Origin of the sequence: Enterobacter sp. RHBSTW-01064 (genome assembly GCF_014103035.1) — a bacterium.
GTDB classification, from domain to species: domain Bacteria; phylum Pseudomonadota; class Gammaproteobacteria; order Enterobacterales; family Enterobacteriaceae; genus Enterobacter; species Enterobacter mori.
Window position 1 is genome coordinate 113,340 of the sequence record NZ_JABXOU010000009.1, and the last position, 54,968, is coordinate 168,307.

Here is a 54,968-nt window from a genome sequence, read left to right on the forward strand (position 1 = left end):
GATCCATAAAGAACTGATCATAAGGAGTCCTGTTAACTCATAGCCAGAAGTTGGTTAGCCTTGCTCGCGTTTTCATCCACGCTGCTGATAATTTTCATCTGCATTTCAAAACGGCGGGCGCTGGCGATCATGTCGGTCATGGCTTCAACCGGCTTGACGTTACTGCCTTCCAGCACGCCGGACATCACGCGAATGCTCGGGTCAGCCTGGAGCGTAGCGCCACGGGTGGTCTGTGCCGCCTGGGTCAGACGGAACATGCCGTCATCGCCGCGCTGCACCTCTTTGCCTTCCGCTTTAACCAGCTTCAGACGCCCGACGGGCGCAACGGTATTGGCCGGATCGCCCGGGTTTAACGCCGAGATGGTGCCGTCTGCCGCGATGGTCAGCTCTGAGCCTTCCGGTACCGTGAGCGGACCGGCTTCGCCCATCACCGGATGACCCTGAATGGTTAACTGCCCGGTTGCGCTCACCTGGATATTACCGTTACGGGTATAGCCTTCGCTGCCGTCTGCCGTTTGCACCGCCAGCCAGCCGTCCTGCTGAAGGGCAACGTCCAGCGGACGCGAGGTGTAATCCATCTGGCCCGACGTCATATCGGCACCGGGCGTGGATGCCGTCACCAGCGTACGCGTGGGTAATGAAAGCCCTTCGACCGGCACCGCACGCAGCGCATTAAGCTGCGCGCGAAAGCCCGGCGTGGAGGCATTTGCCAGGTTGCTGGCGGTAACGGCCTGCTGATTGAGCGTCTGGCTTGCCGCGCCCATCGCTGTATATATTGCGTGATCCATTGCGCGTTCCTGTTAGCCGCTTAACGCAGGTTAACCAGCGTGTTGAGGATCTGATCCTGCGTTTTGATGGTCTGCGCATTCGACTGGTAGTTACGTTGCGCGACAATCATGTTCACCAGCTCTTTACTCAGGTCCACGTTAGAGGCTTCCAGCGCGCCGTTGGTCAGCGTACCAAAGTTACCGGTACCCGCCGTGCCGAGCAGCGCGACGCCGGAGGATTGGCTTGCAGACCATACGTTGTCGCCTTCAGATTTCAGGCCTTCGTTGTTAGCGAAGTTTGCCAGCACGATCTGACCCAGAACCTGCGTCTGTTCGTTGGAGTAGTTACCCACAACGGTACCGTCGTCGTTAATCTGATAGCTCACCAGATCGCCCGGCTTGTAGCCGTTCTGGGTGGTCCCGACAACGTTGTTGGCACCGGTATTTTGCTGCATGGAGTTCTGGAAGCTCAGGGAGAACGTAGCAGGCGTCGCGCCGCTCACTGAACCGGTGGTGATGTTGATGGCCGGGGTGGCGTTTGGCGTCGCGCTCAGTACGCCAGCCGCGTTGTAGTTGTACACGCCCGCCAGGTTACCGTTGCTGTCAAAGTTCATTTGAGCGGCTTTGGTTGCTGGAGAACCGGCAACGCTACCGTCCTGGGTGTACAGATCCCATTTGTTGTCTGCTGTTTTGACGTAGTAGACATACATGTTGTGGGCGTTACCCTGGGTATCGAATACGGTCACGGTCCCTTTTTTGTTGTAGGTATCCGGGTTAGTCGCATCGAACGCGGCAGTCTGCGCATCATCCGTGGAGTTCAGGTTGATCTGCTGGGTTGCCGTTGTGGTCGCCTTCGCGGCCATCAGGGTGTTAGGGATGGTAATCGCCTGTGGGTTCGCACCGGTCTGCACCGTTGGTGGCGTACCTGCAACCGGATAGCCGGTCAACTGCATCCCCTGCATGTTCACCAGGGTACGGTTTTCGTCGAGCTTAAACTGGCCGTTACGGCTGTAGAACACAGAGCCGTTGGAATCCACCATACGGAAGAAACCGTTCTGGCTGATGGCAACGTCCAGACCACGACCGGTATTGGTGGTGGTACCGTCGGTAAAGTCCTGAGTGATACCCGCAACTTTAACGCCCAGGCCGACTTTAGAGCCTGCAAACATATCGGCAAACGAGGCCGAACCGGATTTAAAACCATAGGTCGCGGAGTTGGCGATGTTGTTGCCAATGACGTCCAGGTTGGTGGCCGCAGCATTCAGGCCGCTGACCGCTTGAGAAAAGGCCATGACTTACTCCTGATAAGTGTAAAGGCTTAGATAATCTGCCGAACTTCGTCGAGTGTGGTGGTACCAGAGGTACCCAAATCCAGTTTGTTGCCATCGCTACTTTTGATGACGCCCTGAACCAGTGCAAACTGCAGCGGCTGCGCAACCAGCTGGGTGGTCCCGGTGCTGGCGCTGATCGCCACCTTATAGGAACCGTTTGGCGCTTTGGTGCCGTCGGTCAGGCTGCCATCCCAGGTGAAGGTATGCACACCGGCTTTCAACTCACCGATGTCGATGGTGCGTACCACGGCACCGGTCGAGTCGGTGATCGTCGCGGTCACTTTGTCAGCCGCCTGCTGCAGCTCAACGCCAAACGGCGTGGTGGTGGTGGTTGAGGTGCCATCGGTGGTGCTGGTGCCCGCCAGAATGGTGGTCCCCGGGATCATCACCCCGTGACCAATCAGGTTGGCTGCCTGCAAAGACTGGCTGTTGTCGATTTGACCGGAGACGGAGCCGAGCGTGGTATTCAGTTTCTCAATGCCGCTCACGGTACTGATCTGCGCAAGCTGCGTGGTCAGTTCGTTGTTCTGCATCGGGTTGGTAGGATCCTGGTTCTTCAGCTGCGCCACCAGCAGCGTTAAGAAGCTGCTTTGCAGATCGTTAGCACTGCTTCCGGTCAGGGAGCTGGAACCGGAGGTCGTACTGGCACTGCTGACCCCCGTATTCGTTGGGTCATTCATACTGACGGCAATGGACATGCGTGTCTCCTTTACTGGCCGAGCGTGAGTGTTTTGAGCATCATGCTCTTCACGGTGTTGAGCACTTCGACGTTTGCCTGATAGCTGCGCGAGGCGGACATCGAGTTCACCATCTCACCGACCACATCCACGTTAGGCATCTTCACGTAACCACTGGCATCGGCGAGCGGGTTGCCCGGTTCATACACCAGCTTGTCAGGTGCCTGGCTCTCCACCACGTCAGAGACTTTCACGCCGCCTGTTGCCGCACCCGGTGCAGCATCGACCTGAAAGACCACCTGTTTTGCTTTATAGGGCTGTCCGTCAGGACCGGTTACGCTGTCGGCGTTAGCGAGGTTACTGGCGGCAACGTTCAGACGCTTGGACTGTGCCGTTAACGCCGAACCGGCGATATCAAAAATATTCAGCAAAGCCATGGATTAGTTGCCCCCTTGCAGGACGGTCATCATGCCTTTAATTTGTCCGCCGAGTAGGGTCAGACCCGTCTGGTACTGCAGGCTGTTATCGGCAAACTGCGTACGCTCCCGGTCCATGTCGACGGTGTTGCCGTCAAGCGATGGCTGGTCGGGAATGCGATAAAGTAAATCGGTCGTGGGCGCGGTCATCGCCTGAGCAGGAATATGGCGTGAGGATGTCAGTGCAAGTGCGACACCCGTTCCTTCGGCACGTCCACGCTCCATCACTTTTTTAAGTTCACTGGAAAAATCAATATCGCGCGCCTGATACCCCGGGGTATCGGCGTTGGCAATATTGGCGGCTAAAATCTCCTGCCGCTGGGCGCGTAAATTGAGCGCTTCCTGCTGAAAACGTAACGCGGCGTCGAGTTTATCGAGCATGTCTCCTCCGCTGATGGCAAAATTTCAGTTCACAGCTTAAATCTCACCCCGTCTCCCCTATCGACGGAATAAGCGCAAAATGCGTCGCTATTTATTGCGTTGATGTAAAACCACTGCGGGTAGAATCCTCTCAATTCTGGAAACGGTGGGATGTGCAATGCGGACGATAAAACGAGGCCTGGCGGCAACCTTATTGCTTTTAAGCCCTCTGGCGCAGGCTGAAAACTTACAGGCTCAGCTGACGACTTTTTTTGCACAGCAGCTGGCGGGCTTTAGTGATGAAGTCAACGTCACCGTTCGCACGCCGCCTAATCTCTATCCCTCCTGCGAACAGCCCTCATTCACCGTGACCGGCACGACAAAGCTGTGGGGTAACGTGAACGTGCTGGCGCGCTGCGCCAACGAAAAACGCTATTTACAGGTTGCGGTTCAGGCGACGGGCAATTATGTTGTTGCCGCCGCGCCCATTGCCCGCGGCAGCGTACTGCAGGCCAGCAGCGTGACGCTTAAACGCGGTCGACTGGATCAGCTTCCGCCGCGAACGATGCTGGACATAAACCAGGCACAGGACGCGGTCAGCCTGCGCGATATGGCACCAGGCCAGGCCATTCAGCTCTCCATGCTGCGTAAAGCGTGGCGGGTGAAAGCGGGTCAGCAGGTGATGGTGGTCGCCAACGGAGACGGCTTTAGTATCAACAGTGAAGGTAAGGCATTAAACAATGCCGCCGTGGCGCAAAATGCCCGGGTCAGAATGTCTTCAGGCCAGGTGGTTAGCGGAACCGTCGATTCTGATGGGAATATTCTGATTAACCTATAATCTTTTTAAAGATTTCGCGGTGCCTGCCGATAAATATTCAACTAATGATGATGTCAGGCGCAAACGCCGCGAACCCTCGATGAGGACAACACTATGAGCATTGATCGTACATCAGCCCTGAAGCCGGTTAGCACTGTACAACCTCGCGAAACGAATGACGCTCCCGCGCAGAAAACGCGTCTGGAAAAACCGTCTACGGCTAACAGCACCAGCGTGACCCTGAGCGACGCGCAGTCCAAACTGATGCAGCCGGGCAGCAGCGATATCAACATGGAACGTGTTGAAGCGCTGAAAACGGCCATTCGTAACGGCGAGCTGAAAATGGATACCAGCAAAATCGCTGACGCGCTGATCGAGGAAGCGCAGAGTTTCTTACAGAGTAAATAACCGTATGAGTCGACTGTCAGAAATACTGGATCAGATGACGGTTGTCCTGAACGACCTGAAAACGGTAATGGATGCTGAACAACAACACCTGTCTTCGGGTCAAATCAACGGCAGCGCGTTGCAACGCATTACTGAAGACAAAAGTTCGCTTCTGGCGACGCTGGATTACCTTGAGCAGCAGCGACGCGCTGAACAGGATCAGAAGCGCAGCGCCAACGATGAAATTGTCGAACGTTGGCAAACGATTACGGAAAAAACCCAGCATCTGCGCGATCTCAACCAGCATAACGGTTGGTTACTTGAGGGACAGATGGTGCGTAATCAGCAAGCTCTGGAAGTATTAAAGCCCCATAAAGAGCCGGGGCTGTACGGTGCGGATGGTCAGACGGCCACGGCACGCATTACGGGCGGGAAAAAGATTTCGATTTGACGCCTTAGCGGCAAATCAGGCTGTGGGGAGCACCATAAGGTGGACTCCCCTTTTGGCGTTTATGCCGTACGGCGGGTGAACTCTTTCACCTTGAACCCCAACACCGCGAGCGTGGCGAAGTATGCCACCACGCCGACCACCACAACGGCCATCAGGCGCATCAGGCGGAATGGCATAGTGCCGGCTGACCAGTCCGGCATCACATACAGCATGCCCAGCAATGCCGCCGACATCACCAGCACCGCGATCACCAGACGCACAAGAAAACGCGACCAGCCCGGCTGTGGCGTGAAAATATCCTGCTTACGCAGCTGCCAGTACAGCAGCCCGGCATTCAGGCAGGCCGCCAGACCAATCGACAGCGCCAGCCCGGCGTGTCTCAGCGGACCAATAAACGCCAGGTTCATCAGCTGGGTCATAATCAGCGTCACAATGGCGATTTTCACCGGCGTTTTGATGTCCTGGCGTGAATAGAATCCCGGCGCCAGCACCTTCACGACAATCAGCCCCATCAACCCTACCGAATAGGCAATAAGCGCCTGCTGGGTCATGGCGGCGTCATGGGCGGTAAATTTACCGTACTGGAACAGCGACACCGTCAGCGGTTTCGCCAGAATCCCCAGCGCCACCGCGCTCGGCAGCGCCAGCAGAAAGCAGAGACGCAGCCCCCAGTCCATCAGGCGGCAATACTCATCGTGGTTGCCGCTGGCAAAGCTTTTGGAGAGCGACGGCAGCAGGATGGTCCCCAGCGCCACGCCCAGCACGCCGGATGGAAACTCCATCAGACGGTCAGCGTAGTACATCCATGAGACCGAACCAGACACCAGGAAAGAGGCAAAAATGGTGTTGATGATGAGTGAGATCTGGCTGACGGAAACCCCGAGGATTGCGGGCCCCATCTGCTTAATAACCCGCATCGCACCGGCATCTTTAAGGTTGATACGCGGCAGGACCAGCATGCCGATTTTCTTCAGGTGCGGCAGCTGGTAAGCAAGCTGCAGCACGCCGCCCACGGTCACGGCCCAGGCCAGCGCCAGCACCGGCGGGTTGAAATGCGGTGCGGCAAACAGCGCAAAGCCGATCATGCTGACGTTAAGAAACGTCGGCGCAAACGCCGGGACGGAGAAGCGGTTCCAGGTATTGAGTATCGCCCCCACCAGCGAGGCCAGCGAGATCAGCAGAATATAGGGGAAGGTAATGCGCAGAAGCTGCGAGGTCAGGGCAAATTTATCCGCCGTATCCGCAAAGCCCGGCGCCGTCACCATAATCACCCAGGGCGCGGCCAGCATCCCGATGACGGTCACCACCGCCAGCGCCAGGGTCAGTAGCCCCGAAACGTAAGAGACAAAAACGCGGGTCGCGTCCTCGCCCTGCTTGCTTTTATATTCTGCGAGAATCGGCACGAAGGCCTGGGAAAACGCGCCTTCCGCAAAAATACGGCGTAATAAGTTCGGCAATTTGAACGCGACGAAAAAGGCGTCCGTGGCCATCCCTGCACCAAATACCCTTGCCACAATGGCGTCGCGCGCAAAGCCGAGCACGCGGGAAAACATGGTCATCGAGCTGACGGCCGCCAGCGATTTTAATAAGTTCATTAACGTGAATTTCCAGAACCGTACGGATTTGTAGACCGAGTAAGCGTAAGCGCCACCCGGCAAAGCCAACAAGCGGCGCTTAGTCTAACCGGATTTCAACGAATTACTATCCGCAGATGTTACAGCGAGTTATTCACTCATGGCGTCGCGCCAGAGCCTTTCTACAATGCGCTGCGCCAGAATCGCCTGTTCGCCGGAGGTTTCAGGAACCGTCTGATTTTGTACGCAGGTGATAAAGTGACGAGCACACCCGACAAAACCGCGCTGCTCCAGCGTGCTCTGCCAGCCGGGAACGGGCAGCGTCACCACGCCGTTGCCCTTCTCTTCTCGCCACTCACGCATGTCCGTAATGTCGACCAGCGCGCCGTCGGTCACCGCCTGCACGGATTCACACTGGCTACCGGCCCGACGGTGCATGCTGGTGGTCACCTGAAGATGCTCAACGGCAAAGTGGTGTTCCGCATAGACCATCTGCCCCTGATCGTTTGTCAGCAGAGTGCCGCTTTTCAGCTGTGCATTGCCGTCCGTCAGCCATAACGCCGTATCCACAACGTGAAGATAATCATCCAGTAGGGTGAAGCGCAGATCGTTCGGCCCGACGCTGTCGGTGCGGTGCTTATCCATCCGCAGCGAGGCAAGCGTGCCCGACTGCGCCTTAAGCTGCTGATAAAGCGGCGCGAAGCGGCGGTTGAAGCCCACCATCAGCGTCAGCTTTTTGCGCGCGGCAAGCTCAATCAGCCGTTCGGCATCCTGAACATTCTCTGCCAGCGGCTTATCCACGCAGACGTGGACACCCGCGTTGAGCAGCTCGCTCACCACCTGATAGTGCGTTGCCGTTGAGGTATGCACAAATACCGCATCACACTCGCGGGCTAACGCCTGAAGCGAGCTGGCATACGGAATACGCCAGGTTTCACAGATGCGCTCGGCCTTCTCGCGCGTGGGCGACCAGGCTCCCTGCAGCGTCCAGTCTGAAGCTGCGCCCAAAACCGGTAGCCACGCTTTTTGCGCGATACCGCCCAGACCGACCACGCCAATGCGTAATTTTTTCACTGTTAGTCTCCCAGATGTGCCAGCAACGCATCCAGACGCTGTTTTAGCCCGGCGACCTCTTCTTCCAGGGCCTCTACGCGCGCGGCAAGGCTGTCATTGCGTTCAGGGCGATCCGATTCAGCCGTCGCGCTTGCGGCGTCAACCTCACCGCTGAACAGATGCATATAGCGGCTTTCGCGTTTTCCCGGCTCGCGCGCCAGACGCACCACGTAAGGGCCATCCTCACGCGCCGCCAGCCCTTCAAGCGTCTGTTCGACCTCCTGCATATCGCTGAACTCATGCATACGGGAAGCGCGCGTTCGCAGTTCCCCCGGCGTCTGTGCCCCCCGCAGCAACAGCGTGGTGATGACCGCTACTTCCGCGCTGCTCAGCTTCAGGTCGCCAAATTCGGAGTTACAAAAGCGCTGTTCATACTTAGTGACGCGGTTACCGAAGCCGCTGACGGTGCGCAGGTAGTGGCGTTTGACCAGCGCATCCAGCACGTCCTGAACATCATGCTCGCTGAGGTTCATCACCGGCTCACGGTTGGTTTTTTGGTTGCAGGCCATCGTCACGGCGTTGACCGAAAGCGGATACTGTTCCGGCGTGGTGACCTGTTTTTCCAGCAGGCTGCCGACAACGCGCGCTTCTGCACCGCTTAACTGATATTTCATCTTTTCTCCTTAACGACCTGCAGTCCAGTCCGGGGTGGTTAATGCAGTGAGGACATGATCGCGCCATTCGCCATCGATAAGCAGATAGTCTTTGGCGTAGCCCTCTTTCTCAAAGCCTAAGCGCGCCAGCAAATCCCCGCTGCGCTGATTATGCGGCATGTAGTTCGCCATAATACGGTGGATATGTTGCGTGCGTTGCATGTAGCGGATCGCCGCCGTTAACGCCTCAAACATCAGCCCCTGCCCCTGCCATTTCTGACCGATGGAGTAGCCGAGATAACAGGCGTGGAACGATCCGCGCACCACGTTAGAAAAATTGGCGATGCCGATAATCTCTTTTTCTTCCGGATCCAGCAGGGCGAAATAAAACGCGCTGCCCTGTTTGTGAAATTCCGCGATCATACTGAGACGCGCCTGCCAGCCGGAGGGGTAACAATGGCTCTCATCCCGAACGGGTTCCCAGGGCTTTAAAAACTGGCGATTCTCGGCGTAATAATCCGCCAGACGCCAGGCATCACGCTCATGCACCAGACGAACGACGAGCCTGTCCGTTGTCAGACGCACTTTTGGCACATTGCTGCGATAGCCAAACATCGATACCACTCCTTCCCGTCACTTCTGTTCTACCGATTAGCTTTACTATACCTGCGCCTGCGCCGTCTGTGAAAACAGTGACATACCATTTTGACCTCTTTTCACATTTTTCGATGAGAACTCTCTATCAAAGCACCCTTTTGATAAAAAAATATTGTCACGCCCGGGGGTGGGGAAAAACGCGGCGACACCGCAGAATGTTAGCGTGCTCACCTTCTTATTTTCCCTGGAGGGAAAATGTCCCGCGTATCACAGGCCAAGAGCCTGGGTAAATATTTCCTGCTCGTCGATAACATGCTGGTCGTGCTCGGCTTTTTTGTCGTTTTTCCGCTTATTTCGATCCGCTTTGTCGATCAGATGGGCTGGGCGGCATTAATGGTTGGCATTGCACTGGGGTTGCGCCAGTTTGTCCAGCAGGGTCTGGGCGTCTTTGGCGGGGCCATTGCTGACCGCTTCGGCGCTAAACCGATGATCGTTACCGGCATGCTGTTACGCGCGGCAGGCTTTGCCACGATGGCAATCGCCCACGAGCCCTGGCTGCTGTGGTTCTCCTGCTTCCTCTCCGGGATTGGTGGCACCCTGTTCGATCCGCCGCGCACCGCGCTGGTGGTGAAGCTGATCCGCCCGCAGCATCGGGGACGCTTCTTCTCGATTCTGATGATGCAGGATAGCGCTGGCGCGGTGATTGGCGCACTGCTGGGCAGCTGGCTCCTGCAGTATGATTTCCGTCTGGTCTGTGCGACCGGTGCGGTTTTGTTTATTCTCTGCGCCTTGTTCAATGGCCTGTTCCTGCCCGCGTGGAAACTGTCGACGGTGAAAGCACCGGTGCGAGAAGGCCTGGGCCGCGTTTTGCGCGACAAACGCTTTGTCACCTATGTGCTCACCCTGACGGGGTACTACATGCTGGCGGTGCAGGTCATGCTGATGCTGCCGATCATGGTTAACGACATTGCAGGAACCCCTGCCGCCGTGAAGTGGATGTATGCCATTGAGGCCTGCCTGTCACTGACGCTCCTCTACCCGATAGCCCGCTGGAGCGAGCGCCGATTTCGTCTGGAGCATCGCCTGATGGCAGGGCTTCTGCTGATGACGCTGAGCATGATGCCCATCGGGCTCGTGAATTCGCTGCAGCAGCTGTTCATGCTGATTTGCACCTTCTACATCGGCTCGATCGTTGCCGAACCCGCGCGTGAGACGCTGAGTGCCTCACTGGCCGATGCACGCGCGCGTGGCAGCTATATGGGGTTCAGTCGACTTGGGCTCGCCCTTGGCGGCGCGCTGGGCTATGCCGGAGGCGGCTGGCTGTTCGACGCCGGTAAAGCGCTGAACCAGCCGGAACTGCCGTGGATGATGCTCGGCGTGGTAGGCTTTATGACCCTGCTGGCCCTGTGGTGGCAATTCAGCCAGAAGCGCAGCGCGAGCGGCATGCTCGAACCCGGCGCCTAGTTCTTCTTTCTGGCGGGCATCCTTTCCCGCCTCAATTCTCAGTTTTTTCTGCTGGTTTCTCCCTGGTCACACTGACATACTTGCGTATCAGGACAGATGCGCCGATTTTTCGTTGAGGAACACTATGAAGAAGATTGTCATTGCCGCTGCGTTAATTGTGAGTGGCCTGCTGGTAGGCTGTAACCAGCTTACGCAGTACACCGTCAGTGAGCAGGAAATTAATCAGGCGCTGGAAAAACATAATAACTTTGCCAAAGACATCGGCGTCCCGGGCCTTGCCGATGCCCATATCGTCCTCAGCAATCTCGCCAGCCAGATTGGACGTGAAGAACCGAACAAAGTCACCCTTTCCGGTGACGCCACGCTGGATATGACCTCATTATTTGGCAACCAGAAAGCCGATATTAAGCTGAAGCTCAAGGCGCTGCCGGTCTTCAACAAAGAGAAAGGGGCCATTTTCCTGCAGGAAATGGAGATCGTCGATGCGGTCGTCACGCCGGACAAAATGAAGCCGGTACTGCAAACCCTGATGCCTTATCTGAATCAGTCGCTGCGTAATTACTTCAACCAGCAACCCGCCTATGTCTTGAGCGAAGACAAGAGCAAGGGTGAAGCGCTCGCGAAAAAATATGCAAAAGGGATAGAGGTGAAACCGGGAGAAATCATTATTCCTTTCACCGATTAACCTGAAGGGCGCGGAAGCGCCCTTTTTTTTCGCAGAAAAGTGTGCAAACGAAAACGTTTCCGCTTATGATTTGTGTCCGGCAAAAACAGCCATCCTTATGACTGATTCCTGACAAGCCGGAGCTTCCATGACTGCACAACCCCAGGTTCTTAAAATCCGCCGCCCTGACGACTGGCATATCCATCTGCGCGATGGCGATATGCTGAAAACCGTCGTGCCCTACACCAGCGAAATTTATGGCCGCGCGATTGTTATGCCTAACCTGGTTCCGCCAGTCACGACCGTCGATGCCGCAATGGCTTACCGCCAGCGTATTCTTGACGCCGTTCCGGCGGGGCATGATTTCACCCCGCTGATGACCTGCTACCTGACCGATTCACTCGACCCGAACGAAGTGGAACGAGGGTTTAACGAAGGCGTCTTCACCGCGGCGAAACTCTACCCAGCCAATGCCACCACCAACTCCAGCCACGGTGTGACCAGCATTGATGCCATCATGCCCGTTCTGGAACGGATGCAAAAACTGGGCATGCCGCTGCTGGTACACGGGGAAGTGACGCACGCCGAGATTGATATCTTCGACCGTGAAGCCCGGTTTATCGAAACGGTAATGGAACCGCTGCGCCAGCGTCTGCCTGCCCTCAAAGTGGTGTTTGAACACATCACCACCAAAGACGCCGCGGAATATGTTCGCGATGGCAACGATCTTATCGCCGCCACCATCACGCCTCAGCACCTGATGTTTAACCGTAACCACATGCTGGTTGGCGGCGTGCGCCCTCACCTCTATTGCCTGCCGATCCTCAAACGCAATATCCACCAGCAAGCCCTGCGCGAGCTGGTTGCGAGCGGTTTCTCCCGCGCGTTCCTGGGTACCGACTCCGCCCCGCACGCGCGTCATCGTAAAGAGGCCAGCTGCGGCTGCGCGGGTTGCTTCAACGCTCCGACTGCGCTGGCGAGCTATGCCACCGTGTTTGAAGAGATGAATGCGCTGGAACATTTTGAAGCGTTCTGCTCCCTCAACGGCCCACGCTTCTATGGTCTGCCGATCAATGAGAGCTTCATCGAGCTGGAGCGCAAAGCCAGCCAGGTGGACGACGCGATTCCGTTGACGGATGACACGCTGATCCCGTTCCTGGCCGGTGAAACCGTACACTGGACGGTTAAACGTTAAAAAATCAATGCCTCTTGTTGTCAAATTCATAATATACCTGTATATATAAACAGTATATTACACAGGGGGCATTTATGCGTATTGAAGTCACCATTGCCAAAACAACCGTTCTGCCTGCTGGCGCACTCGATGCGCTGGCGGGCGAGTTATCCCGTCGTATTCACAGCACCTTTCCTGAAAATGATGGCGCCGTAACGGTACGTTACGCGGCCGCAAACAACCTCTCCGTCATCGGCGGTGCAAAAGAAGACAAAGATCGCATCCGCGACATCCTGCAGGAAACGTGGGAAAGCGCCGACGACTGGTTCATAACGGATTAACCTTGCTCCCTCATTGTTTTGTTTTGCCGGGTCGCCCCGGCTTTTTTTGTTTTTTTATCCTGGATAAGTTCAAATTATTTCAGCATCTTCTTAGAAAATCGTGAACAAGACGGTGTTTTATTGTTCGAAGAATCCTAAAACGCAGAAAAATGTGTTGCCAGCTGTTTATTTTTCTCTTCGGAACCCTTATTACTTGTATACTGAAGATGCTTTCAGAAAAACATGCATTGAACCTCAAAGCCGTTGTCTTCTAACACGCATTTAGGGGGTTATAATGGAAAAGAATAGTGAAGTCATCCAGACCCACCCGCTTGTCGGCTGGGATATCAGTACCGTAGATAGCTACGATGCGCTGATGCTGCGTTTGCACTACCAGACCCCAAATCAACTCAACCGTGACGAAGCGGAAGTTGGACAGACGCTGTGGCTTACAACAGACGTCGCCCGTCAGTTTATTTCTATTTTAGAAGCAGGTATCGCAAAAATAGAATCTGGCGACTATCAGGAAAATGAGTATAAACGGCATTAGTACAATGCCCATTTTTCACTCAACAGGCACCCACGTGGTGCCTTATTTATTTCTCCCTTGTGTCAGCCCGCATAGTTAATTACTCTGCTAACAAAGCGTGAGTTAACGAGATGCATATGAGATACGACTTAATCATTATTGGCAGCGGTTCCGTAGGTTCTGCTGCCGGTTATTACGCAACGCAGGCCGGTCTGAAGGTTCTGATGATTGATGCCCATCTTCCTCCGCACGCGGAAGGTAGCCATCACGGGGATACCCGTCTTATTCGCCACGCCTATGGTGAAGGGGAGCGTTATGTCCCGCTGGTATTACGTGCCCAGACGCTGTGGGATGAACTGGCAACGCTGACCGAAGAACGCATTTTTGACCGCACGGGGATTATCAACCTTGGCCCGGCCAGTTCTGCATTTCTTGCGAACGTGGAACAGAGCGCGAAGGAATTTGATCTTGATGTTGAACGTCTGGATGCGAACGGCATTATGCAACGCTGGCCGGAGATCGCCGTTCCGGATGATTACATCGGGCTGTTTGAAGCCAACTCGGGCGTACTGCATTGTGAAGCGGCCATTAAGACCTGGATTGATTTGGCGGCAAAAGCCGGCTGTGCCCAGTTGTTCAACTGCCCCGTAAGCGGCATTAGCCATCATGCTGACGGTGTCACCGTCACCACCGCTGACGGAGACTATTCTGCGTCTCGGCTGCTAATTAGCGCCGGAACCTGGGTAACAAAACTGCTCCCGGATCTGCCCATTCAGCCCGTGCGCAAAGTCTTCTCCTGGTTCCAGTCAGACGGGCGTTACAGCACGCAGAATAAATTCCCGGCATTCACCGGCGAGTTACCGAACGGCGATCAGTTCTACGGCTTCCCGTCAGAGAAAGACGCGCTTAAGATTGGCAAACACAACGGCGGACAAATTATCTCCACGCCTGAGGAGCGCAAACCCTATGGCGCATACCCTCAGGATGGTTCAGAAGCGTTCATGTTCCTGCGCACTATCCTGCCGGGCGTTGGCGGCTTGCTCTACGGCGCAGCCTGCACCTATGACAATACGCCTGATGAAGATTTCATCATTGATACCCTGCCGGGACATGACAACACGCTGCTCATTACCGGGCTCAGCGGCCACGGTTTCAAGTTCGCCTCCGTGCTTGGCGAAATTGCCGCGCAGTTTGCGCAGGGTATTACGCCTCCATTTGATCTACAGCCCTTCTCGCTCTCACGTTTTAACGGATAATACCCGCCAGGCTCCGGTCCCCCGGAGCCTCTTTTATCTGAGGAAAAATGATGCGCAGGATCGTCGATTTACTCGTCAATAATATTCGCGAGCATTTTATGCTCTATCTGTTGTTGTGGGCGCTGCTGGCCATCATTGATGTTATTTACATTGTATTTTATTGAAAAGAAACGCTGACGTTTATTGACACTTCTTGAGGTTAATTATTTTTTAACGCATCTACTGATTCCGCCTGAGTTATATTGCTCGAAGCTTTTGAAATACATCCGCGCAACACCTTCAAATACGCTGAAATAAATTAAATTAAAAACGTTATCTACTTATTTCAGTTGCAATATTCTCTATTCCCGTTCATTTTTATTGCTCGAATGATTTTGAGTGGTATCTCCTATGCAATTGCGTAATACCCCCCATCGCTACGGAATAATATCCATAGGTTTGCACTGGATATTCGCGCTTGCGGTGTATGCTATGTTCGGGCTTGGGCTCTGGATGGTCACGTTAAGCTATTATGACGGCTGGTATCACCAGGCACCGGAACTGCATAAAAGCATAGGTGTCCTGTTGATGATGGGTCTGGTTGTTCGCGTCGTCTGGCGACATATATCCCCGCCGCCACCCGCGCCGAAAACTCACGGTAAATTCACGCGCGTGAGCGCTGTCGCGGCCCATATTGCGCTCTACGCCCTGCTTTTTGCCATTCTGATTAGCGGATACCTTATTTCAACAGCAGATGGCAAGCCGATCAGCGTCTTTGGTCTTTTTGACGTTCCCGCCACGCTCAGCGATGCTGGCGTCCAGGCGGATACCGCTGGCGTTGTCCATCTGTGGCTGGCCTGGAGCGTGGTTATTCTTTCTGTCCTTCACGGGCTCGCAGCCCTCAAACATCACGTTATCGATAAAGACGACACGCTGAAGCGCATGCTTGGCCGTTCGTCTTCTGACTCTGGAGCATAAAATGAAAAAACACCTGCTGGGCATCGCCTTAGGTTCACTGTTATTCACCACCGGTTCTGCTGTTGCGGCTGATTATAAAATTGATAAAGAGGGCCAACATGCCTTCGTCAATTTCCGTATTCAGCATCTTGGCTATAGCTGGCTATATGGCACCTTTAACGATTTTGATGGCACCTTTACTTTTGACGAGAAAAATCCGGCAGCGGATAAAGTCAATGTCACCATCAATACCAATAGCGTGGATACTAACCACGCCGAGCGTGATAAACATTTACGCAGTGCAGAATTTCTGAACGTATCGAAATTCCCGCAGGCGACATTCGCCTCTACCGGCGTGAAAAAGGACGGTGACAAGCTGGATATTACCGGCAACCTGACGCTTAATGGCGTAACGAAACCCGTCACTCTTAATGCGAAATTGCTTGGTCAGGGTGATGATCCGTGGGGCGGAAAACGTGCAGGCTTTGAAGCTGCAGGTAAAATTCACCTGAAAGACTTTAACATCACCACGGATTTAGGCCCGGCATCTCAGGATGTTGAACTGATTATTTCCGTAGAAGGCGTTCAGCAGAAGGGATAAAAATATGCCCGGCGGTATTTTCCGTCGGGCATAAACATTACTCAGGGTCGGGAATACCCAGTTTGGTATTCAGACGTCCGCGGGATTTATTAAAAATCTTGTTCCCGTTTTCGCGACCTGCGCGACGGCGACGCTGCTCTTCTTCCGGCAGCACGCTCTCTTCGCTGCACAGCTCACTACAGCAGCCGTTAAATTTCTCAGCGCAGGTTGGACACTGAATAAACAGCAGGTGGCAACCGTCGTTTTTGCAGTTGGTATGCGTATCGCAAGGCGTTCCGCACTGGTGGCAGTGGGCGATCACGTCGTCGGAAATACGCTCCCCCATGCGCTCGTCAAAGACAAAGTTTTTGCCGATAAAGCGCACCGGCAGGCCCTGCTCACGCGCGCGGCGAGCATACTCAATGATGCCACCTTCGATGTGCCAGACCTTGTTGAAACCGTTGTGCTTCATCCACGCACTGGCTTTCTCACAGCGGATCCCGCCGGTGCAGTACATCACGATCTTTTTGTCTTTATGTTCCTGCATCATCTCAACCGCTTTTGGCAGTTGCTCGCGGAAGGTATCAGCCGGAATTTCCATCGCGTTCTCGAAATGGCCCACTTCATACTCATAGTGGTTGCGCATATCGATAAAGACCGCATCAGGATCGTCAAGCATGGCGTTCACTTCAGCGGCCTTCAGGTATTCCCCGACGTCACCCGCATTAAAGCTGGGATCGTCAATACCGTCAGCCACGATACGCTCACGCACTTTCATGCGCAGAACCCAGAACGATTTCCCGTCATCATCCAGCGCAATGTTCAGGCGTAAGCCATTAAGCGCCGGATCGAAGCCGTAAAGAAAATCACGGAAGGCGTTCACCTGACTTTCCGGCACGCTGATCTGTGCATTGATGCCCTCACGCGCCAGATAGACGCGCCCGAAGACATTGAGCGCAGTCAATGCCTGATAGAGTTCATCGCGGGTCGCTTGTGGATCGTTGATAGTGAAGTATTTGTAGAATGAGATGGTCGTGCGCGGTTCGGTTTCAGCCAACATACGCGCCTTCAACATCTCATTCGATACGCGGTTGTGTAACACTGGCATGGTGTACAAGTCCTGCAATCGTTAGAGAATTAAAATCGGTCGGCATCATATAGCAAACAAAGCTAATTTACATCCACACAATTTACGCTACATTTCAGCCTACCTGATTTACCAGGATTAACAAATGCTGGATTCGTGCACGTTTCGATGACAGACATTTTGGCTACGTACTAAAAAATGCGAGAATAGCCATTCAGGACGTAAGAACACAGGACAGACATGACCCAGTTACCGAAATTTACTGCCGCCCTTTTGCATCCCCGCTATTGGTTGACCTGGATTGGCATAGGCTTGTTGTGGCTTATCGTACAACTTCCTTACCCGGTTATTTTCCGCCTCGGTAAAGGGATCGGCCACGTTGCCCGGAAATTCATGAAACGCCGCGTCAGGATTGCTTACCGCAACCTCGAACTCTGTTTTCCGCAGATGAGTGAGACAGAACGTCACGATATGGTGGTTAAAAATTTCGAATCCGTTGGCATGGGGCTGATGGAAACAGGCATTGCATGGTTCTGGTCGGACAAAAGAATGGCCCGCTGGACGGAGGTTGCCGGAACAGGTATGGAGCCCGTGCACACGTTGCAGGCTAATCAGACCGGCGTACTGTTGATTGGCGTCCATTTCCTGACGCTTGAAATTGGCGCGCGTATGTTTGGCATGCAGGCGCCTGGTATTGGCGTATATCGGCCGAATGACAACCCGGTCATCGATCTCATCCAGACCAATGGCCGCATGCGCTCTAACAAAAGCATGATTGACCGTAAAGATCTGAAGGGCATGATCCGCGCCCTCAAATCCGGTGAGGTGGTTTGGTACGCCCCCGATCACGATTACGGCCCGCAATCCAGCGTGTTTGTGCCGTTTTTTGCCGTCGAAGAAGCGGCGACCACCACGGGGACCTGGATGCTCGCCCGAATGTCTAAAGCGGCTATTGTTCCCTTTGTCCCACGCCGCAAGCCGGATGGTTCAGGCTATCAGCTCATCATGCTTGAGCCAGAACGCACGCCTCCTCTGGACGACGCAGAAACCACCGCGCGCTGGATGAACGATATTGTGGAGAAATGCATCATGATGGCACCGGAGCAGTACATGTGGCTCCACCGCCGCTTTAAAACGCGCCCGCAAGGCGTTCCCTCCCGATACTGATTGTCATGCGGCCTCCGGGCCGCATGCTGTTTTAGCTTTAAAAGCTCCCCCACATTGCGGCAATCCTGACCCAGGCGCATAATTAGCACGCTTATTACTTCCCCTTCCCGGCGCACTGTATCTTAATTTGCGGAGAGTTATGTCACCCTCAGATGCTCCCATAAACTGGAAACGCAACCTCGCGGTTGCCTGGCTCGGCTGCTTTCTGACGGGTGCGGCGTTCAGCCTGGTCATGCCTTTCCTGCCTCTCTACGTTGAACAGCTTGGCGTTACGGGCCACAGCGCGCTCAATATGTGGTCAGGTCTGGTGTTTAGCATCACCTTTCTGTTTTCCGCTATCGCTTCGCCATTCTGGGGCGGCCTTGCCGACCGCAAGGGGCGAAAAATTATGCTGCTACGTTCAGCGCTCGGGATGGCTATTATTATGGCGCTGATGGGCGTGGCGCAAAACGTCTGGCAGTTCCTGGTGCTGCGCGCACTGCTTGGCCTACTGGGCGGATTCATTCCCAATGCCAACGCCCTGATTGCCACACAAATTCCACGCCATAAAAGCGGCTGGGCTCTCGGTACGCTCTCAACGGGTGGCGTCAGCGGTGCGCTGCTTGGACCTCTGGCGGGCGGCTTACTGGCGGATAGCTACGGCCTGCGGCCCGTCTTTTTCATCACCGCCAGCGTGCTGTTCCTCTGCTTTGTCGTCACCTTGCTCTGTATCCGCGAAAAATTCACGCCGGTCACCAAAAAAGAGATGCTTCATGCCCGGGATGTTCTTACCTCGCTGAAAAACCCCAAACTGGTGTTGAGCCTGTTCGTGACGACCATGATTATTCAGGTGGCGACCGGGTCGATCGCCCCGATTTTAACGCTGTACGTGCGCGATCTGGCGGGCAACGTCAGCAACATTGCCTTTATCAGCGGGCTGACCGCATCAGTACCTGGCGTGGCGGCACTGCTCAGCGCGCCCAGGCTGGGAAAACTCGGCGACCGTGTTGGGCCCGAAAAGATCCTGATTTGTGCCCTGGTGATTTCCGTTCTGTTACTCATCCCGATGGCGATGGTGCAGTCTCCCTGGCAACTCGGCCTGCTGCGCTTTTTGCTCGGCGCGGCAGACGGTGCGTTATTACCTGCCGTACAGACCCTGCTGGTCTACAACTCAACGAACCAAATCGCCGGACGTATTTTTAGCTATAACCAGTCGTTTCGTGATATCGGCAACGTCACCGGGCCGCTTGTCGGGGCGGGCATTTCCGCCAGCTTTGGCTTTCGCGCCGTTTTTATCGTCACGGCCGGTGTCGTGCTGTTTAACGCCATTTACTCCTGGTTCAGTTTATCCCGGACGATGCGTTCTGAACTGAATAAGACAAATGCCTGACGGCTTATTTTCGCATTCATACTTGCAAAATCAGAGAATCAGCTATTCTTTCCCTGAATACCTTCATGAAAAACAGGGAGACACCGATGACCATGTACGCCACGCTGGAAGAAGCTATTGATGCCGCTCGTGAAGAATTTCTCGCCGATAATCCCGGCATTGAGGAAGAAGATGCTGACGTGCAACAACTCAATATCCAAAAGTATGTCCTGCAGGACGGCGATATTATGTGGCAGGCCGAATTTTTTGCCGATGACGGTGAAGAGGGAGAATGTTTGCCGATATTGAGCGGTGAAGGTGCTCAGGCCGTCTTTGATGGCGATTACGACGAAATTGAATTACGCCAGGAATGGCTTGAAGAAAATACCCTGCATGAATGGGATGAGGGCGAATTTCAACTCGAACCGCCGCTGGATACCGAAGAGGGCCAGACCGCAGCCGATGAGTGGGACGAACGTTAAGCTCTCATTACTCGTAAGGCCCGTGACTGGCGTCGATGGGCAGCAATAGCGTGTCGAAGATCAGCGAAAACGGCAGATCGAGCACGGTCAGGTAGCGCCAGGCGGAATCTCGTACGTCCCATTTGACGCCGGGATAATACTGATTCCCGTGACCTTGTCCCGGAATAGTGCGGCTGATAATGCTGCCGCAGCCGCTGAGCAGACATGTCATCAACACCACGACAATTATTTTCATTCATTACCTCTAAAAAAATACCGGCCTCGCAGCCGGTATTTTATCTGGCGGGTGCACTTCGCTTACCCGCCCTACTTAGCAGCTTACTTCGCCTTCAGCGCCAGCGGATTCAGCTTCAGCTCTTTGTAGTAGCCCACCCACGAAGAGTATTTCTCCGGTGCAGACCACACGCGATAGTGAAGCCTCGCCATGGTGACCGGGTCGCTCAGCAGAACCAAACGGCGGTCGCGATTGAGTTTTTCCGGCGTCTCGTTCAGCGCCTGCTCAACGTGGCGATCGCGGGCGATCTCCAGCACCTGGCTGGCGCGGTGACGCGCGGTCGCCATTGCCATCGCCAGGGCGTTGAATGACGGGTTAAACACCGCGTGCATAAAGCCATCATCCAGCGAACGGCTGCGGTTCTGCTCCAGGTACTTGTCGGTATCCACCAGCACCTGCGGCGGGGAATACTCTTCCGGGATCAGGAACAGCTTCCAGCGTTTGGTACGCAGCCCCACCGTTGAACGGCTGGAGATCACAGACACAAACGGCGACAGGATCAGCGAGAAGACAATCGGCGCCAGCCAGAACAGGAAGCGCAGATCCAGCCACGCCATCCCCGCAGCCCACACCAGACCGAGCAGCAGCTGCGAACCGTGACGCATGAAGGCTTCGCTCCACGGGGTGGAGTCGTCATCACGCTGCGGTGAATTCCAGACCACTTCCCAGCCCAGGAACGCGCTGACCACAAACACGGTATGGAACAGCATGCGCACCGGCGCCAGCAGCACGGAGAACAGCACTTCCAGCAGCAGCGAGAGCGTCACGCGGCAGAAACCGCCATACTCTTTCGAGCCTTTGCACCAGATCAGGATGATACTGAGCAGCTTAGGCAGGAACAGCAGCACCATTGTCGACGCAAACAGCGCTATCGCCAGCTCCGGACGCCACTGCGGCCACACCGGGAACAGCTGGCGCGGTTGCAGGAAGTATTGCGGCTCCGTCAGGGCATGAACCACCTGTAAGGCAGTCGACAGCGCCAGGAACATAAACCACAGCGGTGCAGAGAGATAGGACATCACGCCGGTCAGGAATACCGCACGGTGAACCGGGTGCATCCCTTTCACCAGGAACAGGCGGAAGTTCATCAGGTTACCGTGGCACCAGCGACGGTCACGCTTGAGCTCATCCAGCAGGTTCGGCGGCAGTTCTTCGTATGAGCCTGGCAGGTCGTAGGCAATCCAGACGCCCCACCCTGCGCGGCGCATCAGCGCTGCTTCCACGAAGTCATGCGACAGAATCGACCCGGCAAAAGACCCTTCACCCGGCAGCGGCGCAAGCGCACAGTGCTCAATGAACGGCTTCACGCGGATAATCGCATTGTGGCCCCAGTAGTGGGATTCACCCAACTGCCAGAAGTGCAGACCAGCCGTAAACAGCGGGCCGTACACACGGGTCGCGAACTGCTGGCAACGTGCGTAAAGCGTGTCCATTCCGGACGCTTTCGGCGAGGACTGAATGATACCGGCGTTCGGGTTGGCTTCCATCAGGCGGACCAGACCGCTCAGACAGTCACCGCTCATCACGGAGTCGGCATCCAGGACCACCATGTAGCTGTACTGATTACCCCAGCGACGGCAGAAGTCATCGATGTTACCGCTTTTACGCTTCACACGACGGCGACGGCGACGATAGAAGATCTGGCCTTCGCCCTGCACTTCCGCAATCAACTCCATCCAGGCTTTTTGTTCTGCTACGCAGATATCCGGGTTGTAGCTGTCGCTCAGGATATAAACGTCAAAATGCTCGGCGTTACCGGTCGCCTTAACAGACTCCCAGGTTGCGCGCAGCCCCGCAAACACGCGGTCAACGTCTTCGTTACAGATAGGCATAATCAGCGCAGTACGGTGCTCAGGATTGAGGGGCTCATCCCCGACCGTTGACGCTGAAATACTGTATTTATCACGCCCCATCAGCAGCTGCAGGAAGCCCATCAGCGCGGTCCAGAAACCCGCCGAGACCCAGCAGAAGAGAACGGCGAACAGCAGCAGAATGCCGCTTTGCAGAATGTAAGGCAGCAACTGCATGAAGGAGACCCAGATATCCTGGCCTACCATGTCAGCCGGGTTGATCAGCGCCCAGCCCTGATACGGCAGAATGGTCTTCATGTACCAGGTTGCCACCACCGTCTGCGCCAGCGTCAGCAGTAACAGCGTGTAGCGACGGATCGTTCCGACGGTACGCCACTTCTGCTCTGAGGCCTGCTCTTCTTTGGTCAGACGCGACAGATAGCGCGGCGTGACGTCACGTCCGCGCAGGCGATCCCAGAAGCGACCCACCGGGTTGGTGCGCCATGGATCGGGGAACATAGAAGAACGCGTGGCTTTCGGCATCGCCTGAAGCTGGTCGCGCCCTTCGTCGTCTTTAATCAGCTGTCCTTCTGCCAGCGAGTCTGGCCAGGCCTGCTCCAGACGCGCCTTTACTGACCCCAGCGGCGTATCATCATCACGTGTAAACTGACGATGATCGCCATCCAGCGCGGTGTGTACCGCAAGGATGTCGCTTTTAGGCAGTGCCGCTTTTTCAATGTCCGTCAGCGGCATGGCATCAATATATTCAGATGTATTATTCATTGGCAGGTAGCTGATAGCTCCAGGTTTCACTCAGCGGCTGATCGTTGCTGACCAGCGCGGCGCGCATTTCAGTGGTCTGTTTCGGATCTTTCACTTTCACGCGCAGGGTCAAACGCCACCCTTTCGTTACCGGGTTGTAACGCACGGCATTTTCAACGATCTCACCGTTATCACCGATGCTCGCCTGCGCGGTCACGGCGGTATCCGGGGACAGTTTTTTCATGTCCTGGCCCGCGAAGTCCACGATGAAAGCCACGGTGCCGTCAGGCTGACGGATCAGGTTTGACTGCTTCACATCACCCGTTGAACGGCGAGTCTGCATCACATACGCGTTATCCGGCGCATGCAGTTTGTCTTCGTCACGGCTAAAGGTGATGGCGTATTTGAAGTTCATCTCTTTACCGGCTTCCGGAAGCTGGTCCGGGGTCCAGTAAGCGACGATGTTATCGTTGGTTTCGTCGTTGGTTGGAATTTCAACCAGCTCAACTTTCCCTTTACCCCAGTCACCTTTCGGGGTTACCCAGGCGCTTGGACGCTGATCGTAACGGTCATCCAGGTCTTCAAAGCGAGAGAACTGACGGCCACGCTGCAGCAGACCAAAGCCCTGCGGATTTTCCATCGCGAAGCTGCTCACCGCGAGGTGTTTCGGGTTATTCAGCGGACGCCAGATCCACTCGCCGTTACCGGCATGGATAGAGAGACCGTTAGAGTCATGCAGCTCCGGGCGGAAGTTGGTCGCCGGAGACGGCTGGTTCGGCCCGAACAGGAACATACTGGTCAGCGGTGCAACGCCCAGCTTGCCCACTTTATCGCGCAGGTAAACTTTGGACTGCACGTCAACGACAGTGTCGCGTCCCGGCATGATCACGAAGCGGTATGCGCCGGTTGCACGAGGGGAGTCCAGCAGCGCATAGATTGTCAGACGTTTATCCGTTGGTTTAGGACGCTCGATCCAGAACTCGCGGAAACGTGGGAATTCTTCACCTGATGGCAGCGCGGTATCAATAGCCAGACCACGTGCGGAAAGCCCGTACACCTGCCCTGCGCCAATCACGCGGAAGTAGCTGGCACCGAGCATGCTGACGATTTCGTCGTTTTTATCTTTGCTGTTAATTGGGTAGAGCACTTTGAAGCCGGCGAAGCCCAGGTCCTTAACCGTGTCTTTGTCGTGCTGCACATCGCCGAAATTGAAATAATCCGGGCTGTACTTGATTTTACGTACCGCGGTTGCCGTCACTTCATTGATAGCAACAGGCGTGTCGAAATACATACCCTGATGATAAAACTCAAGCTTGAACGGGGTTTTAACGTTGTTCCAGTATGCTTTGTCGTGATTGAACTGGATCTGCTGATAGTCCGCGTATTTCATGTCACGGAAAACGGAGGGCAGGTTACTTTTTGGCGCTTCGTAGCTCTTGCCAGCCATAGACTTGGCCTGTTTAGCAACGTCATCGATGGTAAAGGACCAGGCCGATGAGGTATACAGGGACAACAACACTGCCGCACCCAACCAACGCATTTTCATCATTTGTGATTTATGTTTCATAATAAGTAAGCACTTCCCCCTTTGTGTGCTTATATCGATCCGATCCATTTTAATGGAAACTCAGGCAATCCGACAACATTATCACTGCTTTGTTCAGCTCGCTGGCTCAGGGATTAAGCAAATGAAAGAACCCGCTTTTCACTTTGCGTGCTTATCCTGGAGACAGGGTGTCGGTCTTGGTGTAGGGTTGGCTTCGAATGTAACCATTATGCGTCTTAGGGATAAGGCGATTAGTCTGAGAATGTACTGAGTTATATGAGCACAACACCCGTACAACGTGAATATTTCCTCGACTCGATCCGGGCATGGCTGATGCTATTGGGGATCCCGTTTCACATTTCATTGATTTATTCCAGCCACACCTGGCACGTGAACAGCCAAATGCCCTCCTGGTGGCTGACGCTGTTTAATGACTTCATCCACGCCTTCCGTATGCAGGTGTTTTTTGTCATATCCGGCTACTTCTCTTATATGCTGTTTTTGCGCTACCCGCTTAAGCGATGGTGGAAGGTGCGCGTAGAGCGCGTCGGCATACCGATGCTCACCGCCATCCCGCTGTTGACGCTGCCGCAATTCATTATGCTGCAGTATGTGAAAGGCAAAGCGGAAAACTGGCCTAACCTGTCGCTGTATGAAAAGTACAATACGCTGGTCTGGGAGCTGGTTTCACACCTTTGGTTCCTGCTGGTTCTGGTGGTTCTTACCACTGTCAGTCTGGTCATCTTCAGCCGTCTGCGCCGCCATTTAAGCACTACGTCAGACGCTTTCTTTGCCAACATCACGCTCGGTAAACTGTCCCTGCTCTTTTTGGTGCTGGGGATTGTCTACGCGGCCATCAGACGCACGCTGTTCATTGTCTATCCCCCCATCCTGAGTGACGGGCTGTTTAATTTCGTGGTGATGCAGTCGCTGTTCTACATTCCTTTCTTCCTGGTGGGAGCGCTGGCGTTTGTCTATCCGCAGTTAAAAGCGTTGTTTACCCAACCGTCGCCCTGGTGTGCCGTCGGCGCAGCCCTTGCCTTCGCGGCCTATCTTCTCAATCAGCGCTACGGCAGCGGTGACGCGTGGATGTACGAAACGGAGAGTGTCATTACCATGCTGCTGGGCTTGTGGATGGTGAACGTGGTGTTTGCCCTCGGCCATCGCCTGCTGAACTTTAAATCCAGCCGCGTTACCTATTTCGTCAATGCATCACTGTTCATTTATCTGGTGCATCACCCGTTGACGCTGTTCTTCGGCACTTACATCACTCCGCATATTGCTTCCAACACGCTGGGCTTCTTCACCGGGCTGGTCTTCGTGATCGGGATTGCCATCGTGCTGTACGAAATTCACCTGCGTATCCCGCTCCTGCGGTTCCTCTTCTCCGGGAAACCGCAGGTTAAAGCCTGATCGAAAAAGCGGCGCCGATAAGGCGCCGCTTTTGTATCAGCCGTCCAGTTCTTCTCCACGCTGGGTCAAAAGTCTCTGGTAGAGATGTGTCGTTTCTTCGTCGAAACAGACAAAGATGACCTTTTCCGGCATGGGCTTCAGGGAAAGGTAGTGGTACACGGTATTCACCGCAATGGTCGCGGCAGCCGCTTTGGGATAACCATAAACACCGGTGCTGATGGCAGGAAACGCCAGGGTTTTATAGCCATTGTCCGCAGCGAGGCGCAGGCAGTTACGGTAAGCATCCTCAAGGATCCGTGCCTCGTGGTGCTCGCCCCCCTGCCACACCGGTCCCACGGCGTGAATAACGGCTTTGGCGGGCAGATCCCCTGCCAGCGTAATCACGGCATGCCCCGGCGGGCATTCCCCCTGTTGTTGACGCACGGCCTTGCAAGCTTCGAGCAATTGCGGCCCGGCAGCGCGATGAATAGCGCCATCCACGCCGCCTCCCCCCAGCAACGATGAATTCGCTGCATTGACGATCACATCAACATGTAACGTTGTGATATCGCCGTGAATAATCTCGATTTGCGGTCTCATACATTCCCCCTGCTACCCGCCTTTTTCTTAAGTGTATCGCAGAGGGGAGGGTCAGAAAAAACTATCGTTTAAAACGGCTAGCGATATTCCACCTTAACTACGGCCAGCGTTTTTTCAGGATTGAGGTACTGCATACTCACGGTTGCCAGTCCTGGATAGGCGGAACGCCCATTCAGTGCATCCTCATAGCTGACCATCCGGGTCTGGATACGGTTATTTTCCGGGCAGGACATCGCAAACTGACGATGTTGAGGGGTAATCTCACAGGGATCGGCAACAATGGCACCACGGAAATGGATAACACCGCCTTCAGCAATCGTTGCTGAAAATGCGGGTGTCATATAAGCCGAGACGATCAGGCTAAAACCTGAGATGAGCAGAGCGGTAGATTTGGTCACAAGTTGTACTCCTCAAAATAAATCATCCTTGAGGGGTAAAAGCGCTCCAGTATGACAACGCGGTAGCAGGTCATTGAACAGCGAAACGTGTTCAGCTCCTGATAACATCATAGTTACACCTTTCAACTCCCGCCACATTCCCAAATCATTGATTTTGTGAATGATTAAAGCGAGCGTTCTGCAGGCGACCATTGTTGTGATAAATGCAGCGATTTTCCGTCAGAGACGGTGACCGTAATGTTGACCGTATCCCCTGTGCCAATATTTAAACTCAGTCTCATCAAATCAATCGTCTGATTAGCGGGTATAGAAAAGGTATTTTGCTGGCGTGAGGTACTTTGTCCTCCCTCCCCCTGGCGAACGGACAAAATTTGAACCTGACAATCGCACGCGTGTGTCAGGGTGACCTGCGGAATAATGGTGGTCATATTTCCCTGCTGCGATGTTTTAAAGGTTATTTGGCTGGAAAGCGCGGCAAGGAGAATTAACGTATTCATGATGAACTCCCGAAAAAAAACAGGGCAAATGCCCTGTTTTTTTGTAGCACAGATTTGAAATCAGTATTGGTGTGCGGTCGCATTGTTGCCAAAGCCGACCTGATGCACGTTAACAGTTGATCCAGATGCTGTCTGGTCCACTGCCGCACCGTTGCCGCCGCCGTACTGTTTAACATCGATGACGGAGTTTTTGCTGTTCCACTGGTCAATGGTTGCGCTGTTACCAAAGCCTTTCTGCAGCAGATCGATGGTGCTGTCATCAGATCCTTGTCCAACATCAGCACCGTTACCGCCGCCATGCTGGGTAATTGTCAGTTCTGAATCTCTTGCATCCGTTTGCAAGGCAAGAGCAGAGTTGCCGCCACCAAACTGGTAAATGCTCAGGGTTGAGTCAGGGCCGCTATTACCACCACCGCCGTGGCCATGACCGTGGCCGCCAAATTGAGGTACCGCACCTGCGAAAGCACTGCCAGAAACGATGATTGCTGCAATTGCTGCCACTTTAAAAAGTTTCATGGTAAACCCCCATCGGATTGATTAAGTCGCCACAACGCCCTAACGTTGAATAACGCGGATGGCCATTTGTGACTGTCTCTGCACTACAACTGCTGTTTTCTGCGTACCATACTGCGTAATACTCGCTCTGTTAGCCGACCCTTTTTGGATAATCATTGCGGTATTACCAAAAGCGTCCTGCTTAATACTCGCATCATTACCATTTCCATCTTGATCGATATAAGCAAGGTTATAAGTTCCTGATTGATCAACCTTCGCTCGGTTGCCTCCACCCTCCTGAGAGACAACGGACATTAATTTGGAACCGTCCTGACGAATATCAGTAGAATTACCTGAACCTTGTTGACCAATAATGGCTGCCTGATTATAGGAGGACTTACTTAATTCATTAACCGCAAAGTTATATTCAGAACCGGCTAAGTCCGAACCGCCTGCGGTTACAAATCCAGGCACACCCAGTAATGTAAACATCATAAATAACGTTCTGTTTTTCATGTTGTCACCCTGGACCTGGCTATACACAAAATAACGTTTCTTCATGCATAAACGCGAATCGTTTTTTTGTTAACGTCGCGTTACGAAAAAGAGTATGTCCGCCGAAACAATTTAAATATCTCACCCGCGCGGCTTATTTTAATTAATGACTTCACCTCAAAGTATTAATTCCGGTAAAAATACGCTGACAGACGTTAGGTTTAGCGCGAGAAAAAAATCGTCTCTCTCAGATCCTGTACAATGGCAGGTTCCTTGTCCAGCCTTACGCAGCCTGGCTTCACCACACCCACGCGAGACAATTTGAAAACCTTGTCACACAGGGCGAGTTTTCTTAAGAAGGAATCGCCTGATGAGGGAAGGCTTAGTTTTCTTATGCATCTCATACCTTTCACCGGTGGGGTAAGAATTATAAATCCACATTTTTTTCATGCAGTTATAATTATTTGTATGATTTTTAAAATGTGTGCAGTGTTATTCTCATGTACAACTTTTCTCTTAAACAAAAACTAATTTATTACCCCAAATACACAATTTAATATTGAATTTTACATTTAGTTACATGATTAACACTTGCTTTAACGTTTGTAATAGCTAGATTGAAAACAGTAGTAAGTCATTTTATTTTTATTTCCGTCCTCCTCTGGAGGAATGGTTTGATTCTACACACAGCAGTGCCACATCTGTCAGTGCTTCTGGTATTCCTTATCTATTAACAAGGGATAGCTGCCAGGTGTCATAAATAAAGTGGGGTTTCATCATGTTTAATGAAGTCCATAGTTTACATGGTCATACATTATTGTTGATCACCAAACCTTCTTTACAAGCGACAGCATTATTACAGCATTTAAAGCAATCTCTTTCATTGAACGGGAAATTGCATAATATTCAACGTTCTTTTGATGACATTGCACCTGGCAGTATCATTCTTCTCGATATGATGGAAGCAGATAAAAAGCTGATCCATTACTGGCAAGATAACTTAAGCAGGAAAAACAATAATATCCGCGTGTTATTATTGAATACCCCTGATGAGTATCCTTTTAGAGACATAGAAAGCTGGCCGCATATCAATGGCGTGTTCTACGTCACTGAAGAAGAGAATCGTGTCGTGGAAGGCTTGCAGGGCATATTGCGAGGAGAATGCTATTTCTCGCAAAAGCTTGCCAGCTACCTCATTACACACTCCGGAAATTATCGCTACAACAGTACAGAGTCTGCACTGCTGACGCATCGTGAGAAAGAGATCCTGAACAAGTTGCGCATTGGTGCTTCAAACATTGAAATCGCCCGTTCGTTATTTATCAGCGAAAATACGGTCAAGACGCACCTTTATAATCTTTTCAAGAAGATAGCTGTTAAAAACCGGACTCAGGCCGTTTCATGGGCAAACGATAACCTCAGGCGTTAATAGCATGAAACGCACGTTGAGTTGGATTGCTGCAGCAGGTTTCCTGCTTGCGGCCGGGAATCTGCAGGCAGTGGAAGTTGAGGTCCCCGGATTGTTAACCGACCACACCGTCACATCTATCGGGCACGATTTCTACCGCGCCTTCAGCGATAAATGGGAAAGTGACTACCCCGGTAACTTAACAATCAACGAACGGCCCAGTGCACGGTGGGGAAGCTGGATCACAATAACAGCCAATCAGGATGTTATTTACCAGACCTTCCTGTTCCCCACCAAAAGAGACTTCGATCAGAACGTCGCTTTTGCCCTGGCACAAACAGAAGAAGCTATTAATCGTCTGCAGTTAGATAAAGCCCTGCTGAGTACAGGCGATTTAGCAAAAGATGAGTTCTAGCAACGATACTTATTTCGGAGGCTGTAATGCGTCTCGCACACACAGTGATTTCGTTAATGCTCATTGCACCGCTAAGCTGGGCCGGGAATATGACCTTCCAGTTCCGCAACCCTAATTTTGGCGGCAACCCGAACAACGGGGCATTCATGCTTAACGAAGCCCAGGCTCAAAACTCTTACAAAGACCCAAGCTTTGACGACGATTTCGGTATCGAAACCCCGTCAGCGCTGGATAACTTCACCCAGGCCATCCAGTCGCAAATATTAGGTGGCTTATTAACCAATATTAATACCGGTAAACCCGGCCGCATGGTGACTAACGACTTTATCGTCGATATCGCCAACAAAGATGGGCAGCTTCAGTTGAACGTAACGGATCGCAAAACCGGAAAAACATCGACAATCCAGGTGTCGGGTTTGCAAACCAGTTCGACTGATTTTTAAACAACCCCAAAATAAGGACAATTATCATGCAGCGCTTTTTGATCATTGTTGCAGTGTGCTTATTGAGCGGTTGTTTAACTGCTCCACCCAAAGAAGCCGCTAAGCCAACATTAATGCCTCGGGCACAAAGCTACCGCGATTTAACCCATCTGCCGACACCAACCGGTAAGATATTTGTCTCGGTATATAACATTCAGGATGAAACAGGACAGTTTAAACCGTATCCGGCAAGTAACTTCTCTACGGCCGTGCCGCAGAGTGCAACCGCCATGCTGGTCACTGCCCTGAAGGATTCACGCTGGTTTATTCCTCTGGAACGCCAGGGATTGCAAAACCTGCTGAATGAACGAAAAATCATCCGCGCCGCACAGGAAAACGGAACTGTTGGCGTGAATAATCGAATGCCACTTCAGTCGCTTACCGCGGCCAATATCATGGTGGAAGGCTCGATTATCGGTTACGAAAGTAACGTGAAATCGGGGGGAGCAGGTGCGCGTTACTTCGGTATCGGTGCTGACACCCAGTATCAACTCGACCAGATTGCCGTCAACCTGCGCGTGGTTAACGTGAGCACGGGTGAGATCTTATCCTCCGTGAACACCAGCAAAACCATTCTCTCGTATGAAGTTCAGGCCGGGGTATTCCGCTTTATCGACTACCAGCGTTTGCTGGAGGGTGAAATTGGGTATACCTCTAATGAACCGGTGATGCTGTGTCTGATGTCGGCTATCGAAACCGGGGTTATCTTCCTGATTAACGATGGTATCGATCGCGGGCTGTGGGATCTGCAGAACAAATCAGAAGCGCAAAACCCGGTACTGGTAAAATACCGCGATATGTCGGTGCCGCCGGAATCCTGATCGAAAGCGCATAAAAAAGGCGAGATCCCTGTCTCGCCTTTTTTTATTCACTCACCGCAGTGATGTTTTGCGCTTTTTCTCGCCGCGCTGCCAGCCACAGGCCGCTGTTTTTCATGGCATAGCCGAAGAGAAGTCCCAGCGCCAGCGAGGGAACGACCAGCTTCCAGTCCCCCTGCCCTGCAAAGGTCGCGCAGGCCCCCATGAACGTGCCCGGTACGAACGACAACAGCAAATGCTTTGCCTGAACGCACATTAAAAATGCGACCACGCCCGTCATGACATAGCCCAGGATCTCCAGGTGAGGCGCCAGCGCGCTGCCCTTCATGATCACCAGCGCCCAAATCACACCGCTCATCAGGGTACATCCGGAGATGAATAGCCCTTTGACGCCACCCTGCGGGCAGGCGAAATAGGCGGTGCAGCCGAGGAACCCGGCCCAGCTGAGCAATCCGAGAGACACGGCCACCCATCCCCAGATACCGGAGAGAATGCCTGTTGTCAGTGCAATACAAAGTAATATGTTCATGGCGCGCATCTTAGCAGAAGCGCGCCATAGAAATGCGATCAGAAGCACACTATATGCAAGTTGAAATGTATCGTTGCAGAATTTTTGTGATCTAAATCACTCTTCATTCTCTTCTTCGAGCTCATCCCACATCGCAGCAATCGCATCACGCGTCAGCGGTGCCAGGGTTCTCCAGAATGGCGAGGTGGCATGGGCTTCAACTTTACCCAGGAATGTCCCAACCCACGGCAACAGATAGGTTTCAAACAGGGTTTCGATGGCTTCATTTTCGTCATCACCGGCGTTGTCTTCGAGCCAGGAGGCCGCAAGCAGCAGCGTACCGATATGATCGGCTGGCGTATCGCTCAGCGGCATTCCGCGCTCGGAGAGAAACGCACGCACTTCTGCTTCCGTCGCCCCTTCCTGCCAGGCAGAACGGTACGGCGAAACACGGCACTCGTCACCGACGAACAGCGCATTGTAATCCGTTGAAATCTGCTGCATGTCGCAGCTTTTTTGCAGACGTTCCAGCAAATCATCCTGTTCCAGCGGCCAGTTCTGCGCCAGCTTGCCTTCACGGATCAGCGTGAAAAGCGGAACCAACAGCGGGTCTTGCGGCTGGCGATAATAGAGCGTACCCAGCACGCGGCAAAGGATGGAGAACTCGTTCATTTTTTATTCCATTACACAATTAAAGATCGGCAAATTCGGCAATCGGCTCCATTCCGCGCGACTCGAGGAAATCGAGCATGCGGCGTGGCGTCACGTTCAGGATTTGCGCTTCCGGGAAATCAACGTCATTTAATACTTTCATACACTCACTGAAATCACCCAGCGTAAACGCGGTATGAGAATCGGACCCCAGCGCCACCATTCCCCCCGCATCACGCACGGCGGCAGCCACTTCGCGACAGTTGGCTTCACTGCCCTTACGCGAGTGAACAAAGGAGGAGTTATTAATCTCCAGCGCCACGCGGTGTTTCGCTGCCGCCTGCGCGACAGCCTGAATATCAATCGGATACTTCGGGTTACCGGGGTGGCTGATAATGTGCACATTGCCGCTGGCAATGGTAGCAATCATCGCCTCGGTGTTGGTGTCTTTATCCTGAGGCGCAAAGACCGGCTCATGGAAACCGGCAAGGATAAGGTCAAGAGAGGTCAGCATCGGGCCGGTGCAGTCGATCTCACCGTCGATATTTTTGATATTCGCCTCAATGCCGCGCAGTATCCCGATACCGTCCACCAGACGTGGCCAAATCCGCATATTCACAAAATGCCAGTAGTGCGGTGCATCCGCCATATCCGGGCCATGATCGGTAATCGCAAAAAGCTTGATGCCCTTGAGCTTTGCCTGGGCGATATAATCATGGAGGTTACTATACGCGTGGGTGCTGGCGACGGTGTGCATATGCAGGTCTACGGGATACATCTTTCTCTCCTCTGCGGTTTTTCCAAAGGATAGCAGTTATCAGCGGCGAATATTAGCAAAAACCCGGCGAACGCCGGGTTTCCGTTAGTAGCCGCGCTGTCTGTCGACCTGTCCGGTGACCGCGTTACCCTTTTCCATTTCGCTGATGGTATGGGATATATACGCCACCGCTTCTGCCGGACGCGTCACGGCAGCCACGTGTGGCGTCATCGCGACGCGCGGGTGCGCCCACAGCGGGCTTTCCGCTGGCAGTGGCTCACGGCTATACACATCCAGCATCGCGCCTTTTAGCTTTCCGCTGTCGAGGGCCTTCAGCAAATCACCCTCTACCAGATGCACGCCGCGCGCGAGATTCATTAAATAGCTCCCGTCGGCCAGCTGATTCAGGAGCGTACTGTTAATGATGCCCACCGTTTCTGCCGTGTTTGGCAGCAGGTTAATCAGCACGCGGGTGCCTTTCAGGAATGCCGGGAGTTCATCGGTTCCGGCAAAACTCTCGACGCCGGGGTAGTCCTTGCGGCTGCGGCTCCAGCAGCGCAGCGGGAATCCCCACGGTGCAAGCGCTTCTGCCACTTTTGAGCCCAGCACGCCCGCACCGAGAATGCCAATAGTAAACTCGTCGCGCTGATAATCCGGCAGCGGCTCCCAGTGGGATTGCTGTTTAAAGGCCTGATAATCGTCAAAGCGGCGGAACCAGTGCAGCACCTGGCTCACGGCATACTCCTGCATCTGCTGGCCCATTCCCGTATCTTCAAGACGGAACAGCGGAATATTGTCAGGCAGCATTTCTGGATGCGCTTTCAGTTTACTGAGGATCGAATCAACCCCCGCACCCAGGGCGAAAACCGCCTTCAGCTTGCGGCCCTGCAGCATCTCAACCGGCGGGTGCCAGACCAGCGCATAGTCGGCATGTTCATTATCGCCACGCCTCCACTCGCGTACGCGTGCGCCGGGCAGCGCCGCCGAAAGTGCGTCAATCCAGTAAGCGGTATCAAATGTAGGGTGATAGAAGAGAATATCCATGGTCATTCCTGCCTTTTAGTGCGCTGTTTTGTTTTCATTTTCAAGTGGATTGCCAGCATAACAAATTTATCAGGAAACCGCGTTGCTGATAAAAGAGGCGCTTTGTGCACATTTAGGAATCAGGTTGCTTGAAGTTTGTCTAAATACGCTAAATTACTGAAAAAGTGAGTTGACGCCAGTTCGGCTTTTCCTTACATTAGCGCCCGTCCCGGCAACAACGGGATGACAATATGGTGAGGTGTCCGAGTGGCTGAAGGAGCACGCCTGGAAAGTGTGTATACGGCAACGTATCGGGGGTTCGAATCCCCCCCTCACCGCCATATTTAAGATGAGAGCTCGTACGAAAGTACGGGCTTTTTTCTTTTATATTCTCCGAAAAGGGGGGATGAGAATCCCCGACCGGGGTTCGACAACTGGCGACAGCCAGTTGGACAGACTGAGAGCGCAGCGAACAGGCTGCCCGCAGGGCGAGCGAAGCGAGTCAATCCCCCCCTCACCGCCATATTTAAGATGAGAGCTCGTACGAAAGTACGGGCTTTTTTCTTTTGGATCGCACCTGGGGATTCGAACCTTGAGACTCCCTGCGCTCTTTATGTCGGGTGGCGCTGCGCTTACCCGACCTACAAAAAACTACTCTTCCACCATCCGCGCATACTCTTCGGTCAGAAAAACTACCAGCGTCCTGACTGACGGCAGCATGCCGCGCCGCGAAGGGTAAACCGCGTGAATCACTTCCCGTCGGGGTTCCCACGCGTCCAGCACCCGTACCAGTTCTCCTGACGCAAGCTGATCCTTCACCATCAATATCGGCAACTGCACAACGCCCACGCCCGCCATCGCCGCTTCCCGCAGTGCCAGCATGTCGGTGGTAATAAAGCGCGGTGCGTAGTGGATCTCCGCTTTCGCCCCCTCTGGACCACTGAGTTCCCATTTATGCACCTGTTTACCGGCCCCCATACTTAAACCAGGCCATTCACTGAGCTCAGAAGGCATTCGAGGTTTACCCATACGTTCAATCAACTGCTGACTCGCCACCAGGCAATGCCCCCTGTCAGCCAGCACCCTTAAGACCAGATCGCTGTCATCAAACGGACGCGGACGTACGCGGATCGCCACATCAATGCCTTCGCCCACAAGATCGACCCGCCGATTGGTGGCCTCAAGCTGGAGATTAATCCCCGGGTAGCGCGCCATAAACCGTGCCAGCATCGGTCCTACGTGGACGTGCAGTAACGTGACGGGACAGGTGATCCTGACGACGCCGCGCGGCTCAGCCTGCAGCGCAGCAACGGCCTCCTCTGCCGCTTCTGCTTCTATCAGCATTGCCTTACAGTGCTGATAGAAGGTCTGCCCCACTTCCGTCACCGTAAACTGCCGCGTAGTGCGCTGTATCAACCGCACGCCAAGCCGCTCTTCCAGCTGCGCAATCCTGCGGCTCAGTTTGGACTTGGGTTGGTCTAGCGCCCTTCCCGCCGCCGCAAACCCACCATGGTCGACCACCTTCACAAACCAGACAAAGTCATTGAGATCCTGCATAAAACCCCATCGTTCTATTTTCGGAACAGTGAATGCCATTTTCACTATCTACCGGGATATTAACTCTGAATATAAGCTAATTACATCAACAGAACATCAGGAGTTAATCATGAAAAACGTAACAGGCGTTTATACCGCTCCCCGCCAGCACTGGGTTGGCGATGGTTTCCCGGTTCGTTCGATGTTTTCTTATCAAACCCACGGCGAGCCGCTGAATCCGTTCCTGCTGCTGGATTACGCAGGTCCGTACACCTTTCCGGCAGATGGGGCGAAACGCGGCGTAGGCCAACACCCTCACCGGGGTTTTGAAACGGTCACCATCGTCTATTCCGGTGAAGTGGAGCATCGCGACTCCACGGGTAAAGGTGGCGTCATTGGCCCCGGCGACGTGCAGTGGATGACGGCAGGTGCAGGCATCCTGCACGAGGAGTTCCACTCCAGCGCGTTCTCGCAGAAAGGCGGCGAACTGAAAATGATGCAGCTTTGGGTCAACCTGCCAGCCAAAGACAAAATGGCGACGCCGGGCTACCAGAGCATCACCAAAAGCGACATCCCGGTTGTGGCGTTACCGGACAACAGCGGAACGGTGCGGGTTATCGCCGGACGCTACGACGCTATTACCGGCCCTGCGCACACCTTTTCGCCGCTGAACGTCTGGGATCTTGCCCTTAATCAGGGAAGCCATCTTACGCTCGCTCAGCCGGAGGGCTGGAGCACGGCGCTGGTGGTGCTGGAAGGTCACGTTACGGTGAATGGCACTGCTCAGGCGGGAGAAGCCCAGTTGGTGGTGCTGAGTCAGGAAGGCGACAAACTGCACCTTGAGGCAAGCAGCGATGCCAAAGTGCTGCTGATGGCCGGCGCGCCGCTCAATGAACCCATCGTCGGCTATGGCCCGTTTGTGATGAACACTAAAACCGAGATCGCGGAAGCTATTCGTGATTTCAACTCCGGCCGCTTCGGCCAGATCCGATCGTAATCGTAATAAAGGAGAAGAACATGTCTACACCTGCCAATTTTAATGGAGCACGTCCGGTCATTGATGTTAACGATGCGGTGATGTTGCTTATCGATCACCAGAGCGGTCTGTTCCAGACCGTTGGTGATATGCCAATGCCGGAGCTGCGTGCTCGTGCGGCGGCGTTAGCGAAAATCGCTACCCTGGCGAAAATCCCGGTTATCACTACGGCGTCCGTTCCACAGGGGCCGAACGGACCGCTGATCCCGGAGATCCACGCCAACGCACCGCATGCGCAGTATGTTGCCCGTAAAGGTGAAATCAACGCCTGGGACAACCCGGAGTTCGTGGCCGCGGTGAAAGCGACCGGACGTAAAACGTTGATTATCGCGGGCACTATCACCAGCGTCTGCATGGCCTTCCCGTCAATCAGCGCGGTTGCGGATGGCTATAAAGTGTTTGCGGTGATTGATGCCTCCGGCACCTATAGCAAGATGGCGCAGGAGATCACCCTGGCACGCGTTGTGCAGGCTGGCGTGGTGCCAATGGATACGGCGGCGGTGGCCTCTGAGATCCAGCGGACATGGAATCGTGAAGACGCGGCTGAGTGGGCTGAGGTATACACCCATATCTTCCCAGCTTACCAGCTGTTGATCGAAAGCTACGGCAAAGCACAGGAAGTGGTGAAAAACAGCGAAGTGCTCGATTCACAGCGTTAATAACCCGTGCTGCGACAAGAGCTGATTAAGGCTTAACCGAACGCACACGAATACAGAAAATCTGCTTGACCGTTTTAGCGCAACTCCCTATAGTAGCGCCCCGTTGCCCCCCAAGCGGTCAGGCAGCAAAACAATATGGTGAGGTGTCCGAGTGGCTGAAGGAGCACGCCTGGAAAGTGTGTATACGGCAACGTATCGGGGGTTCGAATCCCCCCCTCACCGCCATATTTAAAGAAGAGCTCGCATGAAAATGCGGGCTTTTTTCTTTTGGATCGCACCTGGGGATTCGAACCTTGAGACTCCCTGCGCTCTTTATGCCTGGTGGCGCTGCGCTTACCAGGCCTACGGGTATTGTAGGTCGGGTAAGCGCAGCGCCACCCGACAAAAAGCCCGCACAAAAAACAAAGCCCGGTTTCCCGGGCCTTGAACACAACAGCGAACTCAATAATACGCTTGCAGCGTGCGCTGACAGAGCGCCGAGCGCACGCAGTCATCTTTGGTGAAACGTACCACCCCAATCATCTCATCTTCCTCAAAACGTGACATGGCGTCGCTTAATCCGGATTTCACGCCGGACGGCAGATCACACTGGGTAATATCGCCGTTAACGATAACCGTCACGTTCTCCCCGAGGCGCGTTAAGAACATTTTCATTTGCGCTGCGGTCACGTTCTGAGCCTCGTCAAGAATAACGACCGCATTTTCAAATGTACGTCCGCGCATATAGGCGAACGGCGCGATTTCCACCTTGCCAATCTCTGGTCGCAGGCAGTACTGCATAAAGGATGCACCCAGTCGCTTCACCAGCACGTCATAAACGGGCCTGAAGTACGGGGCAAACTTCTCCGAAATATCTCCGGGCAAGAAGCCGAGATCTTCATCAGCTTGCAGTACCGGACGGGTAACAATAATGCGCTCCACGTCCTTATGGATCAGCGCTTCTGCCGCTTTGGCTGCACTAATCCAGGTTTTCCCGCATCCGGCTTCACCGGTTGCAAAGATGAGCTGTTTACTCTCGATAGCATTCAGGTAGTGCGCCTGAGCCTCATTGCGCGCAACAATTGGAGAATTATCACGGCTGTCTCGGGCCATGCCAATTGCTTCTACGCCACTCATCTGCACAAGCGAGGTGACCGATTCTTCTTCACGCTGTTTATGGCTACGTGAATCCCGTCTCAGCACACGTTTTGCTTCGCGACGAGCTTTGATCACTGCTTTTTGTCTTCCCATGGATAGCACCTTGAGTTGTTGGTATTCATCACACGCGCCAGCTTCGGCACGATTATGCGCACGAACATCAGAGGGTTGGCTTCCTTGTAAGCCATTGCTTGCTTTACCGGATGACGATACAGAATAGCTACGCGCACCAGTCTGCACGTCGGTGGAATCAGATTCTTGAGGTGAAGGGGAGAATTTAGTGGTGAGGAAATCGCTGCCGGAGTCTGAGCCTCCGCGCCGGGTGCTGCGGTTGTTATGTTTACCTTGTCCAGTATAGGACCCAACCATTCGCGATCTCCATAGTGATTCAGCATCACTGCCGGGAACTACCGCTGTCTTATCTTAAGTACATCAGGAGTTATCATAAATGCAACATTTATTTTACCTAAATGCAACTTTTAAGACTGCACCTGCAGTGGATTCAGTCTTATATAGAAATATTACAGAAATATAACAACAAGATAGTCATATGAAAAAATAATGTCCCCGCGAACTATCGCAGGGACGATTATCAGGCTTCGATCAGCCCTTGAGCAAGGTACGCGTTCTGGTCGCGCGGGCCAGGCAGGGCAAAGAAATAACCGCCGCCGATGGGCTTAATATACTCTTCCAGCGCTTCGCCGTTTAACCGCTTCTGTACGGTGAGGAACCCTTTCTCCAGATCGTGCTGATAGCAGACAAACAGCAGCCCCATATCAAGCTGACCAGAGTTGGTCACGCCTAACGAATAGCTGTAGCCACGACGCATCATCAGGCTCGACTGCGTCTCTTTGGTGCGCGGGTTCGCAAGGCGAATGTGGCTGTCGAGCGCGATGGTATTCCCGTCAGGATCGCTCGCGTAGTCCGGCACATCGTGCTCGTGCTGCATGCCCAGCGGCGCCCCGCTCTGCTTGTCGCGGCCGAATATGGTCTGCTGCTCTTTCAGCGGCGTGCGGTCCCAGAACTCCACGTGGAACTGAATAATGCGCACCGCCTGGTAGCTGCCGCCCACCGCCCACGCCGGTTCACCCTGGTCCGCTGTCACCCACACCACGTCTTTCATCAGCGCCGCATCGCTGCTGTTGGGGTTGGCCGTGCCGTCCTTAAAGCCCAGCAGGTTCACCGGCGTCTCTTTGCCTTTACTGCGGGCAGCGTGGTCAGAGATAAACCCTTCCCGCTTCCAGCGCACGCTCAGCAGATCCGGCGTGTGCTTGATGATATCGCGCAGGGCGTGGATCACCGTGTCCTGGGTATTGGCGCAAATCTGCAGGAGCAGATCGCCGTGGCACAGCGCCGCGTCGAGGGAATCATTTGGAAAGCGCGTCATTTTTTGCAGCGCTTTCGGCTTCTGTTTTGCCAGGCCGTAGCGGTCATCAAACAACGACTCGCCCACCGACACGGTAATGGTCAGGTTATCCGGGGCGATAAACGCCCCGAGAATACCGGAGTCCATCGGCGGCAAACGCGGATTTGGCGTTTCCGGTGCCGGACCGCCCGCGGTGAGAAACGCAATACGCGTTGTCAGCAGGCGGAACAGACGCACCAGATCGGCTTTATCGCTGGCCAGCGAATCAAACGCCACCAGCATCATGGAGGCCTGCTGCGGCGTCAGAATGCCCGCCTGATGCTCGCCATAAAACGGCTGCGTCTCCATGCGCGCATCCGGCGACAGCGTGCCGGGGGCACTCTGCGGTTTAGCCGCATGCGCCACCGGGCAGCCGCCTGCCAGGGCAAGCGCGCCGCCCAGCGCCCCTACTCCTTTTAACAAACGACGTCGGGAAGGTTCGGCCACGTCGTGCTCGTCATGCTTGTTCATCGTGCTTAGTCCAGACCCAGAACGCCGCGCAGCAGGGAGAGATCTTCCGCCAGGGTAGTAATCGGGCCTTTCAGCGCGTTACGGTCAGCGTCGGTCAGTTTGTCATAGGTTTCGAACCCGTCTTTGGTGCGGTACTTCGCCAGGATGGTGTCGACTTTTTTGAAGTTGGCATCCACTTTGGCCAGCAGTTCGCTGTTCTCTTTTTGCAGTTGAGGACGCAGCAGATCGACAATTTTCTGCGCGCCGTCGACGTTGGCCTGGAAGTCCCACAGGTCGGTGTGGCTGTAGCGATCTTCTTCACCGCTGATTTTGCTGGCAGCCACTTCTTCAATCAGACCGGCCGCGCCGCCAACCACTTTCGACGGTGGGAAGGCCAGCTCGCTGATGCGCTTTTGCAGCTCCAGCACGTCGCCGTTCAGCTGCCCGGCGTATTTCTCCATCCCTTTGGTGGAGTTGTCGCCAAACAGGGCTTTTTCCAGTCGGTGGAAGCCGGTAAATTTCGGATCGGCGGCCTTCTGCTCGTAATCGTCCTCACGGGCATCGATGCTACCATCGAGGTCAGAGAACAGCTCGGCAATCGGCTCGATGCGCTCGTAGTGCTGACGGGTTGGCGCGTACAGGGATTTCGCTTTTTCGATATCCCCGGCTTTCACCGCATCGGTAAAGGCTTTGGTGCCCGCAACCAGGTCCGCCGTCTCTTTGGTAACGTAGGCTTTATAGGCGGTGATGGCCTCGCCCAGGCTCAGCAGCGCTTCGCCTTTCGCGGCATCCTTCGTGGCGTTGCCCTTGACGATCAGCTTACCTTTCGGATTGGTCAGCAGGCCGCAGGTCATGTCGTATTCACCCGGCTGCAGGTTGGCGGTCATCTTCTGGCTGAAGCCAGGGGCGATGTTTTCACGCTCTTCCACCACCATTACGCCTTTGAGGATCTCCCACTCCAGCGCCTTCTGGCTGTGGTTCTGGATGATAAACTGGGTTTTGCCGCTGTTGACCGTGATGGTCATCGGCTCGCACTGTTTATCATTGACGGTCACTTTGACCTGAGGAACATCAGCGCCCCAGGCAGAGAATGAAGAAGCGAACAGCGCGGCAATGCCTGCGCATAACGCACTACGACGGAACTGAATTGCCATGACTCTTCCCTTTAAAAGTATGTTGTAACTAAATTACACATTACGGCGCAACGCGCGACGCCTGGGTGCCGGTACGCGGCGGCATGGCGAACAGCACCAGCGCCGGAACCAGATAGATAAAGTACATCGCCACTTCGCTGACGCTCGGCGTTTCCTGATAGCCGAAGATACCTTCAAGCAGGGTGCCGGTCAGTGAATGGGTGGAGAGAATGTTGCTGAGATCGAACGCCACGTCCTGGAAGTGGTTCCACAGGCCCGCCTCGTGGAAGGCGCGTATCGCCCCTGCCGCCAGCCCTGCCGCCACCAGCAGAATAAACAGGCTGGTCCACTTGAAGAAGGCGCCCAGATTGAGACGAATGCCGCCCCAGTAGAGCAGAAAGCCCAGCACAACCGCGGTTGCCAGCCCGAGCATCGCGCCAACCGGCGGCCAGATACCGACATCCTGTTGAAAGGCCGCCAGCAGGAAGAAGACCGATTCCAGCCCCTCACGCGCAACGGCAAAAAAGACCATCAGGATCAGCGCCCAGCCGTGGTTGTTCCCCTTCTGCAGGGCATTGTCTACCGCCTGCTCCAGCTGCACCTTCACGTTGCGGGAGACTTTACGCATCCAGAACACCATCCAGGTGAGGATCACCACCGCAATCACGGCGACGATCCCTTCGAAAAGCTCTTGTTCTTTCTGCGGGAATTCGCCGGTGGTTTCATTGATGAGGATACCCAGGCCCAGGCAGAGCGCCGCGGCAAGGAAGACGCCAACCCACATGACGCCAATCCAGCGTCCGCGCTGGGTTCGCTTCAGATAGCTGGCGATAAGGCTGACAATCAGGGCCGCTTCAAGGCCTTCACGTAACATAATGAGAAATGGAACAAACATGCCGACACCTTAAATGTTTATCGCGGTCAACTGATGCAAAGAAAGGTAAATTCTTGTGATAGTGATTATCATTACGGCAAGAAGAAAAACAAGCGAAATATGTGGCCTTTTGATGACGAGTTGTAACCGCATCGCAGGATAATAATTCCATCCGTTACGATTGCGTTTATAAGTTATAACGAAAATGCCCATTTACGGTTAATCAGCGCTGTGGCTAAATATCCACCTCGAAAACTAACTGAAAATAAACCATGTTTAAGATTATCCATTTCCTGCTGGCGCTGGTGATTATTCTTGCGCTTGCCTGGCTGGTGAGTTTCGACCGCCGAAAAATTCGCATTCGTTTTGTTGTACAGCTGATTGTTATTGAAATCGCGCTGGCATTCTTTTTCCTGCATGCAGAAAGTGGACTTTTTATTATTAAATATGTCTCCGGTTTCTTTGAATCGCTGCTTAAATTTGCGGCCGAAGGGACGAATTTCGTCTTTGGCGGAATGGGTGAAAAAGGGCTGGCCTTCATTTTCCTCGGCGTGCTGTGTCCGATTATTTTTATTTCCGCACTGATTGGTATTCTTCAGCACTGGCGGATCCTGCCAATTTTTATTCGCGTCATCGGTACACTGCTGTCAAAACTGAACGGTATGGGCAAGCTGGAATCCTTTAACGCGGTAAGTTCGCTGATCCTCGGTCAGTCGGAAAACTTCATTGCCTACAAAGGCGTGCTGGGGGATCTCTCCTCTCGTCGTCTCTTCACCATGGCGGCCACGGCCATGTCGACGGTCTCCCTGTCGATAGTCGGTGCCTATATGACCATGCTCGACGCCAAATTTGTCGTCGCGGCGCTTATTCTGAATATGTTCAGCACCTTTATTATTCTCTCCGTCATCAACCCGGCGCGCCCGGAAGCGGAGCCGGATATCAAGCTGGAAAAGCTGCATGAATCGCAGAGCTTCTTCGAAATGCTCGGCGAGTATATTCTGGCCGGTTTTAAGGTGGCGATGATTATTCTGGCGATGCTGATTGGCTTTATCGCGCTTATTAGCGCCGTTAACGCCCTCTTCTCCAGCGTATTTGGCATGAGCTTCCAGCAGATCCTGGGCTATGTGTTTTATCCCCTGGCCTGGCTGGTGGGGATCCCGCTGAGCGATGCCTTAAACGCGGGCAGTATTATGGCAACCAAGCTGGTAGCGAATGAATTTGTGGCGATGATCGAGCTGCAAAAAATCGCCCATCAGATGTCCCCTCGCGGGCTGGGTATTTTGTCCGTCTTCCTGGTGTCGTTTGCTAACTTTGCCTCAATCGGTATCGTCGCCGGGGCGATTAAGGGCCTGAACGAGCAGCAGGGCAACGTGGTATCGCGGTTTGGTCTGCGTCTGGTGTACGGCGCGACGCTGGTGAGCCTGCTGTCGGCGAGCTTTGCGGGGTTGGTGCTCTGATGCAATGCCGGGTGGCGCGCAGCGATCCCAGCCTACAAAACAACTACGATACAACAACGGCGGGTTATCCCGCCGTTTTTATTAGAACTGCACGCACACCGGCTGATCGACACGCATCACCGACTCCTGCGCGAAGCGTGATTTATAAATCCCGCGTAACGCTTCGATGTTGTTTTCGCTCTGCGCATCTTTACCGTGGATCAGCATCAATGCCTTGCTCGGCTCACGCGCCACTTTCCCGTCGTTCCCCAGCCACTGCCCGCGCGCATCAAACACCGTTAAGCCATCGCGAAAACGCGGCGTGACGTCCTGGTCAACAAACTGCTGCCATTCGTTGCCGGTAATCTGCGCCCCGGCAGGACGATTTAAGCCGAAATAGAGCGTGGTTTGCTGCATCTGGCTATCCGCTTTGCAGGTCTCTACCGCCGCGTGCTGCGATGGCACCGTGCAGCCCGCCAGCATCAATAATGCCGCTGCCATTACCCCTGTTTTGATTGTCATGCTTCGCTATCCTCATTGTTATAAGTACATGGATATCACAGGAAATTACGGATTTTGGCAAGAAAAAAGCCGGGTGCGCTTGCGCTCACCCGGCCTGCATTGTGCAGCGAGAAAAATTATTCTGCCTGAAGCTTAGAAGGCGGCGCAGTGTGGTAATGCGCGTCGGCTTCAGCAAAGCGTTTCTGCATAGAAGCAGACGGGGCTTTACCCAGCAGGCTGAACACCACGATGCCGATGCTGCCGAAGATGAAACCCGGAATGATTTCGTACAGGCCCAGCCACGCGAACTGTTTCCAGACGATAACGGTCACCGCACCGATAATCATCCCCGCCAGCGCGCCGTTACGGGTCATACGTGACCACAGCACGGAGAACAGCACGACCGGACCAAACGCAGCACCGAAGCCCGCCCAGGCATAGCTCACCAGACCCAGCACGCGGTTATTCGGGTTAGCCGCCAGCGCGATGGCAATCAGCGCCACCACCAGCACCATAAAGCGCCCTACCCAGACCAGCTCTTTCTGGCTCGCGTTTTTACGCAGGAAGGCTTTGTAGAGGTCTTCGGTGATCGCACTGGAGCAGACCAGCAGCTGGCAGCTCAGGGTGGACATCACCGCCGCCAGGATCGCCGAGAGCAGAATACCGGCAATCCACGGGTTAAACAGAATCTGCGCCAGCTCGATGAACACGCGTTCGGCGTTCTGGTTCACCGCGCCCGCCTGCGCCGGGTTGTTGTTGAAGTACGCGATACCGAAGAAGCCGACCGCACACGCCCCTGCCAGACACAGGATCATCCATGTCATGCTGATGCGACGGGCATGAACGATGGTGTGGTGAGAGTCCGCCGCCATAAAGCGCGCCAGAATATGCGGCTGACCGAAGTAGCCCAGGCCCCAGCCCATCAGGGAGACGATGGCCACGAAGTTCAGCCCTTTCAGCATGTCGACGTTTTCAATGCTCTTCTGCTTGATCACTTCCAGCGATTCGCCAAAGCCGCCAACGGTGAAAATCACAATCACCGGGGTCAGGATCAGGGCGAAGATCATCAGGCTCGCCTGCACGGTGTCGGTCCAGCTCACGGCCAGGAACCCGCCCACAAAGGTATAGAGGATGGTCGCCGCAGCACCGGCCCACAGAGCGGTTTCATAGCTCATGCCGAAGGTGCTTTCGAACAGGCGCGCGCCGGCCACGATGCCGGAGGCACAGTAGATGGTGAAGAACAACAGAATAACCACCGCGGAGATAATGCGCAGAACGCGGCTGTTATCTTCAAAGCGTCCGGTGAAGTAATCCGGCAGCGTCAGGGCGTTATTGTTGGCCTCAGTATGCACGCGCAGACGGCCTGCCACCAGCTTCCAGTTGATCCACGCGCCGACGGTCAGACCGATGGCGATCCAGCTTTCAGAGATACCGGAGATGAAAATCGCGCCCGGCAGGCCCATCAACAGCCAGCCGCTCATGTCGGAAGCGCCCGCAGAGAGCGCGGTCACCATCGGGCCTAAACTGCGTCCGCCCAGAATGTAGTCGTCAAAGTTCTTTGTTGAACGCCATGCCAAAAACCCTATCAGGATCATGCCAAATATATAAACGAGAAATGTCACCAGCATCGGTGTGCTAATAGCCATTCAAATTCTCCAAAATGTCGAGCGACAACCATCCGGGCTGCCTTGTTATATGATCACCGGAACGAGGTGAATGTATCTTGTGTTTCTGTTGGGCGCGCTATCCTGCCGTATGCGCATCCCGCTGACAAACGATTTAACACTGCATTTACATCAATTTCATCCCTGGTTTGATACGAGTTTCCTATAGGTTGCACTCGCTCACGCTTTTACGGGTTGCACCTTTTAAAAGTGTTAACTCCCGCATAAAAACAGGCTTCCCGCCCAAAAGCCAGTGCGTTTTTCCAGCTAACCATTCGTTAACAATCCATTCATTTTCCGGGTTGCAAACCAGGTCACATTTAACACGGTTGCACAAAGTTGCAACATGGGGGATATTTCACGCTAACGACCAAACACGATGAAAGAACAACAGGAGCTTTGGCATGGGTATGACCACCATGGGGGTTAAGCTGGATGACGCCACCCGCGAACGGATTAAGACCGCAGCAACCCGCATTGACCGCACGCCGCACTGGTTAATTAAGCAGGCGATTTTTAACTATCTCGAAAGACTCGAGAGCGATGAAGGTCTGCCGGAACTGCCTGCCCTGCTGGCCGGTGCAGCGAACGAAAGCGAGGAAGCGCCAGCCGCTGGCGACGAGAACCATCAGCCGTTCCTCGAATTCGCCGAGCAGATCCTGCCGCAGTCCGTCAGCCGTGCCGCCATTACCGGCGCCTACCGCCGCGCCGAAACCGACGCCGTGCCGATGCTGCTGGAGCAAGCTCGTCTGCCGGAAGCCATTGCCGCACAGGCGCACAGCCTGGCGTATCAGTTAGCCGACAAGCTGCGCAACCAGAAAACCGCCACCGGCCGCGCCGGGATGGTTCAGGGTCTGCTGCAGGAGTTTTCCCTCTCTTCACAGGAAGGCGTGGCGCTGATGTGCCTGGCGGAAGCGCTGCTGCGTATTCCGGATAAAGCCACCCGCGACGCGCTCATCCGCGACAAGATCAGCAACGGCAACTGGCATTCCCACATTGGCCGCAGCCCGTCGCTGTTTGTCAACGCCGCGACCTGGGGCCTGCTGTTTACCGGCAAACTGGTCTCCACCCATAACGAAGCCAACCTCTCCCGCTCCCTGAACCGCATTATCGGTAAGAGCGGCGAGCCGCTGATCCGCAAAGGCGTGGACATGGCGATGCGCCTGATGGGCGAGCAGTTCGTCACCGGGGAAACCATTGCCGAAGCGCTGGCGAACGCCCGCAAGCTGGAAGATAAAGGTTTCCGCTACTCCTACGACATGCTGGGCGAAGCGGCGCTAACCGCTGCCGACGCGCAGGCCTACATGGTCTCTTACCAGCAGGCGATCCACGCCATCGGTAAAGCGTCCAACGGTCGCGGTATTTACGAAGGCCCGGGCATCTCCATTAAGCTCTCTGCCCTGCACCCGCGCTACAGCCGCGCGCAGTACGACCGGGTGATGGAAGAGCTTTACCCGCGCCTGAAGTCCCTGACCCTGCTGGCGCGCCAGTATGACATCGGCATTAACATCGACGCCGAAGAGGCCGACCGCCTGGAGATCTCCCTCGATCTGCTGGAAAAACTGTGCTTCGAGCCGGAGCTGGCAGGCTGGAACGGCATCGGCTTCGTTATCCAGGCTTACCAGAAGCGCTGCCCGTTCGTCATTGATTACCTGATTGACCTGGCAAGCCGCAGCCGCCGTCGCCTGATGATCCGTCTGGTGAAAGGCGCCTACTGGGACAGCGAAATCAAACGCGCCCAGATGGAAGGTCTGGAAGGCTACCCGGTCTATACCCGCAAGGTTTACACCGACGTCTCTTACCTCGCCTGTGCGAAAAAGCTGCTCGGCGTGCCGAACCTGATCTATCCGCAGTTCGCTACCCATAACGCCCACACCCTGGCGGCAATCTACAGCCTGGCGGGACAGAACTACTATCCGGGCCAGTACGAGTTCCAGTGCCTGCACGGCATGGGTGAACCGCTGTACGAGCAGGTCACCGGTAAAGTGGCGGATGGCAAGCTGAACCGCCCGTGCCGCATCTATGCCCCGGTGGGAACCCACGAAACCCTGCTGGCATACCTGGTGCGTCGTCTGCTGGAAAACGGCGCGAACACCTCCTTCGTTAACCGCATCGCCGACACCACTCTGCCGCTGGACGAGCTGGTTGCCGATCCGGTGCAGGCCGTAGAGAAGATGGCGGCGCAGGAAGGCCAGATTGGCCTGCCGCATCCGAAGATTGCCCTGCCGCGCGAGCTGTATGGCGCAGGCCGCGTCAACTCAGCGGGTCTGGATCTCGCCAACGAACATCGTCTGGCGTCGCTCTCCTCTGCCCTGCTCAACAGCGCCTTGCAGAAATGGCAGGCGAAGCCGATCCTGGAACAGTCCGTTGCTGACGGCGAAATGCAGCCGGTCATTAACCCGGCTGAGCCAAAAGATATCGTCGGCTACGTGCGTGAAGCCACCGAAGCGGAAGTTGACCAGGCGCTGGACAGCGCGGTGAATAACGCGCCAATCTGGTTCGCAACGCCGCCGCAGGAGCGTGCCGCCATTCTGGAACGCGCCGCGGTGCTGATGGAAGATCAGATGCAGTCGCTCATCGGCATTCTGGTGCGCGAAGCGGGTAAAACCTTCAGCAACGCGATTGCCGAAGTGCGCGAGGCCGTCGATTTCCTGCACTACTACGCCGGTCAGGTACGCGATGATTTCGATAACGAAACCCACCGTCCGCTGGGTCCGGTCGTCTGTATCAGCCCATGGAACTTCCCGCTGGCGATCTTCACCGGCCAGATAGCCGCCGCGCTTGCCGCAGGCAACAGCGTGCTGGCTAAACCGGCAGAGCAGACCCCGCTGATTGCCGCACAGGGCATCAACATTCTTCTGGAAGCCGGCGTGCCTGCGGGCGTGGTTCAGCTACTGCCGGGCCGCGGTGAAACCGTCGGCGCCAAGCTGACCTCCGATAACCGCGTGCGCGGCGTGATGTTTACCGGCTCGACCGAAGTGGCGTCCCTGCTGCAGCGTAACATTGCCACCCGTCTGGATGCCCAGGGGCGTCCTACGCCGCTCATCGCGGAAACCGGCGGGATGAACGCCATGATCGTTGACTCCTCCGCGCTCACCGAGCAGGTGGTGGTCGACGTGCTGGCCTCCGCGTTCGACAGCGCCGGTCAGCGCTGCTCCGCCCTGCGCGTGCTGTGCCTGCAGGACGACGTCGCGGATCACACGCTGAAAATGCTGCGCGGCGCGATGGCCGAATGCCGCATGGGCAACCCGGGCCGTCTCACCACCGACATCGGGCCGGTGATCGACGCGGAAGCCAAAGCCAATATCGAAAACCACATTCAGACCATGCGCGCGAAAGGCCGTCCGGTGTTCCAGGCTGTGCGCGAGAACAGCGAAGATGCCCGCGAATGGCGGACCGGCACCTTTGTGCCGCCAACGCTGATTGAGCTGGCCAGCTTCGACGAGCTGAAAAAAGAGGTCTTCGGTCCGGTACTGCACGTGGTGCGCTACAACCGTAACAACCTGAACGAGCTGGTTGAGCAGATCAACGCCTCCGGCTACGGCCTGACGCTCGGCGTGCATACCCGTATCGACGAAACCATTGCGCAGGTCACCGGCAATGCCAAAGTCGGCAACCTGTACGTCAACCGCAACATGGTTGGCGCGGTCGTAGGCGTGCAGCCGTTCGGCGGTGAAGGTCTCTCCGGCACCGGTCCGAAAGCGGGTGGCCCGCTCTACCTGTACCGTCTGCTCGCTAACCGTCCGGAGAACGCCCTGGGCGTGACCCTGGCGCGTCAGGACGCACACTATCCGGTGGATACGCAGGTGAAAACCGTGCTGACCCAGCCGCTGGAGGCGCTGATCGCCTGGGCGGAAAAACGTCCTGAACTGCGTGCCGTCGCCCGGCAGTACGGCGAACTGGCGCAGTCGGGCACCCAGCGTCTGCTGCCGGGTCCAACCGGCGAGCGCAACACCTGGACGTTGATGCCGCGTGAGCGCGTACTGTGCGTGGCCGATAACGAGCAGGACGCGCTGGTGCAGCTGGCTGCCGCAATGGCAACCGGGTGTGAAGTGCTGTGGCCGGAAGATGCGCTGCATCGCGATCTCGCCAAACAGCTGCCGAAAGCGGTCTCGGCCCGCATTCGCTTTGCGAAGGCCGATGCGCTGCTGACGCAGCCGTTTGATGCGGTGATCTACCACGGTGATTCCGACCAGCTGCGCGAACTGTGCGAGCAGGTTGCGGCCCGCAGCGGTGCCATCATTTCCGTGCAGGGCTTTGCGCGCGGGGAAACCAACCTGCTGCTGGAGCGTCTGTACGTGGAGCGCTCGCTCAGCGTCAACACCGCGGCGGCGGGAGGTAACGCCAGCCTGATGACAATCGGCTAACGCTGTGCTAATAAGGCTCCGGAGACGGAGCCTTATTTCATTGGGGAGTATATGAAACGATTTCTTATCACAGGCGCAGCACTGCTAATGAGCGCCAGCGCGCTGGCCGACGAGTGCGACAAAGCGACCACCCAGCTTGAGCTGAATACCTGTAGCGCGCAGCAGTACCAGGCTGCCGATAAAAAGCTCAACCAGACCTATCAGGCCGCTATCAAACGCGCGGCAGCCCCCCAGCGCGACCTGCTGAAAAAAGCGCAGCAGGCGTGGATTACCCTGCGTGATGCAGACTGCGCGTTTATCGGTTCGGGTACGGAAGGCGGAAGCGTCCAGCCAATGATTGTTAACCAGTGCCTGGCGGAAAAAACCGTGGAGCGCGAAGCGTTTCTGGCCTCGCTGATGCAATGTGAAGAGGGCGACTTAAGCTGCCCTCTCCCTCCGGGCTGACAAGGCACGGAACTATTCCCTCTCCCTGTGGGAGAGGGTTAGGGTGAGGGAAACTAGCGCACACGGATCCCTTCGATAATCATCCGCTGCACGTTATCCAGCGTACTCTGGAAAAACGCCTCGTCCTGAAGCGTTTTGCCGGTCACTGCTTCAACCTGGGCCGCAAAATCAGCGTAATGCTGGGTGGAGGCCCAAATCATAAAGATCAGATGATGCGGATCGACCGGGGCCAACTTTCCGCTGGCGACCCATCCGGCGATAATGGCTGATTTATCGTCCACCAGCTGCTTTAAATCTCCGGTGAGCTCCGCCTGCAACAGCGGCGCGCCCTGCAGCATCTCAAGACAGAATAGCCTTGATGCCTGCGGGTAATCGCGCGACACCTCCAGCTTCAGGCGAATATACTCCTTGATCGCCACCAGCGGGGCCAGCTCTGCGCGGAACGCTTTCAGCGGCGCCAGCCAGATATCGAGGATCTGCTGCATCACCGCAATATAGAGCGCCTCCTTTGACGGGTAGTAGTAGAGCAGATTGGTTTTGGATACCCCGGACTGCTCCGCCACCTGCTCCAGGCGCGTGCCGTGGATGCCAAATTGCGAAAACGTATCCAGCGCCGCGCTCAGAATGGCCTGCTTTTTCGCACTCACCGCCTGCGAACGTTTACCCGGTGTTTTCACTGCGCCTTGTGTCATTCCCGCTCTCCTTATTCTGCGTTGCCCTCAGCATAGCAAAACCCCCGTCTCGCCACGATATCCTGCACTCCGATCGCGCATGAATGCCTGTTTTCTGTGCAATGTTTTTGACCATTTAGTCCACATTTAGACGCATCAATCCACCAACTTCTGGTTAACACATTAATAACACTGTCATTTTCAAAACTGGCATTCCCTTTGCAAAACATCCTTACACCTGCGACGTAATGAAGAGAGGTTCGTGATGAAAATTGGCGTATTTGTACCCATCGGCAACAACGGCTGGCTTATCTCGACCACCGCACCGCAATACATGCCGACCTTTGAGCTGAATAAAGCCATCGTGCAGAAAGCGGAGCACTACCATTTCGACTTTGCGCTTTCGATGATCAAGCTGCGCGGCTTTGGCGGCAAAACCGAATTCTGGGATCACAATCTGGAGTCCTTTACCCTGATGGCCGGGCTGGCCGCGGTCACCTCGCGGATCCAAATCTACGCCACCGCCGCCACCCTCACCTTACCGCCAGCGATCGTAGCGCGCATGGCCTCCACCATCGACTCCATCTCCGGCGGGCGCTTTGGCGTCAACCTGGTCACCGGCTGGCAAAAACCCGAATACGAGCAGATGGGGCTCTGGCCGGGTGACGACTACTTCTCGCGTCGCTACGACTACCTGACCGAATACGTGCAGGTGCTGCGCGATCTGTGGGGTACAGGCAAAAGCGATTTCAAGGGTGACTTCTTTACCATGAACGACTGTCGCGTCAGCCCGCAGCCGTCGGTGCCGATGAAGGTGATTTGCGCCGGGCAGAGCGACGCGGGGATGGAATTCTCCGCCAAATACGCCGACTTCAATTTCTGCTTCGGTAAAGGCGTGAACACGCCTGCCGCCTTCGCCCCGACTGCCGCGCGAATGAAAGAGGCCGCCGACAAGACCGGGCGCGACGTAGGCTCCTACGTGCTGTTTATGGTCATCGCCGACGAAACCGACGACGCCGCGCGCGCGAAATGGGAGCGCTATAAAGACGGTGCCGACGAGGAGGCCCTGAGCTGGCTCACCGAGCAGAGCCAGAAGGATACCCGCTCCGGGGCGGATACCAACGTGCGCCAGATGGCCGACCCCACCTCTGCGGTGAATATCAACATGGGCACCCTGGTCGGCTCTTATGCCAGCGTCGCCAAAATGCTCGACGAAGTGGCGGCCGTCCCCGGCGCGGAAGGCGTCCTGCTGACCTTCGATGATTTCCTGACCGGCGTGGAGACCTTCGGCGAGCGCATCCAGCCGCTGATGCAGTGCCGCGCCCACATCCCTGCCGTCACGAAGGAGGTGGCGTAATGACGACCCTCAACGCACGCCCGGAAGCCATCACCTTTGCGCCGGAGCAGAGCGCGCTGATCGTAGTGGATATGCAAAACGCCTACGCCAGCCAGGGCGGCTATCTGGACCTGGCGGGGTTCGACGTCTCCACCACGCAGCCGGTGATCGCGAACATCAAAACCGCCGTCGCCGCCGCGCGCGCTGCGGGGATGCTCATCATCTGGTTCCAGAACGGCTGGGATGACCAGTACGTCGAGGCCGGCGGCCCCGGCTCGCCCAACTTCCACAAGTCGAACGCCCTGAAAACCATGCGTAAACGGCCCGAACTGCAGGGCAAGCTGCTGGCGAAAGGCGGCTGGGACTATCAGCTGGTGGATGAGCTGGTCCCGCAGGCGGGCGATATCGTCCTGCCGAAACCGCGCTACAGCGGCTTTTTCAACACCCCGCTCGACAGCCTGCTGCGCAGCCGGGGCATTCGCCATCTGGTGTTCACCGGGATCGCCACCAATGTCTGCGTGGAGTCGACCCTGCGCGACGGCTTTTTCCTCGAGTATTTCGGCGTGGTGCTGGAAGACGCGACCCACCAGGCCGGGCCGGAATTCGTCCAGAAAGCGGCCCTGTTCAATATCGAAACCTTTTTTGGCTGGGTCAGTAACGTCAATGATTTCTGCGACGCCCTGACTCCCCCGCTCGCCCGTATCGCCTGAGGAGACACCAGATGCCAAAATCCGTGATTATTCCGCCGGGCACCAGCACGCCCATTGCCCCGTTTGTCCCCGGCACCCTCGCCGACGGCGTGGTGTATGTCTCCGGCACGCTGCCGTTTGATAAAGACAACAACGTGGTGTTTATCAACGACCCAAAGGCGCAAACCCGCCACGTGCTGGAGACGATCAAAACCGTGATCGAAACGGCGGGTGGCACGATGGAGGATGTGACCTTCAACAGCATCTTTATCACCGACTGGAAAAACTACGCCGCGATTAACGAGATTTACGCCGAGTTCTTCCCCAGTGATAAACCGGCGCGGTTCTGCATTCAGTGCGGGCTGGTGAAGCCAGAGGCGCTGGTTGAAATCGCCACCGTTGCGCACATCGCGAAGTGAGGCTGCCATGAAACTCTCCGTCTCGCCGCCCCCGTTCGAGGGCGCGCCCGTGGTCGTGCTGATTGCCGGACTTGGGGGCAGCGGCAGCTACTGGCTGCCCCAGTTCGCCGCGCTGGAAAAGGAGTATCAGGTGGTGTGCTATGACCAGCGAGGGACGGGTAATAACCCGGATACCCTTCCTGAAGGCTATAGCCTGGCGCAGATGGCCGATGAACTGGCTCAGGCGCTTACGGATGCCGGGATCTTACGCTACAGCGTCGTGGGTCACGCGCTGGGGGCGCTGGTCGGCCTGCAGCTGGCGATCGATAAACCCGACGCGGTTTCTTCGCTGGTGTGTATTAACGGTTGGCTCACCCTCAATGCCCATACCCGCCGCTGTTTTGACGTTCGCGAACGTCTGCTGCATTCCGGCGGCGCGCAGGCCTGGGTCGAGGCGCAGCCGCTGTTTCTCTACCCGGCAGACTGGATGGCCGCCCGCGCGCCTCGCCTGGAGGCAGAAGAAGCGCTGGCGCTGGCCCATTTCCAGGGTAAAACCAATCTGCTGCGCAGGCTCAGCGCCCTGAAAAAGGCCGACTTCCGCCGCCATACCGCGCGCATTCGCTGCCCGGTACACATTATCTGTTCCACCGACGACATGCTGGTGCCCGCTGTTTGCTCGTCCGAGCTGCAGGCGGCGATCCCACACAGCCACAGCGTGGTGATGCGCCAGGGCGGGCATGCCTGCAACGTCACCGAGCCGGACACCTTCAA

The 54,968-nt window shown here is 55.2% G+C and carries 60 protein-coding genes, 2 tRNA genes and 1 other RNA gene (2 of these 63 cut by a window edge); 32 read left to right on the top strand and 31 right to left on the bottom strand.

All coding sequences use genetic code 11. The annotated features are described in order from the left end of the window. The 6 genes in view from flgG to flgB are tightly spaced (at most 26 nt apart) and all read right to left on the bottom strand, a layout consistent with a single transcriptional unit that may run on beyond the window. On the bottom strand, nt 1-21 hold the 5' portion of the coding sequence (gene flgG / locus HV355_RS21850) for a flagellar basal-body rod protein FlgG (RefSeq protein WP_000625853.1). The gene continues 762 nt to the left of window position 1, outside the view; only the first 21 of its 783 coding nucleotides appear in the window; it begins with the start codon at nt 19-21; the stop codon falls past the left edge of the window. A gap of 11 nt (nt 22-32) precedes the next feature. Next, entirely contained in the window at nt 33-788 is a 756-nt protein-coding gene (locus HV355_RS21855) for a flagellar basal body rod protein FlgF (protein ID WP_182403429.1), read from the bottom strand. A 20-nt stretch (nt 789-808) separates the two neighbouring features. Continuing rightward, complete coding sequence (gene flgE, locus HV355_RS21860; RefSeq protein ID WP_100167048.1) at nt 809-2,059, bottom strand: flagellar hook protein FlgE; 1,251 nt, start codon at nt 2,057-2,059, stop codon at nt 809-811. A gap of 26 nt (nt 2,060-2,085) precedes the next feature. Next, the gene (flgD, locus tag HV355_RS21865) at nt 2,086-2,796 is read right to left on the bottom strand and encodes a flagellar hook assembly protein FlgD (protein ID WP_010429650.1); all 711 of its coding nucleotides are present in this window, start codon (nt 2,794-2,796) and stop codon (nt 2,086-2,088) included. A gap of 11 nt (nt 2,797-2,807) precedes the next feature. Further along, entirely contained in the window at nt 2,808-3,212 is a 405-nt protein-coding gene (flgC, locus tag HV355_RS21870; protein WP_010429647.1) for a flagellar basal body rod protein FlgC, read from the bottom strand. Nucleotides 3,213-3,215: 3 nt separating this feature from the next. Next, nucleotides 3,216-3,632 (bottom strand): flagellar basal body rod protein FlgB, encoded by a 417-nt coding sequence (gene flgB / locus HV355_RS21875; RefSeq protein ID WP_010429643.1) that lies wholly within the window; start codon nt 3,630-3,632, stop codon nt 3,216-3,218. A gap of 157 nt (nt 3,633-3,789) precedes the next feature. Here flgB and flgA point away from each other — a divergent pair, with 157 nt between their 5' ends. The 3 genes from flgA (at nt 3,790) to flgN (ending at nt 5,266) form a co-directional block, all read left to right on the top strand. Further along, nucleotides 3,790-4,449 (top strand): flagellar basal body P-ring formation chaperone FlgA, encoded by a 660-nt coding sequence (gene flgA, locus HV355_RS21880; protein WP_126815323.1) that lies wholly within the window; start codon nt 3,790-3,792, stop codon nt 4,447-4,449. A 93-nt stretch (nt 4,450-4,542) separates the two neighbouring features. Then, the gene (gene flgM / locus HV355_RS21885) at nt 4,543-4,836 is read left to right on the top strand and encodes a flagellar biosynthesis anti-sigma factor FlgM (RefSeq protein WP_010429637.1); all 294 of its coding nucleotides are present in this window, start codon (nt 4,543-4,545) and stop codon (nt 4,834-4,836) included. A gap of 4 nt (nt 4,837-4,840) precedes the next feature. Beyond that, entirely contained in the window at nt 4,841-5,266 is a 426-nt protein-coding gene (gene flgN / locus HV355_RS21890) for a flagella biosynthesis chaperone FlgN (protein ID WP_108418043.1), read from the top strand. Between the two features lie 59 nt (nt 5,267-5,325). Here flgN and murJ read toward each other — a convergent pair whose 3' ends face one another. The 4 genes from murJ to rimJ form a co-directional block, all read right to left on the bottom strand. Then, complete coding sequence (gene murJ / locus HV355_RS21895) at nt 5,326-6,861, bottom strand: murein biosynthesis integral membrane protein MurJ (protein WP_089599868.1); 1,536 nt, start codon at nt 6,859-6,861, stop codon at nt 5,326-5,328. A 129-nt stretch (nt 6,862-6,990) separates the two neighbouring features. Beyond that, nucleotides 6,991-7,914, bottom strand: a complete 924-nt coding sequence (locus tag HV355_RS21900) for a Gfo/Idh/MocA family oxidoreductase (RefSeq protein ID WP_182403431.1) — start codon at nt 7,912-7,914, stop codon at nt 6,991-6,993. Between the two features lie 2 nt (nt 7,915-7,916). Beyond that, a complete protein-coding gene (locus HV355_RS21905; RefSeq protein WP_126815322.1) occupies nt 7,917-8,567 on the bottom strand; it encodes a YceH family protein in 651 nt (216 codons plus the stop codon). Between the two features lie 9 nt (nt 8,568-8,576). Further along, a complete protein-coding gene (gene rimJ, locus HV355_RS21910) occupies nt 8,577-9,161 on the bottom strand; it encodes a ribosomal protein S5-alanine N-acetyltransferase (RefSeq protein WP_010429626.1) in 585 nt (194 codons plus the stop codon). A gap of 237 nt (nt 9,162-9,398) precedes the next feature. Here rimJ and mdtH point away from each other — a divergent pair, with 237 nt between their 5' ends. The 9 genes from mdtH (at nt 9,399) to HV355_RS21955 (ending at nt 16,087) form a co-directional block, all read left to right on the top strand. Further along, a complete protein-coding gene (gene mdtH / locus HV355_RS21915; RefSeq protein WP_182403433.1) occupies nt 9,399-10,607 on the top strand; it encodes a multidrug efflux MFS transporter MdtH in 1,209 nt (402 codons plus the stop codon). Between the two features lie 124 nt (nt 10,608-10,731). Beyond that, nucleotides 10,732-11,292 carry a lipoprotein gene (locus tag HV355_RS21920; RefSeq protein WP_010429621.1) on the top strand — a complete coding sequence of 187 codons (561 nt, stop codon included), beginning with the start codon at nt 10,732-10,734 and terminating at the stop codon, nt 11,290-11,292. A 127-nt stretch (nt 11,293-11,419) separates the two neighbouring features. Next, a complete protein-coding gene (gene pyrC, locus HV355_RS21925) occupies nt 11,420-12,466 on the top strand; it encodes a dihydroorotase (RefSeq protein WP_108418048.1) in 1,047 nt (348 codons plus the stop codon). A gap of 74 nt (nt 12,467-12,540) precedes the next feature. Continuing rightward, on the top strand, nt 12,541-12,786 hold the full coding sequence (gene dinI, locus HV355_RS21930; protein ID WP_108418049.1) for a DNA damage-inducible protein I: 246 nt from the start codon (nt 12,541-12,543) through the stop codon (nt 12,784-12,786). A 274-nt stretch (nt 12,787-13,060) separates the two neighbouring features. Further along, nucleotides 13,061-13,315, top strand: a complete 255-nt coding sequence (bssS, locus tag HV355_RS21935) for a biofilm formation regulator BssS (RefSeq protein WP_003858012.1) — start codon at nt 13,061-13,063, stop codon at nt 13,313-13,315. Nucleotides 13,316-13,431: 116 nt separating this feature from the next. Beyond that, nucleotides 13,432-14,550 (top strand): N-methyl-L-tryptophan oxidase, encoded by a 1,119-nt coding sequence (gene solA / locus HV355_RS21940; RefSeq protein WP_182403435.1) that lies wholly within the window; start codon nt 13,432-13,434, stop codon nt 14,548-14,550. A gap of 50 nt (nt 14,551-14,600) precedes the next feature. After that, nucleotides 14,601-14,714: a DUF2770 family protein gene (locus tag HV355_RS21945; RefSeq protein WP_010429609.1), complete on the top strand. Its 114-nt coding sequence runs from the start codon at nt 14,601-14,603 to the stop codon at nt 14,712-14,714. A gap of 226 nt (nt 14,715-14,940) precedes the next feature. After that, nucleotides 14,941-15,507: a cytochrome b gene (locus HV355_RS21950; protein WP_042718788.1), complete on the top strand. Its 567-nt coding sequence runs from the start codon at nt 14,941-14,943 to the stop codon at nt 15,505-15,507. Between the two features lies 1 nt (nt 15,508). Continuing rightward, nucleotides 15,509-16,087: a YceI family protein gene (locus HV355_RS21955; protein ID WP_010429605.1), complete on the top strand. Its 579-nt coding sequence runs from the start codon at nt 15,509-15,511 to the stop codon at nt 16,085-16,087. 37 nt (nt 16,088-16,124) lie between these two features. Here the strand turns inward: HV355_RS21955 and HV355_RS21960 are convergent, their stop codons facing one another. Then, a complete protein-coding gene (locus tag HV355_RS21960; RefSeq protein ID WP_108418052.1) occupies nt 16,125-17,174 on the bottom strand; it encodes a rhodanese-related sulfurtransferase in 1,050 nt (349 codons plus the stop codon). 219 nt (nt 17,175-17,393) lie between these two features. On the opposite strand from HV355_RS21960, the gene HV355_RS21965 reads away from it, so the two are divergent. From HV355_RS21965 to HV355_RS21975, 3 genes are all read left to right on the top strand, one after another. Then, entirely contained in the window at nt 17,394-18,320 is a 927-nt protein-coding gene (locus HV355_RS21965) for a Kdo(2)-lipid IV(A) acyltransferase (RefSeq protein ID WP_174339340.1), read from the top strand. A gap of 139 nt (nt 18,321-18,459) precedes the next feature. Continuing rightward, the gene (gene mdtG / locus HV355_RS21970) at nt 18,460-19,689 is read left to right on the top strand and encodes a multidrug efflux MFS transporter MdtG (protein ID WP_182403437.1); all 1,230 of its coding nucleotides are present in this window, start codon (nt 18,460-18,462) and stop codon (nt 19,687-19,689) included. Nucleotides 19,690-19,775: 86 nt separating this feature from the next. Continuing rightward, on the top strand, nt 19,776-20,150 hold the full coding sequence (locus HV355_RS21975; protein ID WP_100167059.1) for a MysB family protein: 375 nt from the start codon (nt 19,776-19,778) through the stop codon (nt 20,148-20,150). 7 nt (nt 20,151-20,157) lie between these two features. On the opposite strand, the gene HV355_RS21980 is transcribed toward HV355_RS21975, so the two are convergent. The 3 genes from HV355_RS21980 to mdoG form a co-directional block, all read right to left on the bottom strand. After that, entirely contained in the window at nt 20,158-20,385 is a 228-nt protein-coding gene (locus HV355_RS21980) for a YceK/YidQ family lipoprotein (protein WP_010429597.1), read from the bottom strand. An 83-nt stretch (nt 20,386-20,468) separates the two neighbouring features. After that, nucleotides 20,469-22,997, bottom strand: coding sequence for a glucans biosynthesis glucosyltransferase MdoH (gene mdoH / locus HV355_RS21985; RefSeq protein ID WP_182403439.1), 2,529 nt, complete (start codon nt 22,995-22,997; stop codon nt 20,469-20,471). Further along, nucleotides 22,990-24,525 (bottom strand): glucans biosynthesis protein MdoG, encoded by a 1,536-nt coding sequence (mdoG, locus tag HV355_RS21990; RefSeq protein ID WP_010429591.1) that lies wholly within the window; start codon nt 24,523-24,525, stop codon nt 22,990-22,992. Before mdoG ends, mdoH begins: the two co-directional genes overlap by 8 nt. Before the next feature lie 273 nt (nt 24,526-24,798). Here mdoG and mdoC point away from each other — a divergent pair, with 273 nt between their 5' ends. Next, nucleotides 24,799-25,935, top strand: coding sequence for a glucans biosynthesis protein MdoC (mdoC, locus tag HV355_RS21995; RefSeq protein WP_182403441.1), 1,137 nt, complete (start codon nt 24,799-24,801; stop codon nt 25,933-25,935). A gap of 36 nt (nt 25,936-25,971) precedes the next feature. Here mdoC and ymdB read toward each other — a convergent pair whose 3' ends face one another. The 5 genes from ymdB to csgB all read right to left on the bottom strand — a co-directional run bounded on the left by ymdB (nt 25,972) and on the right by csgB (nt 28,420). Continuing rightward, nucleotides 25,972-26,514, bottom strand: coding sequence for an O-acetyl-ADP-ribose deacetylase (ymdB, locus tag HV355_RS22000; protein WP_010429585.1), 543 nt, complete (start codon nt 26,512-26,514; stop codon nt 25,972-25,974). 77 nt (nt 26,515-26,591) lie between these two features. Then, complete coding sequence (locus tag HV355_RS22005) at nt 26,592-26,912, bottom strand: type 1 fimbrial protein (RefSeq protein ID WP_182403443.1); 321 nt, start codon at nt 26,910-26,912, stop codon at nt 26,592-26,594. 164 nt (nt 26,913-27,076) lie between these two features. Then, entirely contained in the window at nt 27,077-27,409 is a 333-nt protein-coding gene (gene csgC / locus HV355_RS22010) for a curli assembly chaperone CsgC (protein ID WP_010429579.1), read from the bottom strand. 60 nt (nt 27,410-27,469) lie between these two features. Next, nucleotides 27,470-27,925, bottom strand: coding sequence for a curli major subunit CsgA (gene csgA / locus HV355_RS22015; protein WP_182403445.1), 456 nt, complete (start codon nt 27,923-27,925; stop codon nt 27,470-27,472). A gap of 39 nt (nt 27,926-27,964) precedes the next feature. Next, nucleotides 27,965-28,420 (bottom strand): curli minor subunit CsgB, encoded by a 456-nt coding sequence (csgB, locus tag HV355_RS22020; RefSeq protein WP_089597832.1) that lies wholly within the window; start codon nt 28,418-28,420, stop codon nt 27,965-27,967. Between the two features lie 757 nt (nt 28,421-29,177). Between csgB and csgD the strand changes: the two genes are divergently transcribed. From csgD to csgG, 4 genes are read left to right on the top strand one after another with little or no spacing between them, the layout of a single operon-like run. After that, a complete protein-coding gene (gene csgD / locus HV355_RS22025; protein ID WP_010429571.1) occupies nt 29,178-29,828 on the top strand; it encodes a biofilm master transcriptional regulator CsgD in 651 nt (216 codons plus the stop codon). A gap of 4 nt (nt 29,829-29,832) precedes the next feature. Next, nucleotides 29,833-30,222: a curli production assembly/transport protein CsgE gene (csgE, locus tag HV355_RS22030; RefSeq protein ID WP_010429567.1), complete on the top strand. Its 390-nt coding sequence runs from the start codon at nt 29,833-29,835 to the stop codon at nt 30,220-30,222. Between the two features lie 26 nt (nt 30,223-30,248). Then, entirely contained in the window at nt 30,249-30,665 is a 417-nt protein-coding gene (gene csgF / locus HV355_RS22035) for a curli production assembly/transport protein CsgF (protein WP_010429564.1), read from the top strand. Nucleotides 30,666-30,691: 26 nt separating this feature from the next. Beyond that, complete coding sequence (gene csgG / locus HV355_RS22040; protein WP_010429561.1) at nt 30,692-31,525, top strand: curli production assembly/transport protein CsgG; 834 nt, start codon at nt 30,692-30,694, stop codon at nt 31,523-31,525. Nucleotides 31,526-31,568: 43 nt separating this feature from the next. On the opposite strand, the gene HV355_RS22045 is transcribed toward csgG, so the two are convergent. From HV355_RS22045 to ghrA, 4 genes are all read right to left on the bottom strand, one after another. Further along, nucleotides 31,569-32,051 carry a DUF1097 domain-containing protein gene (locus tag HV355_RS22045; protein WP_143350036.1) on the bottom strand — a complete coding sequence of 161 codons (483 nt, stop codon included), beginning with the start codon at nt 32,049-32,051 and terminating at the stop codon, nt 31,569-31,571. 96 nt (nt 32,052-32,147) lie between these two features. Then, entirely contained in the window at nt 32,148-32,702 is a 555-nt protein-coding gene (locus tag HV355_RS22050; protein ID WP_042719419.1) for a molecular chaperone, read from the bottom strand. A 19-nt stretch (nt 32,703-32,721) separates the two neighbouring features. Beyond that, complete coding sequence (locus HV355_RS22055; RefSeq protein ID WP_108418059.1) at nt 32,722-33,459, bottom strand: phosphatase; 738 nt, start codon at nt 33,457-33,459, stop codon at nt 32,722-32,724. Between the two features lie 84 nt (nt 33,460-33,543). Next, nucleotides 33,544-34,482 (bottom strand): glyoxylate/hydroxypyruvate reductase GhrA, encoded by a 939-nt coding sequence (gene ghrA, locus HV355_RS22060; RefSeq protein WP_182403447.1) that lies wholly within the window; start codon nt 34,480-34,482, stop codon nt 33,544-33,546. Nucleotides 34,483-34,714: 232 nt separating this feature from the next. On the opposite strand from ghrA, the gene HV355_RS22065 reads away from it, so the two are divergent. Together HV355_RS22065 and HV355_RS22070 are read left to right on the top strand one after the other, a co-directional pair. Continuing rightward, a tRNA-Ser gene (locus HV355_RS22065) sits at nt 34,715-34,802 on the top strand. A 44-nt stretch (nt 34,803-34,846) separates the two neighbouring features. After that, nucleotides 34,847-34,984: non-coding RNA, RtT sRNA (locus HV355_RS22070), on the top strand. A 128-nt stretch (nt 34,985-35,112) separates the two neighbouring features. Here the strand turns inward: HV355_RS22070 and HV355_RS22075 are convergent. Further along, a complete protein-coding gene (locus tag HV355_RS22075) occupies nt 35,113-36,018 on the bottom strand; it encodes a LysR family transcriptional regulator (protein ID WP_182403449.1) in 906 nt (301 codons plus the stop codon). A gap of 109 nt (nt 36,019-36,127) precedes the next feature. Between HV355_RS22075 and HV355_RS22080 the strand changes: the two genes are divergently transcribed. The 3 genes from HV355_RS22080 (at nt 36,128) to HV355_RS22090 (ending at nt 37,917) form a co-directional block, all read left to right on the top strand. After that, nucleotides 36,128-36,994, top strand: coding sequence for a pirin family protein (locus HV355_RS22080; protein WP_182403451.1), 867 nt, complete (start codon nt 36,128-36,130; stop codon nt 36,992-36,994). Nucleotides 36,995-37,014: 20 nt separating this feature from the next. After that, nucleotides 37,015-37,692, top strand: coding sequence for an isochorismatase family protein (locus tag HV355_RS22085; RefSeq protein WP_025755865.1), 678 nt, complete (start codon nt 37,015-37,017; stop codon nt 37,690-37,692). A 137-nt stretch (nt 37,693-37,829) separates the two neighbouring features. Continuing rightward, nucleotides 37,830-37,917: transfer RNA gene (locus tag HV355_RS22090), tRNA-Ser, on the top strand. A gap of 216 nt (nt 37,918-38,133) precedes the next feature. Here the strand turns inward: HV355_RS22090 and phoH are convergent. The 4 genes from phoH to efeU all read right to left on the bottom strand — a co-directional run bounded on the left by phoH (nt 38,134) and on the right by efeU (nt 42,712). Then, on the bottom strand, nt 38,134-38,922 hold the full coding sequence (gene phoH / locus HV355_RS22095) for a phosphate starvation-inducible protein PhoH (protein WP_008503509.1): 789 nt from the start codon (nt 38,920-38,922) through the stop codon (nt 38,134-38,136). 499 nt (nt 38,923-39,421) lie between these two features. Beyond that, a complete protein-coding gene (gene efeB, locus HV355_RS22100) occupies nt 39,422-40,705 on the bottom strand; it encodes an iron uptake transporter deferrochelatase/peroxidase subunit (RefSeq protein ID WP_120158533.1) in 1,284 nt (427 codons plus the stop codon). A 5-nt stretch (nt 40,706-40,710) separates the two neighbouring features. Continuing rightward, nucleotides 40,711-41,838 carry an iron uptake system protein EfeO gene (gene efeO, locus HV355_RS22105; protein ID WP_126816763.1) on the bottom strand — a complete coding sequence of 376 codons (1,128 nt, stop codon included), beginning with the start codon at nt 41,836-41,838 and terminating at the stop codon, nt 40,711-40,713. A gap of 40 nt (nt 41,839-41,878) precedes the next feature. Further along, entirely contained in the window at nt 41,879-42,712 is an 834-nt protein-coding gene (gene efeU / locus HV355_RS22110) for an iron uptake transporter permease EfeU (protein WP_089600228.1), read from the bottom strand. Between the two features lie 251 nt (nt 42,713-42,963). Here efeU and HV355_RS22115 point away from each other — a divergent pair, with 251 nt between their 5' ends. Next, the gene (locus HV355_RS22115) at nt 42,964-44,148 is read left to right on the top strand and encodes a nucleoside transporter C-terminal domain-containing protein (protein ID WP_174339335.1); all 1,185 of its coding nucleotides are present in this window, start codon (nt 42,964-42,966) and stop codon (nt 44,146-44,148) included. Between the two features lie 81 nt (nt 44,149-44,229). On the opposite strand, the gene HV355_RS22120 is transcribed toward HV355_RS22115, so the two are convergent. Continuing rightward, complete coding sequence (locus HV355_RS22120) at nt 44,230-44,649, bottom strand: DUF3574 domain-containing protein (RefSeq protein ID WP_182403452.1); 420 nt, start codon at nt 44,647-44,649, stop codon at nt 44,230-44,232. 116 nt (nt 44,650-44,765) lie between these two features. Further along, nucleotides 44,766-46,274, bottom strand: a complete 1,509-nt coding sequence (gene putP / locus HV355_RS22125; RefSeq protein ID WP_089600232.1) for a sodium/proline symporter PutP — start codon at nt 46,272-46,274, stop codon at nt 44,766-44,768. Between the two features lie 422 nt (nt 46,275-46,696). Here putP and putA point away from each other — a divergent pair, with 422 nt between their 5' ends. Next, the gene (gene putA, locus HV355_RS22130) at nt 46,697-50,659 is read left to right on the top strand and encodes a trifunctional transcriptional regulator/proline dehydrogenase/L-glutamate gamma-semialdehyde dehydrogenase (protein ID WP_182403454.1); all 3,963 of its coding nucleotides are present in this window, start codon (nt 46,697-46,699) and stop codon (nt 50,657-50,659) included. Between the two features lie 51 nt (nt 50,660-50,710). Next, nucleotides 50,711-51,103, top strand: a complete 393-nt coding sequence (locus HV355_RS22135) for a lysozyme inhibitor LprI family protein (protein WP_182403456.1) — start codon at nt 50,711-50,713, stop codon at nt 51,101-51,103. 53 nt (nt 51,104-51,156) lie between these two features. Here HV355_RS22135 and rutR read toward each other — a convergent pair whose 3' ends face one another. After that, nucleotides 51,157-51,795 (bottom strand): HTH-type transcriptional regulator RutR, encoded by a 639-nt coding sequence (rutR, locus tag HV355_RS22140; RefSeq protein WP_010429525.1) that lies wholly within the window; start codon nt 51,793-51,795, stop codon nt 51,157-51,159. Between the two features lie 244 nt (nt 51,796-52,039). On the opposite strand from rutR, the gene rutA reads away from it, so the two are divergent. The 4 genes in view from rutA to rutD are tightly spaced (at most 11 nt apart) and all read left to right on the top strand, a layout consistent with a single transcriptional unit that may run on beyond the window. Next, complete coding sequence (gene rutA / locus HV355_RS22145; protein ID WP_182403459.1) at nt 52,040-53,131, top strand: pyrimidine utilization protein A; 1,092 nt, start codon at nt 52,040-52,042, stop codon at nt 53,129-53,131. Continuing rightward, nucleotides 53,131-53,820: a pyrimidine utilization protein B gene (gene rutB, locus HV355_RS22150; protein ID WP_182403461.1), complete on the top strand. Its 690-nt coding sequence runs from the start codon at nt 53,131-53,133 to the stop codon at nt 53,818-53,820. Before rutA ends, rutB begins: the two co-directional genes overlap by 1 nt. A gap of 11 nt (nt 53,821-53,831) precedes the next feature. Next, nucleotides 53,832-54,218: a pyrimidine utilization protein C gene (rutC, locus tag HV355_RS22155; RefSeq protein ID WP_182403463.1), complete on the top strand. Its 387-nt coding sequence runs from the start codon at nt 53,832-53,834 to the stop codon at nt 54,216-54,218. 7 nt (nt 54,219-54,225) lie between these two features. After that, nucleotides 54,226-54,968, top strand: the 5' portion of a protein-coding gene (rutD, locus tag HV355_RS22160; protein ID WP_182403465.1) for a pyrimidine utilization protein D. The gene runs 58 nt beyond the window's last position; the window shows 743 of its 801 coding nt (coding positions 1-743); it begins with the start codon at nt 54,226-54,228; the stop codon falls past the right edge of the window.

Excerpts from the sequence above, each read along its gene's own strand:
- HV355_RS21855 (WP_182403429.1), bottom strand. The coding sequence starts at position 788 with ATGGATCACGCAATATATACAGCGATGGGCGCGGCAAGCCAGACGCTC.
- flgE (WP_100167048.1), bottom strand. The coding sequence starts at position 2,059 with ATGGCCTTTTCTCAAGCGGTCAGCGGCCTGAATGCTGCGGCCACCAAC.
- flgD (WP_010429650.1), bottom strand. The coding sequence starts at position 2,796 with ATGTCCATTGCCGTCAGTATGAATGACCCAACGAATACGGGGGTCAGC.
- flgC (WP_010429647.1), bottom strand. The coding sequence starts at position 3,212 with ATGGCTTTGCTGAATATTTTTGATATCGCCGGTTCGGCGTTAACGGCA.
- flgB (WP_010429643.1), bottom strand. The coding sequence starts at position 3,632 with ATGCTCGATAAACTCGACGCCGCGTTACGTTTTCAGCAGGAAGCGCTC.
- flgA (WP_126815323.1), top strand. The coding sequence starts at position 3,790 with ATGCGGACGATAAAACGAGGCCTGGCGGCAACCTTATTGCTTTTAAGC.
- flgM (WP_010429637.1), top strand. The coding sequence starts at position 4,543 with ATGAGCATTGATCGTACATCAGCCCTGAAGCCGGTTAGCACTGTACAA.
- flgN (WP_108418043.1), top strand. The coding sequence starts at position 4,841 with ATGAGTCGACTGTCAGAAATACTGGATCAGATGACGGTTGTCCTGAAC.
- murJ (WP_089599868.1), bottom strand. The coding sequence starts at position 6,861 with ATGAACTTATTAAAATCGCTGGCGGCCGTCAGCTCGATGACCATGTTT.
- HV355_RS21905 (WP_126815322.1), bottom strand. The coding sequence starts at position 8,567 with ATGAAATATCAGTTAAGCGGTGCAGAAGCGCGCGTTGTCGGCAGCCTG.
- rimJ (WP_010429626.1), bottom strand. The coding sequence starts at position 9,161 with ATGTTTGGCTATCGCAGCAATGTGCCAAAAGTGCGTCTGACAACGGAC.
- mdtH (WP_182403433.1), top strand. The coding sequence starts at position 9,399 with ATGTCCCGCGTATCACAGGCCAAGAGCCTGGGTAAATATTTCCTGCTC.
- HV355_RS21920 (WP_010429621.1), top strand. The coding sequence starts at position 10,732 with ATGAAGAAGATTGTCATTGCCGCTGCGTTAATTGTGAGTGGCCTGCTG.
- pyrC (WP_108418048.1), top strand. The coding sequence starts at position 11,420 with ATGACTGCACAACCCCAGGTTCTTAAAATCCGCCGCCCTGACGACTGG.
- dinI (WP_108418049.1), top strand. The coding sequence starts at position 12,541 with ATGCGTATTGAAGTCACCATTGCCAAAACAACCGTTCTGCCTGCTGGC.
- bssS (WP_003858012.1), top strand. The coding sequence starts at position 13,061 with ATGGAAAAGAATAGTGAAGTCATCCAGACCCACCCGCTTGTCGGCTGG.
- solA (WP_182403435.1), top strand. The coding sequence starts at position 13,432 with ATGAGATACGACTTAATCATTATTGGCAGCGGTTCCGTAGGTTCTGCT.
- HV355_RS21945 (WP_010429609.1), top strand. The coding sequence starts at position 14,601 with ATGCGCAGGATCGTCGATTTACTCGTCAATAATATTCGCGAGCATTTT.
- HV355_RS21950 (WP_042718788.1), top strand. The coding sequence starts at position 14,941 with ATGCAATTGCGTAATACCCCCCATCGCTACGGAATAATATCCATAGGT.
- HV355_RS21955 (WP_010429605.1), top strand. The coding sequence starts at position 15,509 with ATGAAAAAACACCTGCTGGGCATCGCCTTAGGTTCACTGTTATTCACC.
- HV355_RS21960 (WP_108418052.1), bottom strand. The coding sequence starts at position 17,174 with ATGCCAGTGTTACACAACCGCGTATCGAATGAGATGTTGAAGGCGCGT.
- HV355_RS21965 (WP_174339340.1), top strand. The coding sequence starts at position 17,394 with ATGACCCAGTTACCGAAATTTACTGCCGCCCTTTTGCATCCCCGCTAT.
- mdtG (WP_182403437.1), top strand. The coding sequence starts at position 18,460 with ATGTCACCCTCAGATGCTCCCATAAACTGGAAACGCAACCTCGCGGTT.
- HV355_RS21975 (WP_100167059.1), top strand. The coding sequence starts at position 19,776 with ATGACCATGTACGCCACGCTGGAAGAAGCTATTGATGCCGCTCGTGAA.
- HV355_RS21980 (WP_010429597.1), bottom strand. The coding sequence starts at position 20,385 with ATGAAAATAATTGTCGTGGTGTTGATGACATGTCTGCTCAGCGGCTGC.
- mdoH (WP_182403439.1), bottom strand. The coding sequence starts at position 22,997 with ATGAATAATACATCTGAATATATTGATGCCATGCCGCTGACGGACATT.
- mdoG (WP_010429591.1), bottom strand. The coding sequence starts at position 24,525 with ATGATGAAAATGCGTTGGTTGGGTGCGGCAGTGTTGTTGTCCCTGTAT.
- mdoC (WP_182403441.1), top strand. The coding sequence starts at position 24,799 with ATGAGCACAACACCCGTACAACGTGAATATTTCCTCGACTCGATCCGG.
- ymdB (WP_010429585.1), bottom strand. The coding sequence starts at position 26,514 with ATGAGACCGCAAATCGAGATTATTCACGGCGATATCACAACGTTACAT.
- csgC (WP_010429579.1), bottom strand. The coding sequence starts at position 27,409 with ATGAATACGTTAATTCTCCTTGCCGCGCTTTCCAGCCAAATAACCTTT.
- csgA (WP_182403445.1), bottom strand. The coding sequence starts at position 27,925 with ATGAAACTTTTTAAAGTGGCAGCAATTGCAGCAATCATCGTTTCTGGC.
- csgB (WP_089597832.1), bottom strand. The coding sequence starts at position 28,420 with ATGAAAAACAGAACGTTATTTATGATGTTTACATTACTGGGTGTGCCT.
- csgD (WP_010429571.1), top strand. The coding sequence starts at position 29,178 with ATGTTTAATGAAGTCCATAGTTTACATGGTCATACATTATTGTTGATC.
- csgE (WP_010429567.1), top strand. The coding sequence starts at position 29,833 with ATGAAACGCACGTTGAGTTGGATTGCTGCAGCAGGTTTCCTGCTTGCG.
- csgF (WP_010429564.1), top strand. The coding sequence starts at position 30,249 with ATGCGTCTCGCACACACAGTGATTTCGTTAATGCTCATTGCACCGCTA.
- csgG (WP_010429561.1), top strand. The coding sequence starts at position 30,692 with ATGCAGCGCTTTTTGATCATTGTTGCAGTGTGCTTATTGAGCGGTTGT.
- HV355_RS22045 (WP_143350036.1), bottom strand. The coding sequence starts at position 32,051 with ATGAACATATTACTTTGTATTGCACTGACAACAGGCATTCTCTCCGGT.
- HV355_RS22050 (WP_042719419.1), bottom strand. The coding sequence starts at position 32,702 with ATGAACGAGTTCTCCATCCTTTGCCGCGTGCTGGGTACGCTCTATTAT.
- HV355_RS22055 (WP_108418059.1), bottom strand. The coding sequence starts at position 33,459 with ATGTATCCCGTAGACCTGCATATGCACACCGTCGCCAGCACCCACGCG.
- ghrA (WP_182403447.1), bottom strand. The coding sequence starts at position 34,482 with ATGGATATTCTCTTCTATCACCCTACATTTGATACCGCTTACTGGATT.
- HV355_RS22075 (WP_182403449.1), bottom strand. The coding sequence starts at position 36,018 with ATGCAGGATCTCAATGACTTTGTCTGGTTTGTGAAGGTGGTCGACCAT.
- HV355_RS22080 (WP_182403451.1), top strand. The coding sequence starts at position 36,128 with ATGAAAAACGTAACAGGCGTTTATACCGCTCCCCGCCAGCACTGGGTT.
- HV355_RS22085 (WP_025755865.1), top strand. The coding sequence starts at position 37,015 with ATGTCTACACCTGCCAATTTTAATGGAGCACGTCCGGTCATTGATGTT.
- phoH (WP_008503509.1), bottom strand. The coding sequence starts at position 38,922 with ATGGGAAGACAAAAAGCAGTGATCAAAGCTCGTCGCGAAGCAAAACGT.
- efeB (WP_120158533.1), bottom strand. The coding sequence starts at position 40,705 with ATGAACAAGCATGACGAGCACGACGTGGCCGAACCTTCCCGACGTCGT.
- efeO (WP_126816763.1), bottom strand. The coding sequence starts at position 41,838 with ATGGCAATTCAGTTCCGTCGTAGTGCGTTATGCGCAGGCATTGCCGCG.
- efeU (WP_089600228.1), bottom strand. The coding sequence starts at position 42,712 with ATGTTTGTTCCATTTCTCATTATGTTACGTGAAGGCCTTGAAGCGGCC.
- HV355_RS22115 (WP_174339335.1), top strand. The coding sequence starts at position 42,964 with ATGTTTAAGATTATCCATTTCCTGCTGGCGCTGGTGATTATTCTTGCG.
- HV355_RS22120 (WP_182403452.1), bottom strand. The coding sequence starts at position 44,649 with ATGACAATCAAAACAGGGGTAATGGCAGCGGCATTATTGATGCTGGCG.
- putP (WP_089600232.1), bottom strand. The coding sequence starts at position 46,274 with ATGGCTATTAGCACACCGATGCTGGTGACATTTCTCGTTTATATATTT.
- putA (WP_182403454.1), top strand. The coding sequence starts at position 46,697 with ATGGGTATGACCACCATGGGGGTTAAGCTGGATGACGCCACCCGCGAA.
- HV355_RS22135 (WP_182403456.1), top strand. The coding sequence starts at position 50,711 with ATGAAACGATTTCTTATCACAGGCGCAGCACTGCTAATGAGCGCCAGC.
- rutR (WP_010429525.1), bottom strand. The coding sequence starts at position 51,795 with ATGACACAAGGCGCAGTGAAAACACCGGGTAAACGTTCGCAGGCGGTG.
- rutA (WP_182403459.1), top strand. The coding sequence starts at position 52,040 with ATGAAAATTGGCGTATTTGTACCCATCGGCAACAACGGCTGGCTTATC.
- rutB (WP_182403461.1), top strand. The coding sequence starts at position 53,131 with ATGACGACCCTCAACGCACGCCCGGAAGCCATCACCTTTGCGCCGGAG.
- rutC (WP_182403463.1), top strand. The coding sequence starts at position 53,832 with ATGCCAAAATCCGTGATTATTCCGCCGGGCACCAGCACGCCCATTGCC.